This is a genomic window from Massilia sp. 05N420 (assembly GCF_056397205.1).
Map to the genome: position 1 here is coordinate 57,122 of NZ_JBFTMX010000014.1, position 56,020 is coordinate 113,141.

Sequence of the window (56,020 nt, forward strand, 5' to 3'; positions counted from 1 at the left end):
CCCTACAATGGCGGCCGGGTCGGCCACTGGCTGCTGCGCGACCGCGGCAGCGGCATCAGCGCCGAGGAATCGGTGGCCGTGTGGCGCCGCCTGGCCGGCCTGCCGGAGACGCCGCTCAGCTTCCGCATGCCGCACCTGCAATCGTCCGACCCGACCTCGGCCACGCGCTATGTCTGGGGCAACGATCCGGCGCGCGTGCAGATCCAGTTCATGCGCATCGACGGCGGCGGCCACACGGCTTCGTCCAAGGTCGAGGAACTGCCGTGGATCCTGCGCAAGATCGTCGGCAATATGAACCACGACGTCGATACGGCCGAAGAGGCCTGGAACTTCTTCAAGGACAAACGGGTCAACGGCCCCCGCTGACCGGCATCCTCAGCTCGCAGGCGAAGCTGCCGTCGGCCTCCATGCGCCAGTTGCGCGGATAATATTCCACGCAGGGCCTTGTGTCGCAGGCATAGCCGCTGGCCGGCAGCCATTCGCGCAACAGGGTCTGCCAGGCGGCCGGGATCTCCCAGGCCTGGCCGGCGAACTGCGCCACCGCATAGGTCCCGCCCGGCAGCACCGTGAGCGCGGTCCCGGCCGGGGCGGCATAGTCCTCGCCGACCTCGACGCCGGCATCGTAGCGGCAGTCCTGCGGCGGGGTGGTAGTGGGATCGTCGAGGGCGATGCCATAGGTGGGCTCGCCCAGCAGGCCCTGGCGCTCCAGCCAAGGGGTGACGGTCTCGCCCCAGAAGCGGCCGATCTCCGGGCCGTAGGGGCCGATCTTGCGCAGGGTGGCGATCCGCACCGGCGGCAGGGTGACGATGGCGACGTCCATTCCGGTTCTCCTCGTTCGTGTGAAAACCGCGATTCTAGGTCAGGACCTGTTCCGCCTGAACTGGAAGATTCGACAGGTAGGTAGGGTGGGCACCCCGTGCCCACCCTACGCGCACTCAGCTCTCGCCGCGCTGCTTGGCGACCGCCTCGGCCAGCCGCGCCGCCGCCTGCTGGGCCGACGGCAGTTGCGAGAAGCGTCCCAGCACTTCGCGCGCCAGGTCGGCCGATTCGGCGCGCTGCTTGGCCTCGGCCTGGCGGGCGTCGATCTGTTCGCGCAGCGCGCCCAGTTCCGCCACCTGCTCTTCCTGGCGCACCGATTCCAGTTCCACCAGGCGGCGCTTGGCATCGGCCATTTCCTGGGTCGCCTGCAGCGACTTGCGCTGCATGTCGGCGGCCTGCTGGGCGTGTTCCAGCAATGCGCGCTGGGCGTCGCGCTTGTCCATCGCGGCGCGGGCGGCGGCCTGCTCGGCCTGCTCGCGGGTCTGCGCCAGTTGGGCCCGTTCTTCCTCGGCCTTGGCGCGCGCCTCGGCAGCAAGCACGGCCGCGTGTTCGGACGCCAGGCGGGCCGCGGCGGCCTCGTTGGCGCGGGCGTCGGCAGCGGCCTGCTGGCGCTGGGCCGACAGCTTCTGTTCCAGCAGCAGCAGGGTTTCGCGGGCGGCGTCGGCCCCCGCCTGCTCGGCGGCCAGCAGCTCCTCGGCCAGGGCCTGCTGGCGGGCTTCGTGTTCGGCGCGTTCGGCCTGGGCCCGTGCCAGCTCGGCGGCGCGCTCCATCCGCAGGTGCTCGGCAGCGGCGGCCGCTTCCTCATGCGCGGCCTGCTGTTCGGCATGGAGTGCCGCCTGGCGCTGGGCTTCCACGGCCGCCTGGCGGGCCGCCAGCGTAGCTTGTTCGGATTCAAGCTGGGCGCGCAGCAGCGCCGCTTCTTCCTGTTCGGCGGCAATGCGCGCCTGGGCGGCGGCGGCCAGTGCGCGCTCCGCTTCCTGGCGCTCGTTCAGGGCGGCCAGCGCTTCTTCCTCGACCCGCAGGCGTTCGCGCTCGGCGCCGGCCAGCGCCTCGGCTTCCAGGGCGCGGCGCTCGGCCAGGCGGGCCGCTTCGCGCTGCAGCGCGGCCTGTTCGGCTTCGTGCGCCAGGCGGGCMTGTTCGGCGCCGTTTTCCGCCGCGCGCGCCTCGGCCGCGGCGCGCGATGCCGCTGCGCGCTCATCCAGCAGCGCGCGTTCGCGTTCCTGCTGTTCGGCTTCCAGTGCGGCCGCCTCGACCGCCCGGCGGTCGGCCTCGGCCCGCAAGCGCGCCTGTTCGGCGGCCGCGCGTTCGGCATCCAGGCGGGCCTGGGCCTGGGTTGCTTCGTCCTCCTCGGCCTGGGCGCGCGCGAGCGCCGTCTCGCGCAGCTTGCGGTCGGCTTCGATGCGCGCTTCGGTGGCGGCCAGGATCCGGCTTTCCGCATCGCGCCGCGCCGCCAGCGCGGCCAGCGCCATCTCTTCCATGCGCTCGCGGTGCACGGCGGCGTCGCGCAATTCCTTCTCGGTCTGCAGGCGCATGCGCAGCGACTGCGCGGCGGTGCGCTCGTACTCGGCCTGTGCCTGGGCGATAGCCTCGCGCTCCTGTTCGATGTGGGCCAGGGCGCGCGCTTCTTCCAGCGCCCTCGCCTCGGCGGCGGCGCGCGCGAAGCTGGACGCCAGCGCGACCTGATCGGCGCGCTCGCGCTGCAGGGCCAGCTCGAGCGCCTCGGCTTCGGCTTCGGCCAGCTTTTCCGCGGTCTGGCGCGCGGCCTTCTCGGCGCGCTCGCGTTCGCGCGCCAGGATCGCCACGCGCGCATCGGCGCTGGCGCTGTGGCTGACTTCTTCGCGCGCGGCGTGCACGGCGGCGACCCGCTCGGCGGCCTGCAGGCGCGCCTGTTCGGACTGCAGCGCCAGCTCTTCGGCTTGACGCGCCACGCGTTCGGCGATCTCGGCGTCGGCCCGGGCCTGTTCCTCGGCGCGGCGGCGCGCCTCTTCCTGGGCCCGCGCGCGCGACTCGGCGTCGAGGCGGATCTGGGTATCGGCTTCGACGCGGGCGCGCAGCTCGGCGGTTTCCTGGCGCATCGCGTCGAGGCGCTCGGCGGCGGCCCTGGCGGCGGCGCGCAGGGTGTCGATGCGGTTGCGGTTGGCCTCGATCGCCTCTTCCGAGGCCTGGACATTCGCCAGTGCGGCGGCGGCGGCTTCGGCGTCGATCGCGGCGCGCTCGTCGGCCAGGCTGCGGGCGCGGGCTTCGGCATGGGCGCGGTTCTCGGCCGCCACCGCCGCCTTGGCCTCGGCCTCGACCCGTGCGATGCCCTCCTGGATGGCGCGCTTCTCGAGCTGTTCGCGCTGCGGCTCGACGCCGGGCGCGGCGTGCTCCTGGGACGCGGGCATCAGGTCGATCGTGAAATCGGCATCGTCGTGGTGGTCGGGGTGATCGGTCATGGGCTGCTCATCGGTGCGGGCGGACTGGGGCTCAGCGTGATTATGCGTCATGGCTGGAAAACGCGTCACGCCGAACTGAAGCGTGAAACCGCTGCAATTCAGCGGATTGTTTCAAACAGGCCAGAGCGGCGGCTCGTCCATCAGCGCAACCTGCTCGCGCAGCTCGAGGATGCGGTCCTGCCAATAGCGCTGGGTATTGAACCAGGGGAAGGCGGCGGGAAAGGCGGGGTCGTCCCAGCGCATCGCCAGCCAGGCCGAATAATGGATCAGGCGCAGGGTGCGCAAGGCTTCCACCAGGTAGAGCTGGCGCGGGTCGAATTCGCAGAAGTCTTCGTAGCCGGCCAGCACGTCGGCGAGCTGCCCCACCATCTCCTGGCGCTCGCCCGACAGCAGCATCCACAGGTCCTGCACGGGCGGGCCCATGCGGCTGTCGTCGAAGTCGACGAAATGGGGACCGTCGGCGGTCCACAGCACGTTGCCGGCGTGGCAATCGCCGTGCAGGCGGACCGTCGCGACCTCGCCGGCGCGGTCGAAGCAGCGCGCGACGCCGTCCAGCGCCTGGTCGATCACGCTGGCGTAGGCGGTCAGCAGTTCGTCCGGAATGAAGCCGTGTCCAATCAGCCAGGCGCGCGGTTCGCGTCCGAAGGTGTCGAGGTTGAGCGCCGGCCGCTCCATGAAGGGCTTGCGCGCACCCACCGCGTGGATGCGCCCGATGAAGCGGCCGATCCACTCCAGCACCTTGGGGTCCGACAGCTCCGGCGCGCGGCCGCCGCGGCTGGGAAAGACGGCAAAGCGGAAGCCGCCGAAGTGGTGCAGCGTGCGCCCGTCCAGCGCGGCCGCCGGCACCACCGGCACTTCCTGTTCGGCGAGTTCCTCGGTAAAAGCGTGCTCTTCGAGGATGGCGGCATCGCTCCAGCGCTCCGGCCGGTAGAACTTGACCACCACCGGCTGGCCCTCTTCCAGGCCGACGCGGTAGACCCGGTTTTCGTAGCTGTTCAGGGCCAGCAGGCGGCCGTCGCCGTGCAGGCCGACGCTCTCGACCGCGTCCAGCACCATCAGCGGATCGAGCCGCGAGAAGGGGTGAGTTTCCGATTCATATTCCATGCCGCCATTGTAAGGCCGGCAGCACACCGGCGCACCCCTCGCCCATGATTTTGCCGAATCTATGCACCAGCACGCTTCATGACAGCAAATCTTTTCTGCAGAGAATCGAATCCCATGAAAATTTGCCGACTTTATGAATGATGATGATCGCAATGTGTGTGTGTGGATGCACCGAGCCCCTGATCGGTCAGGCTTACCATGGGCTAAGCGGGCATTAAGCCTGTGCTCGACAATAGCGGGCAACATGGACCTGGTTTTCCGTTTGCGCCGGACGGCATGAGCAGCTGTCCGGCGCTTTTTTCCGCCGGCCCGGGGCCGCAGGCGTTACACTGGCGGCTTCAACGAAACAGAATCACCCTGGACCACACATGCAACTCGAACAGCCTCTCACCGACAAAGAATTCGACGACCTCGACAACTTCCTGCTGTCCGACCGCAGCCCGGAAGGCGCGATGACGATGGACACCCTGCACGGCTACCTGACCGCCATCGCGATCGGCCCGGAATCCATCATGCCGGCCGAGTGGCTGCCGCGCGTGTGGGGCGAGGAAGGCGCCGCGCCCAAGTGGAAGAACCCGAAGGAAGAGCAGCGGATCGTCAACCTGATCATGCGCTTCATGAACGAAGTGCTGATCACCTTCGAGGTCGCGCCCAAGGAATTCGAGCCGCTCTACGTCGAGCACGAAGTCGAGGGCGAAACCCTGATCGACGCCGAAGCCTGGTGCTGGGGCTTCTGGGAAGGCATGGACTTGCGTCCCGGCTCCTGGGACGAGATCTGGGACTCGGAAGCCGGTCCGCTGATGCGCCCGATCTACCTGCTGGGCGCCGACGAGATCGAGGAAAGCGAGCTGGCCGAGGTCGAGGATCCGCGCCTGGCCCACAAGCTGGCCCTGGACATCGAAGCCAACCTGCCCGGCATCCACCGCTACTGGCTGCCGCGCCGCAAGGCCGCCGTCGAGACCGTGCGCCGCGAGGAGCCGAAGGTCGGCCGCAACGACGACTGCCCCTGCGGCAGCGGCAAGAAATTCAAGAAGTGCTGCGGGGCCGAGCAGGCCTGAGCGCTTTCCCCTCAGCTTCCACCTCCACCCGTCCCGTCATTACGGGGTGTAGGCTGCAGAGGTAATCGAAGGATACTCCCCGGCGCACCGTGTGGCGCCAGCTCTGCCCCGGCTTCAGGTCGCCCGACTTGATGCCGGCGGCCGCCGCGGTGACGTTGTGGACGAAGATGTCCTTGTTCACCCAGGTGATGGTGTCGCCGGGCTGCACGGCCACCACCTTCGGCGTGAAGGCCATGCCCTCGATGACCACACGATGATCGGCCGCGCCGGCGGCCGCGGCCCAGGCCATCAGGCCCAGCGCCACCACCACGGATTTCATTTCAGTTCCGCCTGGATGTGCTTCGCATGCTCCAGGTGGGCCACGAAGGCCGGCCGCACCTTGACCAGCAGCGCCTTCAGCTCGGCATTGGACGCGTTCGGGATCAGGGTCTTGTCGAGCGCATCCAGCACCGTCTCGTGGTAGCTCACCTCGTTGTCGACATAGGCCTTGTCGAAGTCGTGGCCCGACATGCCTTTCAGGCGGTCGCGCGTGGTTTCTCCGCCCTGGGTCAGGGATTTGCTGGTGTCGTTCGCTTCCGGCGTCACGTGCAGTTTCTTGACCAGCGCCACCGCCTGCTTGTTGACGCCCGAATGGTCGGCCACCATCCGTTGGGCAAAGGCGCGCACGTCCTTGTTCCTGGTCTTCGATTCGGCCAGCTTGCCGGCATCGATGTCGACCGTGTTGGCGGCAACCACGATGGCGGCGATCTGCGCATCGTTGGGATTGGCGGCGTGGGCGGCACCCAGCGGGGCAGCGGCCAGCAGTGCGCACAGGACGGTGGCGAGGGGCTTCTTGATGGTCATGGCAGTCTCCATTGATATTGGGAAGTGGAACATGCCATTCGATGCAGCAAACCCGCGCCGCGTTCCCGGAATCTTCAGCCCACTGCGTCCTCGCCCAGCCGGCGCATGACGCTGGCGACGATGCGGTCGCAGCGTTCGCCGTCGAAGCCGAAGGCATCGTCGAGCGCGAAGTCGAGCTCCCGCGCCAGCGCCTCGCGCAGCATGGCCCGCGCGCGGAAGTAGCGGCTGCGCACGGTGGCTTCAGGAATGCCGAGCAGCTGTCCGGTTTCGTCGACGCTGAGTTCCTCGACCGCGCGCAGCACGAACACGGTGCGGAAGGCTTCCGGCAGCGCATCGATCTTGGCTTCGATCAGGCCCCGGGCCTGGGCGCGCAGCGCGGCCTGCTCCGGCTGCCCGGGCTCGCCCGCTTCGCGCGCGGCGCAGAACGCGTCCATGGCCGGCTCGGCGCCCAGTTCGATGACCTCGGCCATCCGCCCCGCGCTGCGGCGGCGCATCAGGGCGGCGTTCATCACGACGCGGGTCAGCCAGGTGGCGAGCGAGGACTCGCCGCGGAAGTCCGGCAAGGCGCGGTAGGCCTGGATATAGGCGTCCTGCAACGCATCCTCGGCCTCGGCATCGTCGCGCAGGATGCTGCGCGCCACGCGGTAGAGCCGCCGGTTATGGCGCCTCATCAGGCGCGCGAAGGCGGCCTGCTCGCCATCCACCACGCGCTGCCGGATGGCGGCGTCCGAATCGTCGTCGACTGCTGGCTGCATGGCGTTCTCCCTGACGTGATGCCGATTAAGAAGCAAAGTGCTGCCGATTGGATGCAGGCCGCTGCCGCGGCGTTCCCGTGTTTCCGCTCAGGCCGGGGCGGTCAGGCGGCTTTCGTACATTGCCGCCAGCATATCCGACTGGCTGACGATGCCGGCAAAGACGCCGCGTCCGTCCACCACCGGGATATGGTGCAGGCCCTGGTTGGTCATCAGCGGCACCAGCTCGGCGATCGGTTCGTCGATGCCGACCGTCTTCACCTGGCGGTGCATGATCTCGACCACCTTGCCCGGCCGGCTGCGCACGCCCAGCAGGTGGTTGAACAGGCCGCGCAGGCGTTCGCCGAGGGTCTGGTAATCGTCCAGGCCCGCATGATGCAGGAAATCGTTCTGGCCGACCATGCCGACCACGCGCTGCGCCTTGTCCAGCACCGGCAGCGCATGCAGGCCGTGCTGTCGCAGCAGGCGCCAGGCTTCGGCCAGCGGCATGCCGGGGCGGACCGTCACCGCGTCCTTCGACATGATCGCGCCGCAGGTGACGACGCCGAAGCGCCGGCCGTAGGCCTGGACTTCGGTCTCGAGCAGGATCTCTTCGAGGTCGTCGCGGCTGATGTCCAGCACCTGGCCGTAGCGCGCCAGCGCGGCGTCCAGGTCTTCTTTCGTGAAGCCGAGGCGCGCGGTCGGCACCGGGTCGCGGGTCGCGTGCACGTTCTTCAGCATCGACTGCTGGGAGTGCGGATAGCGGCGCCCGGTCAGGTTGTTGAAGACCAGCGCGACCAGCACGATCAGGGTCGAGTTCAGGCACACCGGCACGAAGGCGAAGCCGAAGCCGGCCGCGTGCACGGCCGGGCCGCCCAGCACCGTGGTCAGCGCCACCGCGCCGCTGGGCGGATGCAGGCAGCGCAGCAGGAACATCACGAGGATCGCCAGCGAACCCGCCAGCGGCGCCGCCAGCAGCGGATTGCCGATCGCCTTGGCGCAGGCGATGCCGACCAGGGCCGAGATGGTATTGCCGCCGATGACGGACCAAGGCTGGGCCAGCGGACTGGCCGGCACGCAGAACAGCAGCACGGCCGAGGCGCCCATCGGCGCCACCAGGGCCGCCGGCAGGGTGGCGCTGCCGAGCAGCTGCATGCTGAGCCCGGCGGTGAGCAGCAGGCCGATCAGGGCGCCTGCCACAGAGCGCATCCTTTCGGGACGCGGTACGGAATTACGTTGCGGCACGAAGGCGCGCATCCATTGCAAAGTCTGGTCCAAGATAAAACTTCTACGAAAAAAACATCACAATATGATATATTATTCGGCTTCTCCTTGCCACGTCCCCTTCAGTGAAAGCAGTGAAAGCCCCCCCCTCCCCGCTTGCCAAGTCCGACTTCGCCGCGCTCTCCGAATTCCGCTACCAGATGCGGCGCTACGAGCACTTCTCCGAAAACGCCGTCCAGGCCGAGGGCATCACGCCCCTGCAATACCTGCTGCTCCTGCACATCAAGGGCTTCAAGGGACGCGAATGGGCGACCGTCGGCGAGCTGGCCGAGCGCCTGCAGGCCAAGCCGCACGGGGTGGTGGCGCTGGTCTCGCGCTGCGAAGCCGGCGGCCTGGTCGAACGGCGCGCGAACGCCGACGACCGCCGCCGCGTCGAAGTGCACCTGCTGCCGCACGGCGAAGCCATCCTGACGCGCCTGGCCGAGATCCACCGCGCCGAACTGCGCGCCCTGCAAGGCGTATTCACGATTCCCAACCTCGATTGAGTCCCACGATGTCCGCTCACCTTCATTTGCCCGACCGCCGCGACTTTTCCGGCGACCTGCGCCTGCTGCTGATCGCGGCGATCGCCGCCGTCATCGGCGGCCTCGCCGTGCTTGCCGCACACGTGCTGCTGCTCCTGATCCGCTTCTTCACCGACCTGTTCTTCTACCAGCGCTTCTCGCTGGCCGATCTCTCGCCCGCCAACCACGGCCTGGGCGCCTGGGTCATCATCGTGCCGGTCATCGGCGGTATCGTGATCGGCCTGATCGCGCGCTACGGCACCGAGCAGATCCGCGGGCACGGCATCCCCGAGGCGATCGAGGCGATCCTGTTCAAGGACAGCGCGATGTCGCCGAAGGTCGCGGTGCTGAAGCCGCTGGCCTCCGGCATCGCGATCGGCAGCGGCGGCCCSTTCGGCGCCGAAGGCCCGATCATCATGACCGGCGGCGCGATCGGCTCCCTGATCGCCCAGCACTTCCACCTGACCGGCGGCGAGCGCAAGTCGCTGCTGGTGGCCGGCGCCGTGTCCGGCATGACGGCGGTGTTCGGCACCCCGGTGGCGGCGGTGCTGATGGCGGTCGAGCTGCTGCTGTTCGAACTGCGTCCGCGCAGCCTGCTGCCGGTGGCGGTGGCCTGCGCGGTGGCCGGCTTCCTGCGCCCGCTGGCGATGGAAGCGGGCCCGCTGTTCCCGCTGCAGACCATGCCGGTGGCGCCGGTTGCGCTGCTGTCCTGCGTGGCGGCCGGCATCCTGTGCGGCGCACTGTCGTGGACCATGTCGACCATGCTGTACAAGGTCGAGGACTGGTTCCACCGTCTTCCGATCCACTGGATGTGGTGGCCGGCGCTGGGCGCCCTCGCGGTCGGCATCGGCGGCTACTTCCAGCCGCGCGCCCTGGGCGTGGGCTATGACGTGATCGGCGACCTGCTGCACAACCACCTGGCGCTGGGCGCGGTCCTGGCCCTGCTGGCCGTCAAGTTCGTGATCTGGCTGATCGCGCTGGCCTCCGGCACCTCGGGCGGCGTGCTGGCCCCGCTGCTGATGCTGGGCGCCGGCCTCGGTTCCCTGCTCTCGCCCTGGCTGCCGGGCGCCGAACCGGCCCTGTGGCCGCTGGTCTTCATGGCCGCCACCCTGGGCGGCATGATGCGCGCGCCGGTGATGGCGGTGGTGTTCGCCTTCGAGCTGACCCACGATTCGAATGCCCTGCTGCCGCTGCTGGCCGCCGCCGCCGGCGCCTACGGCTTCACGGTGCTGACCATGGGCCGCTCGATCCTGACCGAGAAGATCGCCCGCCGCGGCCACCACATCTACCGCGAATACGGTATCGACCCGCTCGAGCGCCACAGCGTGGCCGAAGTCATGACCAGCCAGGTCCAGAGCGTCGATGCCGATGCCACCGTGGCCGAGGTGCTGGCGTCCCACTTCGGCCCCGGCCAGAAGCACCGCGGCTTCCCGGTCACGCGCGCCGGCCAGCTGGTCGGCATGCTGGACCGTGATGCGCTCAACGGCCAGGCGCCCGACACCCCGGTGGGCCAGCTCTTCGGCATCAACAGGCCGCCGGTGGCGCTGGCCGGCGAGACCTGCCGCATCGTCGCCACCCGCCTGGCCGTGCACGGCATCGAACGCCTGCCGGTGGTGGCCAGCGCCGGCGAGCCGCGGCTGCTGGGCATCGTCAGCCGCAGCGACCTGATCAAGGCGACCGCCGGCCTGCATGCCGAGGAACACGAACGCCGTGTGCTGCGGCGTAATCCCTTGTCGCGGCGGCAAGCATAACGCGGAGCAATCATGTACGATAGGCAATACGCACACCGCGCCATTGCCTATCCATCTTGAGGACAAGAACTTGATGAAACCGCTCAAGCAGACCCTTTCCGCCATCGCTGCCGCCGCCGCGCTGGTGTCCGCCGCCCACGCTGCCGCGCCGATGGTCAAGACCCCGGCTCCCGGCTACTACCGCATCATGGTCGGCGACTTCGAAGTCACCCCGATCAATGACGGCACCTTCGACCTGCCGGTCGACCAGATCCTGCACCAGAAGCCGGAACTCACCCGCGCCGCGCTGGAAAAGAACCACCTGAAGTTGCCGCTGGAAACCTCGGACAATGCCTTCCTGATCAACACCGGCAGCAAGCTGGTGCTGGTCGACACTGGCGCCGGCGCCCTGTTCGGCCCGACCGTGGGCAAATTCCTGCAGAACCTGAAGGCCGCCGGCTACCAGCCGGAACAGATCGACGAGATCTATATCACCCACCTGCACGGCGACCACGTCGGCGGCCTGTCCCACGACGGCCAGCGCAACTTCCCCAACGCCGTGGTCCGCGCCGGCAAGCCCGATGCCGACCGCTGGCTGAGCCAGGCGAACATGGACAAGGCCCCGGCCGACGAGAAAGCCGACTACCAGGGCGCGATGGCCTCGCTGAACCCCTACGTCAAGGCCGGCAAGTTCAAGGCGATCGAGGCCGACGGCCAGCTGGTGCCTGGCGTATCGGCGCTGGCGGAACACGGCCACACCCCGGGCCACACGACCTATGTGGTCGAGAGCCGCGGCCAGAAGCTGGTGCTGATCGGCGACCTGATCCACGTGGCGGCCGTGCAGATGGACAATCCGCAAGTGACGGTCGCCTTCGACAGCGACGAGAAGGCGGCCTACGCCGCTCGCAAGAAGGTGTTCGACGACGCCGCGAAAAAAGCTTACCTGATCGGCGGCGCCCACCTGCAGTTCCCGGGTTTGGGCCACCTGCAGACCCAGGGCAAGGGCTACCGCTGGGTGCCGGTCAACTATACGCAAATGCGCTGATCAGGACCCGGCCACGCCGGCCAGGATCGCCGCCAGCTTGTCGAGGTCGACCGGCTTGACCATGTGGTGGTCGAAGCCGGCTTCGAGGGCGGCGCGGCGGTCCTGTTCCTGGCCGTAGCCGGTCACCGCCACCAGCAGCATCGCGCGGGTGCGCGGATCGGCCCGCAGGCGGCGCGCCAGCTCGTTGCCGTCCATTTCCGGCAGGCCGATGTCCAGCAGGGCCACGTCCGGACACTCCCGCCACGCGCGCTCGAGGGCGCGCAGCGAATCGTTCTCCACCATCGCCTCGTAGCCGCAGGCTTCCAGCAGCATCGCCAGGGTGGCCGCGGCGTCGACGTTGTCGTCCACCACTAGCAGGCGCAGCGGCTGTCCCTGCTGCGGCGGCGCGGCGGCACCCGGCTCCTCGCTGTGCGCCGCGGACTGCATCAGCGGCAGGGTCACGACGAAGCTGCTGCCGCGGCCCGGTCCGGCGCTCGCGCATGCGACGGTGCCTCCATGCAGCTCGACCAGGTGCTTGACCAGCGCCAGGCCCAGCCCCAGTCCGCCCTGCGAGCGGTCGGCCGAACGCTGGCCCTGGGCGAACAGCTCGAACACGCGGTCGCCCAGTCCCGCTTCCATGCCGATGCCCTCGTCGCGCACCTCCAGCTCGAGGTGCTCGCCACGGATTCGCGCCTCGACGTCGATGCGGCGCTCCTCCGGCGTGTACTTGGCCGCGTTGTTGAGCAGGTTGGCCAGCACCTGCACCAGGCGCGCCTTGTCGCCGAGGACCGTGGCCTCGGGATCGTCGAGCCGCACCGACAGGGCCTGGCGGCGGGCCTCGAACAGCGGGCGCACCTGCTCGATCGCTTCGTCGACGATGGTGTGCGCCGCCACCGGCGCCCGCGCCAGGGTCACCAGCCCGCGCGTGACGCGCGACACGTCCAGCAGGTCGTCCACCAGACTGGTCATGTGCTTCACCTGGCGCCCGATGATGGCGCTGCTCTGGCGCACCCGGTTCTCGTCGAGGCGGCCGATCTTCAGCAGGTCGGCGGCGGCGCTGATCGGCGCCAGCGGGTTGCGCAGCTCGTGCGCCAGCATGGCCAGGAATTCGTCCTTGCGCTGGTCGGCCGCACGCAGCTTTTCCTCGGCCTTCTTGCGGTCGGTGATGTCGAGGAAAAAGCTGACGAGGCCGCCGTTGCTGGTCGGGTAGGCCCTCACCTCGTAGGTGCGCACCTCCCCTCCCGGCAAGCGATGCCGGTATTCGGCGCTGCCGGCAATGCGCTGGGACATGGCCCGGCGATACATGCGTCCGAGCTCGCTATCCACGGATTCGGGCCAGATCTCCCAGTGATTGCACCCGATCACCTGCTCGGCGGTGCGGCTGCCGAGACGCAGCCCCTCGGCGTTCATCTCGAGGACGGTCCAGTCAGATGAGAGCAGGCCAAAACCCTCGGCAATCGAATCGAGGATGATCTGGCTGCGGTCGCGCTCCGCGCGCAGGGCTTCGTGGGCGCGCGCCAGGTCGACCGCGGTCCACAGGCGCTCCGACATGCTGCGCGCCAGCGCGATCTCGGCCTCGCTCCAGCGGTGCGGATGCTTGTGGCCCAGCGCCAGGAAGGATAGCAGGCGGCCCGACTTCACCAGCGGCACCAGCAGGCTGGCGGTCACGCCCATGGCCATCAGGTAGGCCTGCTGGTGGGCGGCGGTGCGCGGATCGATGCGCACGTCGGTAATGGCGATGATCTCGCCGGCGCGCCCTGCCCTGGCCACGTCTTCGCCGAAGGCGTCGATCGCGAAGGTATTGCCGGACAGGTTGGACCTGCCGTGGCGCGTCCAGTCGCGCGGCACGTAGAAGGTGTTGCGCTCGTCGTCGACCTCGCCGTACATCACCCGCTCCACGCCCAGCTCCTTGCCAAGCAAGGCGCTGGCGGTGGCGATCGCCTCCTCGCTGGAGCCCGGCGGCCGCAGCGCGTCGGACAGCGCCAGCTCGAAGGCGGCGCGGCGTTCGGCCTCGACGCGGGCGGTGGTCTCGATGCAGGTGCAGTACATGCCCATCACCCTGCCCTCGCCGTCGTGCAGGGGCGAATACGAGAAAGTGAAATAGGTCTGCTCGGTATAGCCCTTGCGCTCCATGGTCAGCGGCATGTCCTCGAGGAAGGAGGACTGGTCCGCCAGGGCGCGCCCGGCGATCGGTCCGAGGTCGTGCCAGATCTCCCACCACACACGGTGGAACGGCTCGCCGAAGGCGGACGGATGCTTGTTGCCGAGAACCGGGATATAGGCGTCGTTGTAGAGGAAGACCTGCTGCGCCCCCCAGGCCAGGAACATCGGGAAGGTCGAGCTGAGGACCATCGACACGGCCGCGGCGAGCTCGGGCGGCCAGGAATCCGGCGGGCCGAGCGGCGACGATTGCCAGTCGTGCGCGCCGAGCAGGCGCCGCGTCTCGCTGTCGCCCAGCCCGGCGGTAATGCACAGAATGTCAGCCATGATCGATTATTCCATAATTCATGGCGAGACGATTCACGATTTCAACATTGTGTCATGCCCTCTGTGGGCGATTCACAACTTACAGCTTGATGAAGTGCTCGCGGTAGTAGCGCAGTTCTTCGATCGACTCGACGATGTCGGCCAGCGCGGTATGCTTTTGCGCCTTCTTGAAGCCCGATGCCAGTTCCGGCTTCCAGCGGCGGCACAGTTCCTTCAGGGTCGAGACGTCCAGGTTGCGGTAGTGGAAGAAGGCTTCCAGCTTCGGCATGCCGCGCGCCATGAAGCGGCGGTCCTGGCAGATCGAATTGCCGCACATCGGCGATTTATTGGCCGGCACCCACTGTTTCAGGAAGGCGATCAGCTGCTCTTCGGCCTGGGCTTCGTTCACGGTCGAGGCTTTCACGCGGTCGATCAGGCCCGACTTGCCATGGGTGCCCTTGTTCCAGGCGTCCATCTTGTCCAGCGTCTCGTCGCTCTGGTGGATGGCGAACACCGGGCCTTCGGCCAGGATGTTCAGCTCGGCGTCGGTGACGACCACCGCGACTTCGATGATGCGGTCGTTGTCCGGATCGAGGCCGGTCATTTCCATGTCGAGCCAGACGAGGTTCATGTCGTTCGGGCGCGGGGTAACGGTCGGGGTTTGGGTTTCGTTGGCTTGTGACATAATCTGTTCTTTGGTAGGTGACTCTAGTCAGTCGGGGTCAGAGCACAGGCGCTAAGTTCGTGCTCTGACCCCGAAAAACAGGATTTTCTCACAGGCACACGATGCTTTCATTCGCGTTTTCGGTTTTGTTCGTCATTTTTTTCATGCTGACCCTGGTGTTGCGGTATTGGCTGGCCAGCCGGCACGTCCGCCACGTCCTGCGTCACCGTGATCGGGTGCCGGCCGAATTTGCCGACCGCATCTCCCTGCACGCCCACCGCAAGGCCGCCGACTACACGGTCGCCAAGACCCGCTTCGGCCTGATCCACGCGGTCTGGAGCGGCCTGGTGCTGATCGGCTTCACCTTGCTGGGCGGGCTGCAAGCGCTGTCGACCGCGCTGCTGCACCTGCTGGGCGCGGGCATGGCGCACCAGATCGGCCTGGTCGTCGCCTACGCCGCCATCGCCGGCCTGCTCGACCTGCCCTTCACCTACTGGTTCCAGTTCGTGCTGGAGCAGCGCTTCGGCTTCAACAAGATGACGCTCAAGCTGTGGCTGGCGGACATGGTCAAGAGCACGCTGGTCGGCGCCGTGATCGGCCTGCCGCTGCTGTGGGTGGTGCTGTTCCTGATGGAGCGCACCGGCCCCCTGTGGTGGTTGTATGCCTGGCTGGTGTTCAGCGGCTTCCAGTTGCTGATGATGGTGATCTACCCGACCGTCATCGCGCCGCTCTTCAACAAGTTCACGCCGCTTGCCGACGACAGCCTGAAAAGCCGCATCGAAGGCCTGATGGCGCGCGTCGGCTTCGCCTCGAAAGGCCTGTTCGTGATGGACGGCAGCAAGCGCTCGGCGCACGGCAACGCCTACTTCTCCGGCTTCGGCGCCAACAAGCGCATCGTCTTCTTCGACACCCTGCTGGAACGCCTCGCGCCCGCCGAGATCGAAGCCGTGCTGGCCCACGAACTGGGCCACTTCAAACTCAAGCACATCATCAAGCGCATCGTGGTCGCGTTCGCGCTGTCGCTGGTCTTCCTGGCCCTGCTGGGCTGGCTGAAGACCCAGGTATGGTTCTACACCGGCCTGGGTGTCATTCCGCTGCTGGGCCAGAACAACGATGCGATGGCGCTGCTGCTGTTCATGCTGGTGCTGCCGGTATTCACCTTCCCGTTTGCGCCGCTGACCTCGATCACCTCGCGCAAGCACGAGTTCGAAGCCGATGCCTTCGCCGCCAGCCACAGCGATGCGCGCGACCTGGTCTCGGCCCTGGTCAAGATGTACGAGGACAATGCCTCGACCCTGACGCCGGACCCGCTGCACTCGGCCTTCTACGATTCGCATCCGCCGGCCTCGATCCGCATCCGGCACCTGGCTGAAGCGGGTGCGCTCTCCGGCACGGCCGGCATGGAGCCCGCATGAACAAGGCGCTGCCCCTGAACCAAGGCCACTGCATCCACGGCGCCGCGGCGCTGGACGATGCCGCCGCTGCCAGTTTGCTGGCGCAAGTGCCCGACTGGCATGTCGACGGCCACCGCCTGGTGCGCGAGTTCCTGTTCCGCGACTACCACGAGACCATCGAGTTCGTGAACGCGCTGGCCTTCATGGTGCATCGCGAAGACCACCATCCGGACCTGCAGGTGGGCTACCGCCGCTGCACGGTTTCCTGGACCACGCACTCCGCCGGCCACCGCCTCAGCGAAAACGACTTCATCTGCGCTGCGAAAGCCGACGCGCTGTACGCCGGACGGGCCGGCGCATGAGCAAGGGCATGAACAAAAACGAGGCCCTGACCGGCACCATCGTCGCGGCGCACGGCCGCCACTACCTGGCCGAGGTCGATGGAGAATTCCTGCAGTGCGTCACGCGCGGCAAGAAGACCAACGTCGCGGTCGGCGACATCGTGCATCTGAAGCGCACCTCGAACGACCAGGCGGTGATCGAGAAGATCGCCGAGCGCACCACCCTGCTCTACCGCTCCGACCAGTACAAGTCGAAGCTGCTGGCGGCGAACATCACGCGCCTCTTCATCGTCGTCGCCACCGAGCCGAGCTTCGCCGACGACCTGGTCTCGCGCGCCCTGGTGGCCTGCGAGGCGGCCGGCGTCGAGGCCCACCTCATCCTCAACAAGGTCGACGTCGAAGAGCTGCTGCCGCGCGCCCGCGAGCGCGCCGCGCTGTACGCCAATCTCGGCTACCCGCTGCACGAAGTCTCGGCCAAGGCCGATCCGGAAGGCACCGTGGCGACCTTGATGCCGCTGCTGCTGGGGGAGTCCTCGATCTTCATCGGCCAGTCCGGCATGGGCAAGTCCTCGATGATCAACCTGCTGGTGCCGGATGCGGACATCGCGGTGGGCGAGATCTCCGAAGCCCTGGACACCGGCAAGCACACGACGACGTTTACCCGGCTGTACCGCCTGCCCGGCGACAGCGGCGGCAACATCATCGACTCGCCCGGCTTCCAGGAATTCGGCCTGTATCACCTGACGGAAGGCATGCTGGAACGCGCCTTCGTCGAGTTCAAGCCCTTCCTGGGCGGTTGCAAATACTACAATTGCCGCCACCTGGCAGAGCCGCAATGCGCCATCCTCGGGGCGGTCGCGGAGGGCAAGATCGCGCCGATCCGCCACGCGCTGTATGCGCAATTACTACATGAGTCTGAACAGACCTTGTATTGATGGCATATAATTCAGAAGATCCCCGTATTCCCGACCTAACATGGCTGTCCAGACTCCCATCAAGCACTTCCTGCAATTCTCCGACTTCACCCGCGACGAGTTCGAGTACGTGATCGAGCGCGCGGCCGTCATCAAGCGCAAGTTCAAGGCCTACGAGGTCTACCACCCGCTGGTCGACCGCACCCTGGTGATGGTGTTCGAAAAGAGCTCGACCCGTACCCGCCTGAGCTTCGAAGCCGGCATGCACCAGCTGGGCGGCGCCGCGATCTACCTGAACACCCGCGACAGCCAGCTGGGCCGCGGCGAGCCGGTGGAAGACGCCGGCCAGGTCATGAGCCGCATGTGCGACATCATCATGGTGCGCACCTTCGGCCAGGACATCATCGAGCGCTTCGCCGCGAATTCGCGCGTGCCGGTGATCAACGGCCTGACCAACGAGCACCACCCCTGCCAGGTGCTGGCCGACGTGTTCACCTTCTTCGAGCACCGCGGTTCGATCACCGGCAAGACTGTGGCCTGGATCGGCGACGCCAACAACATGCTGTACTCGTGGCTGCAGGCGGCCGAGGTATTCGGCTTCCACCTGAACGTGTCGACCCCGAAGGGCTACGACATCGATCCGGCTCTCGTCAAGACGAAGAACTACACCTTCTTCGAGAACCCATCGGATGCCTGCCAGGGCGCGCACCTGGTCAACACCGACGTGTGGACGAGCATGGGCTACGAAAAGGAAAACGCCGAACGCCTGAAAGCCTTCGACGGCTTCATGGTGGACGGCGCCAAGATGGCGCGTGCCGCACCCGACGCGCTGTTCATGCACTGCCTGCCCGCCCACCGCGGGGAGGAAGTGGCGGCCGAAGTCATCGACGGCCCGCAATCGGTGGTGTGGGACGAAGCCGAGAACCGGCTGCACGTGCAGAAGGCGCTGATCGAGTACCTGCTGCTGGGCCGTATCGAGGACAAGTGATCCATCCACCAAGCTGATTTTTTACCGCAACGAAGTCTGATCGTCGGCGCGGGCCTGGTGCCCGAGCCGGCTGACCACAACATCCCTCCACGCCTCACATCACTGGAACTCCCATGAGCGACATTAAAAAAGTAGTCCTCGCCTACTCCGGCGGCCTCGATACCTCGGTCATCCTGAAATGGCTGCAGGATCACTACAACTGCGAAATCGTTACCTTCACCGCCGACCTGGGACAAGGTGAAGAGCTGGAACCGGCGCGCGCCAAGGCCATCAAGTTCGGCATCAAGCCGGAAAACATCTACATCGACGACGTGCGCGAAGAATTCGTGCGCGACTTCGTGTTCCCGATGTTCCGCGCGAACACCGTCTACGAAGGCGAATACCTGCTGGGCACCTCGATCGCGCGTCCGCTGATCGCGAAGCGCCTGATCGAGATCGCCAACGAAACCGGCGCCGACGCCATTTCGCACGGCGCCACCGGCAAGGGCAACGACCAGGTGCGCTTCGAGCTGGGCGCCTATTCGCTGAAGCCGGACGTCAAGATCATCGCCCCGTGGCGCGAATGGGACCTGCTGTCGCGCGAGAAGCTGCTGAAGTACGCGGAAGACGCCGGCATCGAGATCGACATGAAGCACAAGAACGGCGGCGCGCCCTACTCGATGGACGCCAACCTGCTGCACATCTCCTTCGAAGGCCGCCACCTGGAAAACCCGAGCGCGGAAGCCGAGGAATCGATGTGGCGCTGGACCGTGTCGCCGGAAGCGGCCCCCGACCAGCCGGAATACCTGGACATCGAATACGAGCGCGGCGACATCGTCGGCCTGAACGGCGTCAAGATGACTCCGGCGCAGGTGCTGACCGAGCTGAATCGCCTGGGCGGCAAGCACGGCATCGGCCGGCTCGACCTGGTTGAAAATCGCTACGTCGGCATGAAGTCGCGCGGCTGCTACGAAACCCCGGGCGGCGCCATCATGCTGAAAGCCCACCGCGCGATCGAATCGATCACCCTGGACCGCGAAGTGGCGCACCTGAAGGACGACCTGATGCCGCGCTACGCTTCGCTGATCTATAACGGCTACTGGTGGGCCCCGGAGCGCGTCGCGCTGCAGACCCTGATCGACCACACCCAGCAAAGCGTGAACGGCTGGGTCCGCGTCAAGCTCTACAAGGGCAACGTGATCGTCGTGTCGCGCGACTCGAAGACCGATTCGCTGTTCGACATGAACATCGCGACCTTCGACGAAGACGGCGGCGCCTACAACCAGGCGGATGCCGGTGGCTTCATCAAGCTGAACGCGCTGCGCATGCGGATCGCGGCCAAGGCGCGCGCCAAGCGCGGTCAGTAGTCCCCCGCCACCGTCGTCCCCGCGCAGGCGGGGATCCAAGTTCTGCGTGAGCAGTCGAAATGCAAGCAAACTTGGGTCCCCGCCTTCGCGGGACGACGGGCACTCGTCAGAAGTGGTAGTTGGCCGTCACACTCCCCCAACGCGGCGCCCCCGGCGTATACCGGTACCCGCTCTTGTTAATCGCCGCCACATAGCGCTTGTCGAACAGGTTGACCACGTTCACGCGTAACTCGATCCCGCGCTTGATCGCATACGACGCCATCGCATCCGCCACCCAGTAATCGTCGGTATAGGCCGGCGTGCCGACCGCGCCGTCGGTGCCGCGCAGCAGGCGGCCGGAATAGCGGACGCCGCCGCCGATCTTGAAGCCGGACGGGAAGCTGTAGGTGGTCCAGCTGGTGAAGGACGACTTCGGCGTATAGCTCAGGGCATTGCTGCCGATCGCCGTGACCAGCTTGCCGGATTCGACGCTGGTGTTGCGTTAACAAACCAAGATTCCACGAAGCGTTCCAGGACGCGGCGCGCGCGCTACCATTTGTGTTCAACCTCCGGCCGACATGAGCGATACGAGCGACACCCCTGCCTGGCCTGCATGGCCGGCTCCAACGCAAGGGAGCCGCGCTGCGCGGCCCTGCGCCAGTCCGGCGACGGCTCGTTTGCCTGCGGCGTCTACGAACAGCCCGATCCCTGCCGCGAGGTGCAGATCGGTGACGACAAGTGCCTGCAGGCGCGGCGCCGGCATGGTTTGCCGGCCTTGCCCTCGGACGCCGGTTTGTTGCGCTAGCGCACTTTTGTTTCCACCTGAGCTCGGCTAAATGTTACATTTGAGGCTGGGCCTTATTTTCTTGGAGATTCCGGCGTTCGCGACTTCGGGGTCAGAGCCCAACCGAGAGAACCGGGCTCTGCCCCCTACGGACCTCTAACCCCTGCGGATATGTTGCGAAACCTGAGCATCAAGAAAAAACTGACGATCGGCTTCGGCGCCATCGTCGCGATCATCCTGTTCCTGCTGATCCTGGCCTATAACAATTTCGCGCGGCTGTCCGAGGCGAATGCGTGGGACCGCCATACCCTCGAGGTGCTGCTGGAGACCAACCACATCGCGACCTCGGTGCTGCAGGTGCAGAGCGCGACCCGCGGCTATCTCCTGACCGGCAACGACAACCTGGTCGCGCCGATCCGCAGCGAGTACGAACGCGCCCGCAGCCACGTGCGCCGCGCGCTGGCGCTGACCGCCGACAATCCGGCCCAGAAAGAGCGCCTGCACCAGCTCGATCCCGTGCTGGTCGCCTGGATGGACAAGGCGATCGCGCCGCAGATCGAGTTGCGCCGCCGCGCCGCCGGCAACCCGGCGGCGGTCCAGGCGCAGACGGAAGCCGCGGTGCTGGCCGGGACCGCCAGCGTGGCCGGCATGCGCGAGATCCTTGACGATATCGCCGCCGAAGAGAACCGCCTGCTGGAGCAGCGCAGGGAAGACACGAGCGCGCTGCGCCAGTCGATGCGCGCGCTGCTGAGCGTGGGCGCGCTGATCTGCGTGCTGCTGGCGATCCTGATCGGCACCGTGCTGGTACGCGCCGTCTCGCGTCCGCTGGCGGCCCTGGCCGATGCCGCCCGCAGGCTGGGCGACGGTGTCCGCGGCGCGCGCGCCGAGGTGCTCTCGGGCGACGAACTGGGCCAGGTGGCCCTCGAATTCAACCGCATGGCCCAGTCCATCGAAGACAGCCACGCCAAGGAACTGGCCGACGGCCGCGAACTGCGCGCCAAGGTCGACGCCCTGCTCGGCGTGGTCTCGAAGGCCGCACGCGGCGACTTGACCGGCAACGTGGAGATCCGCGGCGAGGATGCCATCGGCCGCCTCGGCGAAGGCCTGGCGACCATGCTCGGCAACCTGCGCAGCCTGCTGACCAATGTGCAGCACGCCGGCATCCAGGTGGCCAGCTCGGCGACCCAGATCGCCGCTTCCGCTCGCCAGCAGGAAGCGACCGGCATCGAGCAGGCCCAGACCAGCGTCGAGGTGCTGGCCACCACCAAGGAAATGTCGGCCAACACCTCCCAGCTGCTGCGCACGATGGAGGAAGCGACCCAGGTGGCCGACTACACCACCAACGCCACCGCCGACGCCCAGGACAAGCTGAAGCACATGGACCACACCATGCAGCAGATGGTCAATGCCACCGATTCGATCGGCGCCAAGCTGGCCGCGCTGTCCGAGAAAGCCAGCAACATCAACAGCGTGCTGACCACCATCACCAAGGTGGCCGACCAGACCAATATCCTGTCGCTGAATGCCGCGATCGAGGCCGAGAAGGCCGGCGAGGCAGGCCGCGGCTTTTCGGTGGTGGCCACCGAGATCCGGCGCCTGGCCGACCAGACCTCGGTCTCGACCTGGGACATCGAGCAGATGCTGAAGGAGATGCAGTCGGCGGTGTCGGCCAGCGTGATGGGCATGGACAAGTTTGCCGAAGAGATCCGCCGCAACGTCGGCGAGGCGCGCCACGTGGCCGAACAGCTGTCCGGCATGATGGACCAGGTGCGCAAGCTGTCGCCGCGCTTCGACCTGGTGCTGCAGGGGATGCAGTCGCAGGCCGTCGGCGCCTCGCAGATCTCGGGCACCATGATGCAGCTGTCCGACGCCAGCCAGCAGACCGTCGAGTCGCTGAAGGCCACCAGCGAGGCCGTGCACCGGCTGCAGTACGCCGCCGGCGACCTGCAGCAGTCGGTCGCCACCTTCTCCGTGAATGACTGAGACCCGCGCATGAAGGTGCTGGCGTTTCACATCGGGCGCGAACGCTATGCCCTGCCCCTCACCGCCGTGCTGCGGGTGCTGCCGGTGGCGCGCCTGAAGGCGCTGCCGGGGGCGCCGCACTACGTGCCGGGCCTGCTGGACCTGCACGGCGAAGTCATCCCCGTGATCGACCTGTCGCGCCTGGCCGGCACGCCGCCCGATGCGGTGCGCTACGACACCCGCATCCTGCTGGTCGAGGTGGCGGCGGCCGGACGGCTGCGGCGCCTGGGCCTGAAGGCCGAGCGCGTGACCGGGGTGGCGGACATCGGCGCCGAACTGGGCGACGGCGGTGTGCTGGCCGCCCCCTGGCTCGGCGGGCTTGCGGCCGGCGGTACCGAACTATCCGGTCGCGTCGCCGGCATGCTGCAGCTGATCGATCCGGAGCGCCTGCTGGCGCCCGAGGTCGAAGCCCTGCTGTTCGGCGAGGCCTGCGCATGAATCTCGGCCAGCTGCTGAAGGACAGCACCGGCCTGGTGCTGCCGCCGGACGCCGTCGAACGCGCCGTACGCGAGCGCATGCTGCGCCTCGGCCTGGACGCGCGCCAGGACTATGCGCCGCTGCCCGGCACGCCGGAATTCGAAGCCCTGGTCGACCACGTGATCGTGCCCGAATCCTGGATGTTCCGCGATCCGGACGTGTTCGACACCGCGCTGCGCTTCGTCCGCCGCCGCCTGCTGAGCCATCCGGGCCGGCAGCTGCGCCTGCTGTCGATTCCCTGCGCCGGCGGCGAGGAGCCGTATTCGATGGCGATGACGCTGGCATCGAACGGCATCGCGCCCGCGCAGTGCCGGATCGACGCGGTCGACCTGTCGCGCGCATCGCTCGATCGCGCGCGCCTGGGCCGCTACACGCGCAACGCCTTCCGCAGCGCCGACCTGGCCTTCCGCGACCGCTGGTTCCGCCAGGACGGCGACGACTACCTGATCGACGATGCGCTGCGCCGCTACGTCCGTTTCAGCCAGGGCAACCTGCTGCGCCCGGCCACCCTGCCCGACGGCGGCGCACGCTACGACCTGGTGTTCTGCCGTAACCTGCTGATCTATTTCGACGATGGCGGCCGCGCCGCCGCGGCCGCCGTCATCGAGGCGCTGCTGGCCGACGACGGCCTGCTGCTGTCCGGCTTTGCCGAGGCCCCGGCCTTCTGCCGCCGGGGATTTTCTCCGCAATCGCTGCGCCATCCCTATGCCCTGCACAAGGAGAGCATGGCGACGGTACGGCGGCGCCCGCGTCCCGCCACGCCGATGCCGCCTGCGCCTGCGCCGGCGCGGCAGACCACGGCGCCGGTGAGCCCGCCGGCGGCGACCTCCCTGGCGGCGCTGCTGGCCGAGGCCCGGCGCCTGGCCGACGCCGGCCGCCTGCCGGACGCGGAGCGGGCCTGCCAGGAAGTCCTTGCCCTGCAGCCCGAGCTGGCCGAAGCCTGGTTCCTGCTCGGCCTGACCAGCGAATGCGCCGGCCAGCCGCGCGCGGCCGAACGCCACTGGCGCCGCTGCCTCTTCCTGCAGCCCGAGCACTACGAGGCGCTGTGCAGCCTGGCCCTGCTGATCGAGCAGCGCGGCGATGCGGATGACGCCGCACTGCTGCGCCGGCGCGCCGCCCGCGTGCATGCGCGCCGGCGCGACCCGGGGGCACGGCGATGACGCAGCTGCCCATGCCCGGCGAGTCGTCCGCCGACTGCTGGCGCCGCATCGGCGTGTCCGGCGACCGCAGCTGCGCGGAGCTGGAGCGCCACGTCCACTGCCGCAATTGCCCGGTCTACGCGGAGGCGGCCCAGCGCAAGCTCCAGCGCGCGGTCGAACCGGATTACCGCGAGGCCTGGGCGCGCGAACTGGCCCGGCCCGAACCGGCGCCCGCCGCCACCGATGCCGCCGCGATGGTGTTCCGCATCGGCGCCGAATGGCTGGCGGTGCCGATGGCGGTGACCGCCACGGTGGCGCCGCCGGCGCCCGTGCACCGCCTGCCGCACCGCTCCGGCGGCGCCCTGCTCGGCGTGGTCAACGTCGGCGGACGGGTACTGCCGGCGGTGTCGCTGGCGGCCCTGCTCGACATCGACACCGCCGGGGTGCCGGCCCCGGCCGGCCGCCACAGTTTCGAGCGCCTGCTGGTGCTGGGCTTGCGCGGCCAGCGCGTCGCGGTGCCGGTCGCGGAGATGCACGGCATCCTGCGCCACGCATCCGCGGCCCTGCGCGCGCCGGCCGCCACCCTCGGCCACCTGCCGGCGGCGCTGGTCGCCGGCGTGATCGCCGACGGCGCCATCGAGGCCGGCCTGCTGGACGCCGCCATGCTGGAACGTGAAGTATTGGGGACGCTGCGATGAGCATCGACCAGGGATTCGGCGACGACCTGAGCGGCTTTTCGATGCTCGAGCTGTTCCGCATGGAGGCCCAGGCCCAGGCGCGTGTACTCACCGACGGCCTGCTGCGCAGCGAGCGCGGCCAGGACCCCGCCACGCTGGAAGCGATGATGCGCGCCGCGCATTCGACCAAGGGTGCCGCCGCCATCGTCGGCATGGAGCCGATGGTGAAGCTGGCGCATGCGATGGAAGACGTGTTCATCGCCGCCCAGCAGGGCCGGCTGGCCCTCGATGCGGCCGGCGTCGACGTGCTGCTGGAGGCGGTCGACCTGATGCGCCATCTGGCGGCGCTGTCCGAGGCCGAACTGATCGACGCCGGCCCGCATGGCGGCCGGGTCGAGGCGGCACTTGCCGCACTCGACGCACTGCAGGCCGGCGCCCGGGAGGCACCCGCGCTCATGCCGCTGGCGCCGGTCGCCGCGCAGGTACCCGCCGCTGTGCCCGCCGCAGTTCCCACCGCTTCCGCTCCGGCACCGGCGCCATTGCCCGCCGCCGCGCCGCCCCTCGACCCCGGCAACGAACTCCTGACCCTGGCCGGCCAGGCGCGCCTGCACGCCGGCCAGCTGCGTCCCTGGATCGATGCCCTGCAGCACCACAAGCGCCAGCAGCACGGCATGTTCGCCGCCCTCGAACAGCTGCGCGAAGCGATCGTGGCCGGCGGCGACCCGTGCCTGCTGGAACTCGCGCGCGTGGTCGACGAGCGCGCCCGTCCGCTGCGCGACAGCCTGCAGCGCAGCATCCTCGATGCCGAGCACTACGAGCGGCAGGCGACCGGCGTCGCCACCCGCCTGGTCGACGAAGTGCTCGAACTGCATATGTGCCGCTTCGGCGACGGCCTGCACGGCCTGCCGCGCATGGTGCGCGACCTCGCGCGCAGCCTGGGCAAGGACGTGCGCCTGGACGTCACCGGCGCCGACACCCTGGTCGACCGCGCCGTGCTGGTGCGCCTCGAAGCGCCGCTGGGCCAGCTGCTGCGCAATGCGGTCGACCACGGCATGGAGCCGCCTGCCGAACGCGCGGCCGCCGGCAAGCCCGCCACCGGCACCATCCGGCTTGACGCGCGCCACCGCGGCGGCATGCTGTCGATCGAGGTGAGCGACGACGGCCGCGGCGTCGATCCCGAACGGATCCGCCGCGCCGCCGTCGCCCGCCGGCTGGCCGCTCCCGGATTCGCCCAGGCGCTGTCGACGCCGGAGCTGATGGAATTCCTGTTCCTGCCCGGCTTTTCGCTGAAGGAGGACGCCAACGAGATCTCCGGCCGCGGAGTCGGCCTGGACGTGGTGCACGAAGCGGTGCAGGCGCAGAACGGCACGGTGCGGGTGGAGTCCACGCTTGGCCGCGGCTTCCGCACCGCCATCGTGCTGCCGGTCACCCAGTCGATCGTGCGCGCGCTGGTGGTGGACGTGCTGGGCGAGCCCTATGCGCTGCCGATCGCGCGCGCCGAACGCGTGCTGCGGGTGCCGGCCGGCGCGGTGCAGACCCTGGCCGGCCGGCAGTACCTGGAGGTCGAGGGCGTCCACCTGGGCCTGGTGGCGGCCGGCCGCGTGCTCGAGCTGGGCGACGCCACGCCCGGCGCCGAGCTGGCGGTGGTGGTCATCGGCGGCGCGCGCGAGCGCTACGGCCTGGTGGTGGACGAAGTGCGCGGCGAGCAGAGCCTGACGGTGCAGCCGCTCGAGCCGGTGTTCGGCAAGCTGCGCGACGTCGCCTCCTGCGCCCTGCTCGACGACGGCGCCCCGGTGCTGATCCTCGACGTGCCCGACATGCTGCTGTCGATCGCGCGCCTGCTGGAGACCGGCGAATCGCTGCAGCCGGTGCCGGCCGGCGCCGGCGCGCGCCAGGATGGACGCCAGGCCRCGCGCCGCATCCTGGTGGTCGACGATTCGCTCACCGTGCGCGAGATGCAGCGCAAGCTGCTGGCGGCGCGCGGCTACCGGGTCGACGTCGCCCTCGACGGCGTCGACGGCTGGAACAGCGTGCGCGCCGGCGCCTACGACCTCGTGATCACCGACATCGACATGCCACGCATGGACGGCATCAGGCTGCTCGAACGGATCCGCCAGGACCCTCGCCTGCAGCGGCTGCCGGTGATGATCGTGTCCTACAAGGACCGCCCGGAAGACCGCGCGCGCGGACTCGAAGCCGGCGCCGATTACTACCTGGCCAAGGGCGCCTTCCACGACGCCACCCTACTCGACGCCGTTCGCGATTTGATCGGCGGGCCCTTGCCGGGAGAAGGGTCATGAGGATCGGCATCGCCAACGACGTGCCGATTGCGGCCGAGGCGCTGCGCCGGGTACTGGCCGCCAGCGGCGAGCACCAGGTGGCCTGGATCGCGCGCACCGGCGTCGACGCCGTGCGCCTGTGCGCCGACCTGCGGCCCGACCTGGTGCTGATGGACCTCGAGATGCCGCTGCTCGACGGCGTCGAGGCGACCCGCCGCATCATGGCGAATGCGCCCTGCGCGATCCTGGTCGTCACCGCGCGGCCGCAGGACAATGTCGGCCAGGTGTTCCGCGCCCTCGGCGCCGGCGCCCTCGACGTGGTCGCGACCCCGGTGCTGCTCGGCCAGCCGGGCGGCGAGGCGGAGCTGCTGGCCAAGATCCGCACCATCGGCAAACTGGTCGCCGGCCGCCCCGCCCCGGTGCCGGCCGGGGTGCCGCACGTGGCGCGCCTGGTGGCGATCGGCGCCTCGACCGGCGGACCGGCTGCGCTGGCGCGCCTGTTCTCGCTCTGGCAGCCGCCGCCCGACACCGCGGCGGTGGTGGTCCAGCACATCGACAGCAGCTTCGCCGCCCAGCTGGTGCGATGGCTGGGCGAGCAAAGCCCCGCGAAGATCGCGGCGATCGCCGACGGCGACCACCTCGAAGGCGGCATGGTGCAGGTGGCGACCACCGCCGACCACCTGCGCCTGGCACCCGGCAATCGCCTGCGCTATGACGCCGAGCCGCGCGACGAGATCCACCGCCCCTCGATCGACATCTTCTTCCATTCGGTGGCGCGGCACTGGGGACGCACGGCGGCCGGGATCCTGCTGACCGGCATGGGCCGCGACGGCGCCGCCGGCCTGTTCGCGATGCGCGCGGCCGGCCACACGACCATCGCCCAGGACGAAGCCAGCAGCGCGGTGTACGGCATGCCGCGCGCCGCCGCCGAGATGAACGCTGCCCAGAAAATTTTGCCGTTAGACAATATTTCAAAGTGGTTATCGGATAGAATTGTCGGCGCGTAATGACGCACGCATTTCCATCAATTCAAATTCAGCCGATGTCCGCAGTCAGTCCCATCCACACCGAGCCAGACCCCGCCAGCTACCAGATACGCGTGCTGCTGGTCGACGACCAGCTCATCATCGTCGAAGCCGTGCGGCGCATGCTCGCCGCCCATCCCGACATCGCCTTCCATTACGTCACCGACGCCCAGGCCGCGCACGCGGCCGCGCTGGCCCTGCGGCCGACCGTGATCCTGCAGGACCTGGTGATGCCGGGCGCCGACGGCTTCCAGCTGCTTGCCGGCTACCGCGCCGACGCATCCCTGCGCGAGGTGCCGGTGGCGGTGCTGTCGGCCAAGGAAGAAGCCAGGCTGAAAGCGCATGGCTTCGCGGTCGGCGCCAGCGACTACCTGGTCAAGCTGCCCGATGAGCTGGAACTGGTGGCGCGCATCCGTCACCACTCGCGCGGCTACATCAGCCTGCTGCAGCGCGACGCCGCCTACCGCTCGCTGCGCGCCAGCCAGGAAGAGCTGACGCACGCCAACTTCGAACTGCGCAAGCTGGCCGCGCTGGACGGCCTGACCGGCATCGCCAACCGCCGCCGCTTCGACGAAGCGATCGACACCGAATGGCAGCGCGCGCGCCGCCGGCAGGCGCCGCTCGCGCTGCTGATGTGCGACGTCGACCACTTCAAGCACTACAACGACAGCCTCGGCCATCCGGCCGGCGACCTGTGCCTGAAGAAGACGGCCGCCGTGCTGACCGGGCAATTGAAGCGTCCGGCCGACCTGGTGGCGCGCTACGGCGGCGAGGAATTCGCGATCCTGCTGCCGGAAACCGGCCTGGACGGCGCCCTCAAGCTGGCCGAGGACTGCCGCCGCCACCTCGAACAGCTGGCCCAGCCGCATCCGGCCGCGCCCTGCGGGACGGTCACCATGTCGATCGGGGTGGCCAGCGCCTTGCCGAGCGAAGGCGGCAGCATCGAGGCACTGATCGCCGCCGCCGACGGCGCGCTGTACGAGGCCAAGCGGGCCGGGCGCAACCAGGTGGCGGCCGCCGGCTGAGCGAGGCGCGCGGCGCTTGGGCCGGCCCTTTGCTACCATCGCCCGGTGACCATCCGTGGAGCGACGCCATGCAGGACCTGAACAGCTTTCCGGTGACGCGCAAGTGGCCGGCGCAGCATCCGGACCGGCTGCAGCTGTATTCGATGCCGACGCCGAACGGCGTCAAGGCCGCCATCATGCTCGAGGAAACCGGCCTGCCCTACGAGGTGCACCGGGTGGCCTTCGAAAAACAGGAACAGACCTCGCCCGAATACCTGGCCCTGAACCCGAACAACAAGATCCCGGCGATCATCGACCCGAACGGCCCCGGCGGCCGGCCGCTGCCTTTATGGGAGTCGGGCGCCATCCTCCTCTACCTCGCGGACAAGAGCGGCCAGCTGATTCCGCTGGACGCCGCCGGCCGTTACGAAACCATCCAGTGGGTGATGTTCCAGAACGGCGGCATCGGGCCGATGTTCGGGCAACTGGGCTTCTTCCTGAAATTCGCCGGCAAGGACTGGGAAGACAAGCGTCCGCGCGACCGCTTCGTGGATGAGGCGAAGCGTCTGCTGGGCGTGCTCGACAAACGGCTCGACGGGCGCGACTGGATCATGGGCGAGCACTATACGATCGCCGACATCATGAGTTTTCCCTGGGTGAACGCCTTGCATTCCCTCGATGGCGCCGGCGAGCTGCTCGGCTTCGGCACCTTTCGCCACGTCGGCCGCGTGCTGCAGGCCTTCCTGCGGCGCCCGGCGGTGGTCAAAGGACTCAAGATACCGGCGGCGCCCCCGGCCTGACAAACTCAGATCATCACCGGTTCCGGCTCCAGCAGCACCCCGAAGCGCTCCTGCACGTCCGCCTGGATCGCCCGCGCCAGCGCCAGCACTTCCTCGCCGCTGGCGCCGCCATTGTTGACCAGCACCAGCGCCTGCTTCGGATAGACGCCGGCGCGGCCCAGCGATCTGCCCTTCCAGCCGCATTGGTCGATCAGCCAGCCGGCCGCCAGCTTTTCCGTACCGTCGGCCTGCAGGTGGTGGACCAGGTTCGGCCACTGTTCCAGCAGGCGGGCGCAATGCTCGCCCGGCACCACCGGGTTCTTGAAGAAGCTGCCGGCATTGCCGATCTCCGCCGGGTCGGGCAGCTTGCGGCGGCGGATCGCGATCACGGCCTCGGCCACCTGGCGCGGGCTCGGGCCGGTCACGCCGTCGAGTTCGCGGGCCAGTTCGGCATAGCGCAGGTTCGGCGCCCAGGCTTTCGGCAGCGCGAAAGTCACGTCCAGCACCGCCAGGCTGCGGCCGTCCTCGTGCTTGAACACGCTGTCGCGGTAGGCGAAGCGGCAGGCCGCGGCATCCATCGTGCGCGTGCTGCCGGTCGCAAAATCGAAGGCGGTGAGCGAATGGAAAACGTCCTTGACCTCGGCTCCATAGGCGCCGATGTTCTGGATCGGCGAGGCGCCCACCGTGCCCGGGATCAGCGACATGTTCTCCAGGCCGCCCAGTCCCTGCTCCAGGGTCCATTGCACGAACCCATGCCAGTTCTCGCCGGCGCGGGCGCGCACCAGGACGGCGTCCGGCGTTTCGCCGACGATTTCCTTGCCCATCAGGGCCATGTGCAGCACCAGTTGCTCGATTTCGGCGCGGGTGATCAGCAGGTTGCTGCCGCCGCCCAGGACCAGGCGCGGCAAGGCGGCGAGTTCGGGGTCGGCGGCGAGCGCCGCCAGCTGGGAGGGGTCGATCACGCGCAGGTAGCGCCTGGCGCGAGCACCGATGCCGAAGGTGTTGAAGTGCTGGAGGGAGATGTCGTGTTCGATGGGCAATGCTTGCATGGCTGGGTCCGGAGTTGGCCCGCTGATTATAGTGGGAAACAGGCGCCCCGATGCCAACGGTCCGTTACAATATCGGCATTCGTCACCCAATAAAAAAAGGAACACACAATGCCATCGTTTGATGTGGTCTGCGAAGCAGACATGGTTGAAGTCAAGAACGCCGTCGAAAACTCGAGCAAGGAAATCGAGACGCGCTTCGACTTCAAGGGCACCTCGGCCAAGGTCGAGCAGAAAGACAAGGAAATCACCCTGTTCGGCGATTCCGACTTCCAGATCTCCCAGGTCAAGGACGTCCTGCTGAACAAGATGACCAAGCGCAAGGTCGACGTCCGATTCCTGGACGAAGGCAAGATCGAAAAGATCGGCGGCGACAAGGTCAAGCAGGTGCTGAAGGTGCGCAACGGCATCGAGTCCGAGGACGCCAAGAAGATCACCAAGCTGATCAAGGAAAGCAAGATGAAGGTCCAGGCCTCGATCCAGGGCGAATCCGTGCGCATCACCGGCAAGGATCGCGATACCCTGCAGGAAGCGATCGCCATGCTGCGCAAGGATGTGACCGACCTGCCGCTGGCCTTCAACAACTTCCGCGACTGACCCGGAAGACCGGGCCGTTACCGCACGACCGTGCGCTAAATGGCCCTCTGTAAAGCCCATCTCCTGCGGTAAAATGGCGGGCGATTAGTCTATGGTTGTTAAGGAATGCAATGAAACGTGTAGATGATTTCCGCCTGCGTTTGGGCAACAAGGAATACGTGCCCATCATGATCGGCGGAATGGGAGTCGATATCTCGACTTCCGAACTGGCGCTGGAGGCAGCGCGCCTCGGCGGCATTGGCCATATTTCCGACGCGATGGTCCCGGACGTTTCGGACCGCAAGTTCGATACGAGCTTCGTCAAGGAAAAGACCAAGCTCTACAAGTTCAACATCAACAACATGGACAAATCGGTGGTCCAGTTCGACCTGGACCGCCTGGCCGAGGCAACCCGTCTGCACGTGGGCGCAACCATGGACGCGAAGAAAGGCGATGGCCTGATCTTCGTGAACTGCATGGAAAAGCTGACCATGAACGCGCCGAAGGAAACCCTGCGCACCCGCCTCTCGGCGGCGCTCGACGCGGGCATCGACGGCATCACCATGTCGGCCGGCCTGCACCTCGGTTCGTTCGAACTGATCAAGGACCATCCGCGCTTCCGCGACGCCAAGCTGGGCATCATCGTCTCGTCCGTGCGTGCGCTGCAACTGTTCCTGCGTAAGGTTTCGCGCCTCGACCGCCTGCCGGACTACGTGATCGTCGAAGGCCCGCTGGCCGGTGGCCACCTCGGCTTCGGCATCGACGACTGGCAGCAGTACGACCTGCACACCATCATGGACGAGATCCATGCCTTCATGCGCGCCGAACAGTTGAACATTCCGCTGATCGCCGCGGGCGGCATCTTCACCGGCAGCGATGCCGTGGGCTTCCTGGAAAAAGGCGCCGGCGGCGTGCAGGTGGCGACCCGCTTCACCGTCACCCACGAATGCGGCCTGCCCATTGATGTCAAGCAGGAATACTTCCGCGCCAGCGAAGAAGACATCATCGTCAACGGCGTCTCGCCGACCGGCTATCCGATGCGGATGCTGAAGCAGACCCCGGCGATCGGCTCCGGCATCCGCCCGGGTTGCGAGTCCTACGGCTACCTGCTGGACGCGACCGGCAACTGCGCCTACATCAACTCGTACAACCGCGAGGTGCAGGCGAATCCGGACTCGAAGAACATCCGCGTGTTCGACAAGACCTGCCTGTGCACCCACATGCGCAACTTCAACTGCTGGACTTGCGGCTCGACCACCTACCGCCTGAAGGACACCACCCACAAGCTGGGCGACGGTCACTACCAGATCCTGTCGGCCGAGCACGTGTTCAAGGATTACCAGTTCAGCGTCGACAACCAGGTCGCCCTGCCGGTGCGTGCCGAAGCCGCCGCCTGATATTCTGGGCGGAACGGTTCCCCGGCACGGCTGTCCAACGGCGGTTGGCCTTGCATGGGGAGCCGCATGTTCGATACCGATCCGCCCGCCCACGCCGTCTTGCTGACGGACGACGCGGGCAGCATCATCACCTGGAACCGGGGTTGCGAGACCCTGTTCGGCATGCCGGCCGCGAGCGTACTCGGCCGTCCCATCACCAGCCTGTTCGTCGCCAGCGCGCGTGACGCCTGGACCGCCGGCTGGGCCGCCCTGGCCCAGCGTCCCGAAGGCGCCCAGCTGAATGCCGACCTGCGCTGCAGCGACAGCCGCATCTTCGCCGCCACCCTGGCGCTGGCCCCGCAAATCGACGCCGCCGGCCGGCCGCTCGGCTGTGCGGTCGCCGTCACCACCGAGGTCGAACGCGACGCGCCGGAGTCAGAACACGTCGCACGCACGCCGCTGTCGGCCGTGGTCGACCTGTTTCCCGGCACCTTCTATGCCCTCAACCGCGACGGCCGTTTCGTGCTCTGGAACCACAACCTGGAACGCCTGAGCGGCATGGCGCCGGAAGAACTGGCGGCCGCGCGCGCTTCCGACCTGCTCGACCTGCCGCAGCGCCCCCTCCTCACGGACGCCCTGCGCCGCGTGCTGGACGAAGGCGCCGAGATGAAACTCGAAGTCGACTACGTTGCCAAGAACGGCAAGGACATCCCGGTGCTGCTGTGCGGCACGCGGGTGCTCTGCAACGGCGGCGAGTACGTGTTCGGGGTCGRCATCGACATCGGCGAGCGGCGCCAGCGCGAGGAAAGGCTGCGCCTGCGCGAACGCGCGCTGCACGCGGCCAGCAACGGCATCGTGATCGCCCGCAGCGACGGTCCCGACAACCCGATCGAGTATGTCAATCCGGCCTTCGAGCGCATCAGCGGCTATAGCGCGGAGGAATCGCTCGGGCGCGATCCGCGCTTCATGGCCGCGCCCGGCATGGATGCGGGCGAACGGACCGAAGTGCGCGAGGCGATTGCGGCCTGCCGCCCGGTCAACGTGGTGCTGCGCAACCTGCGCAAGAACGGCGAGCTGTTCTGGAACGACCTGAGCATCACCCCGGTCCACGACGAGCATGGCACCGTGACCCATTTCATCGGCGTCATCAACGACGTCACCGCGGCCATGCAGCGCACCGCCCACCTCGAGCACGAGGTCAACCACGACCCGCTGACCGGGCTGGCCAACCGCAACCTGCTGTGGGACCGGCTGGACCAGGCGGTGCACGTGGCACAGCGCCAGAAGTCGCTGGTGGCGACCGTGCTGATCGACCTGAACAACTTCAAGACCATCAACGACACCCTCGGCCACGAAGCCGGCGACGTGGTGCTGAAGGTGGTGGCGCGGCGCCTGCAGGCCTCGGTGCGCGACAGCGACACGGTGGCGCGCATGTCGGGCGACGAATTCGTGCTGGTGCTGGCCAACCAGCCCTCGCTGCGCTTCACCCTGCGGATGGTCGAACGGCTGCGCCAGAGCTTCGCGATCCCGGTGTCCTTCAACGGCCGCGAGATCCCGGTCGGCGCCAGCGTCGGCGTGGCCCTCTATCCGCACGACGGCACCACCGCGACCGAGCTGGTGCGCGCGGCCGACGTCGCCATGTACCACGGCAAGGGCAACGGCCACAACGACGTGCACTTCTACTCCGCCGATATGCGCTCGAGCAACGAYGCCAAGCGCAAGATCGAGGAAGGCCTGCACCACGCCCTCGACAAGGACGAGCTGTTCCTGCTCTACCAGCCGCGCGTCTCGCTGCGCACCGGCCAGGTGATGGGCTTCGAGGCCCTGCTGCGCTGGAATCATCCGGACCATGGCGTGCTGCCGCCGGGACGCTTCCTGACCGAGGCCGAGGAGATCGGCGTCATCGTCCCGATCGGCCGGCGCGTGCTGGACCAGGCCTGCGCCTTCGCCGCCCAGCTGCGCCAGACCGGCGTGCGCAAGGTGCCGGTCACCGTCAACGTGTCCTACCGCGAGTACAGCCAGGGCGACTTCGTGGAGTGCCTGTGCGCCCTTCTCGCGCGCCACGACCTGCCGCCCGACAGCCTGCAGCTCGACCTGCCGATCGACGGCCTGCTGCGCAATCCCGGCCTCGGGCGCGAGCTGTCACGCCAGCTGCGCGCGCTCGGCGTGGTCGTGTCGGTGGACGGCTTCGGCGCCGGCCTGTGCGACCTCGGCTACCTGCAGCAGCTCGAAGCCAGCCAGGTCAAGCTCTCGCGCACCACGGTGCACGGCATCGCCGAAGGCACCGGCGCGCTGGTGAAGAGCCTGATCGACATCGGGCACAACCTGAACATGGAAGTCGTGGGCGAGGCCGTGGAGACGCGGCCGCAGGCGGAATTCCTGAAGTCGCACGGCTGCGACGAGTTCCAGGGGCGGCTGTTCAGTGAGCCGCTGGGGGCGGAGGCGGCGCAGGAGATGTTGCGAAGTTACCAGCCGGCGTAAGCTCGTTCACGCAGCATCCGCTCGTCGTGCCGGGCATTGCCCCCCGCCCCCCGCGAAGGCGGGGACCCAAGTTCTGCAAGAGCTGTCGTAACGCGGGCAAACCTGGATTCCTCGTTCGACACCTGGGCAAGTTCCGCATTCTCGTGCCCGCCTCCGCCGTATTCCAGCATCCGCATGCCGATATTCGTTTTCGAGCTGCGGTTCAGGGTCGAATTGCACCCGATCTGCAGTCCACTCCCCTGTTCCTGCAGGCTGTCGCACGGGGCTGGCATTGGCGGCGGCAAGGAATTAATTTGCAACATCCCAACACTGATGCTGGGGCAAAAGCAGTTACACTCGCCAATTACCGTTAATCAAGAAGAGCTCCATGCAGACCCGGCGTTCGACCCAGCAGTATTTCTCCAATACCCTATCGTGGCTGTATCACGCATTCGATTCGGTCGCCACCTGGGTCACGCAGTTGTCGTGGTGGAAATTCTTCCTGTTCGCCGCGCTGATGCTGGTTGCCGGACAAATCCTGCAGGACGAGCTGTTCTCCGGCGGCGAGGAAGAAAACGTGCGCGCCGAGCGCAACGCGCGCAAGGCCGAACCCGCCATTACGATCGACGACAGCGGCATCCACATCAATCCTCGCACCAAGCGCAAGGGCAACGAGGAAACGCCGGACAAAGCCACCGAGCAGGCCGACAGGATTGCCGAAAACGCCCTCAAGCATGCGGAAGAAGCCAGCAAGGCCGCCGCGGAGGCGGACAAGGCTGCGGCTGCGGCGGACAAGGCCGGCGAAGCCGTCCCACCGACGCCGCCCCAGCCGCCGTCGCCGGCCGGCCGAGGCAAGGGCGACAGCCGCTCGAYCACAAAGCTGATCCGTGGTGCGAACGGCGAGGAAGTCCATATCGACCTGCCGCCGCAGATCGGCGAAGAGCTGTCCAACGCGATCGAGGCGGCCGTCGACGACGCCGCCGAAGCCAAGGCCAGGAGCTACCACAAGCAGGCCTCGACCTGGTTCACCAGCTTCGTCTGGCTGCTGGTGATGGCCCTGTTCGGCACCAAGGCCCTGATGGGCGGCAAGAAGCGCGCCGAGGCAGAAATGCAGAGCGCCACCGCGGTCGCCGAACGCGAATCGATGCAGCGCCAGCTGTCGGAAGCCCGGATGGCGGCCATGCAGGCCCAGGTCGAGCCGCACTTCCTGTTCAACACCCTGGCCTCGGTCGAGCACCTGATCGAGACCGATCCGCCGCGCGCCTCGGCCATGCAGCGCACCCTGATCCAGTACCTGCGCGCCGTGATCCCGCAGATGCGCGACGCCAACCTGACCACCAGCCTCGGCCGCGAGGTCGACATGGTCACCTCCTACCTCGACCTGCTCAAGATGCGCATGGAAGAAAGGCTGACGGTCGACCTGCAGGTGCCGGAGGGCCTGCGCAGCGCGGCCTTCCCGCCGATGATGCTGCAGTCGATGGTCGAGAACGCGATCAAGCACGGCCTGGAGTGCAAGCCCGAGGGCGGCCACCTGGCGGTGACGGCGGAAATCGTCGACAGCAAGCTGCGCGTGACGGTGGCCGACGACGGCGTCGGCTTCGGCGTGGTGCCGAGCAAGGGCACCGGGCTGGGTCTGTCGAACATCCGCGAGCGCCTCAAGCTGCTGCACGGCGAGGCCGGCCAGCTGCACATCGCCGCCAACATCCCGAGCGGGGTGATCGCCACCATCGAGGTGCCCTACCAGCTGGCATCAAAATGATTGCCTGCTACCCGATTTCGTTGAATAATCGTCACTCTGCCTTTACTTCTTTTTGCCATGCCTACAGCAATCATTGCCGATGACGAAAGACTGATGCGCGACCTCCTCCGTACCCGCCTGTCCCAGGTGTGGCCGGAACTGGAGATCGTCGGCGAGGCCAAGAACGGCGACGAAGCCGTTCAGCTCGTGTCCGCGCTCAAGCCGGACCTGACCTTCCTCGACATCCGCATGCCCGGCAAGTCGGGCATGGAAGCGGCTCGCGACATCGGCGACGCCAGCCAGATCGTGTTCGTCACCGCCTACGACCAGTACGCGGTCGAGGCCTTCGAGCGCGGCGCCGTCGACTACGTGCTGAAACCGCCCGAGCCGGAGCGCCTGAAGATCACGGCCGAACGCCTGAAGGAGCGCCTGTCGGCGCCCGCCAGCACCGGCGCCGCCGCCAGTGCCAACGTCAGCGATACCGTCACCGCCATGCTGTCGCAGCTGGCCGAGAAGATCGCCGCGCCGAAGCCGAAATACCTGCAATGGATCCAGGCCAGCATCGGCCAGGACCTGCGCATGATTCCGGTCGAGGAGATCCTGTTCTTCCGCTCCGACGAAAAATACACCTGCGTGCAGACCGAGAAGTTCGAGGCCCTGATCCGCAAGCCCGTGCGCGACCTCGCCGATGAACTGGACCCGTCCCTGTTCTGGCAGATCCACCGCGCGACCCTGGTGAACGTCAACGCGATCGAAGGCGTGACCCGCGACATCCGCGGCCGCCACCTGGTGCTGATCAAGGGCCGCCCCGACAAGCTCGAGGTCAGCCGCAGCTTCCTGCATCTGTTCAAGCAGATGTAAATCAAGCCGTACTCAAGCGCCGCCGCGTAAGGTAGATGCCGGGCCCGCATTTGCGGGCCGCTTTTTACGGGCATCCATGAAACGACAGCGCCTTCGCTCGGCCGCCTGGGCCCTCACCTGCTCCCTGGGCTGCTTCGTGAGCTGCTTCCTGACCGGGCTCGCGGCGGGCTACCGGCTGGGCTTCCAGTCTCACGAAGACCTCGATACCGTGCCGGCCGGCCGCCAGATCGTCCGCGACGCCAACGATGCCATCGTCTCCGTCGACGGCCGTTACCGCATCGTCATGGCCAATCCGGCCGCCGCCACCCTGTTCGGCACCACCGTCGGCAACATGGTCGGCACCCCGCTGGCGCGCTACGTCGAATCGGCCAGCGCCGACCCCGGCGAACCGCTCGAGTACTTCCGTGCCGGCAGCGGCCGCGCCGGCCGCCGCGCCACCGACTATGCCGCCACCGGCCTGCGCGCCAACGGCGTGCGCTTCCCCATCGAGGGCTCGATCTCGCGCGCCAACGAAGACGCGCCCTTCTACACCGTGGTCATGCGCGACGTCTCGGAGCGCAAGCGGGTCCAGGAAAAGCTGACCCGCTCGCACGACCAGCTGCGCCAGCTGTCGGCGGCCCTGCAGACCATCCGGGAAGAAGAGCGCACCCACATCGCGCGCGAGCTGCACGACGACCTCGGACAGATCCTGGCCTCGCTGCGCATGGACCTGAGCCTGCTGCAGCAGGCCGCCGGCACCCCGGCCGACAGCCTGCGCCTGATGGCCGGCATGGAACAGAACCTGCTGACGGCGATCGCCTCGCTGCGCCGCATCGCCACCAACCTGCGCCCGCGCGCCCTCGACGAAGGCGGCCTCTACTTTGCCTTGAAGGGCCTGTGCGAGGATTTCGTCGAGCGCTACTGCATCCCCTGCACCCTGCTGGCCGACGAAGCCGAGCTGCGCCTGGACGATACCGCCAGCACGGCGATCTTCCGCATCGTGCAGGAAGCGCTGACGAATATCGCGCGCCACGCCCAGGCCGGCGCCGTCACCATGAACCTGTTCCGTTCGAACAGCGAGCTGCTGGTCACCATCCACGACGATGGCCGCGGCATCCGTCCCGAGGACATGGAAAAGGCCGAATCGCTGGGCCTGATCGGCATGCGCGAGCGGGTCTGGGCCATGAACGGCGACATCAGCATCACCTCCGACGAGCCGCCCGGCACGCGGATCGACATCGTCCTGCCGGTCCACGATCACCTCGTATAATCTTTCATTCTGTCATCAAACCGACATATCTCTTCGATAAGATGCGACCCGTTTCGTCACCTGTTTCGTCATCTAACTGGAGAGTACTGAATGCAAGTCAAACGCCTGGCAGCCGCCCTGGTAGCCCTCACCCCGCTGTTCGCAGCCGCCCAGACCAACGTGACCCTGTACGGTGTCCTCGACGCCGCCATCTCGTCGCAGGACACCGGTGGCCCGGAAGGCCGCACCACCGTGGTCAACTCGGGCAACCAGTCGAGCAGCCGCTTCGGCTTCCGCGGCACTGAAGACCTGGGCAATGGTCTGAAGGCCATGTTCAACCTCGAAGCCGGTACCTCGATCGACACCGGCGCCGGCGACTCCGCCCTGTTCGGCCGCCGCGCCGTGGTCGGTCTGGAAGGCGGCTTCGGCAGCCTGACCCTGGGCCGCGAATACTCGCCGATCGCCGCCATCGCCGCCGCCACCGACGCCTTCGGCCAGGGCTTCTACGGCAGCAACCTGTCGGCCTTCACCACCAACCGCCTGACCCGCCGCCTGGCGAACTCGGTCAACTACAAATCGCCGTCGTGGAATGGCCTGAAAGTCCTGGCCGCCTACTCGGCCGGCGAAGTGACCACCGCCAACACCCCGTCGGGCGACCTGAAAGGCGTCGGCGTCGAGTACACCCTGGGCGGCCTGTATGTGGGCGCGGCTTACCACGAGATCAACCGCCTGGCGATCGACAAGGACAAGGAATCGGCAATCGGCGCCGCCTACAAGTTCGACCAGCTGGGTGGTTTCGAAGTCAAGGCCAACTGGATGGAAGCGGACCGCGAAGGCGCCCCCGCCAAGTACAAGCAATACAACCTGGGCGGCTCGATGCCCTTCGGCGCGCACCGCGTCTACGCCAACTTCCAGCAGCAGAAGCAAGGCGCCGCCAAGGGCAACAGCTGGGCCCTGGCCTACACCTACTCGCTGTCGAAGCGCACCAACCTGTACGCCAGCTACGCCAGCCTGGACAACAACAACAGCGGCGTGTTCGGCCTGAGCTCGTCGTCGGTCACCATCGCCCCGGCCGCCACCGCGCTGGGCAAGGATCCGGACGTGTTCTCGCTGGGTCTGCGTCACAGCTTCTAAGCCGCCAGGGCTGACAAGGAACGCGGCGCGGGGAGCGATCCCTGCGCCGCGTTTTTTACGCTTTCAGAATGTCGCGTCGACGCTGACCTCGACCTTGTCGGGATAAAAGCTGAACCAGCGCGGAATCATGAGCGCATCGCCCATCGGCGTGGTGAGATTCCAGGCCATATCCGCGATGTGCTTGCCGTCGACGTCGGCATGCCAGTGCTGGCCGTCGCCCTTGTAGGGGCACTGCGACACGGTCGCGCTTTTCACCAGCGCCACGCGCAGGGCATCGGGCGGAAGATAGAAGCGCGGCGCCATGGAGGTCTCGTACAGGATCGCCGGCGCCGAGGATTCGGCGAGCACGGTGCCGCCGGCGGACACCACGACGTGCTGCGAAGAGCGCTGCACGTCGAAGCGGTGATAGGGGTCGCGCGGGTGGGCATAGCCGAGGTCGTCGTCGAGATACCAGGCGTCCACCTTTTCCAGGTCGAACACCAGGTGATCCCGCAAGGGCGCGGCGGCGCCGGGCGGCGCCTCGAAGGACCTGGCGGCGGCTTTCACGTCGCCTTGGCCGCTGCGGATCGACCAGGAGCGGACCACGCCGAGCCTTGCGTCTTTCGATTCGCCCTCCTGGGAGAGAAGTTCCGTCCGCACGTCCGCACGGGGCAGGCACAGCTGCATCACGCGGCCGGTCTGGTGCAGGGCCAGGCATCTGCGGCTGTCCGCCACGATCTCCTTACCCTGCCGGATGCGCAAGCGCTTCGGAAATGGTTCCCAGAACAGCAGGGGCGTTGCGGGTGGTGTGACGTCGAAACGCCCTGCAGGCTCCCTGCCGAAGGGGCCGCTACCGATGGTGAGCGCCATGCCGATTCTCCACAGTTGATATCGGCATACAGTAATCCCGATCGCAAAAACCGGGAATACGATTCCTTACTTCAAGCGGCCGGTCAGCACCCAGAAATATTCCCAGCGCGCGATCCTGAGCGCCTTTACAGCAGTGCCCAGGCGCTTGCGCAGCGCGCTGTCGGTCGGGTAGCTCTTGGGACGCTCGATCCGGCTGCCGTCTTCGGTGGCGACCACCTCGTAGGTATTGCCCTGGGCATCGGTGCGGGCCACCGGATTGCTGGTCCCTTCGACATAGACGTCGTCCAGCAGCACCAGCAGCGCATCCTTGGCCGCCGCCTTGCGCAGCTTGCCCAGGAAGGCATCCTGCTCCTCGCGCTTCAGGCGCGACCAGCAGAATTCGGCCACCACCGCGGTATAGCCGGCGGCGCCCTCGGGCAGGGCCGGCACCTGGCCGTCCTCGCCGTTCAGTTCCAGCACCGTGTGGCCGGCCGTCAGCTCGGCCACCTGGTCGCGCACGTCGGCCAGGTCGGCGTCGCGGTCCGACATCTCGGCGTCTTCTTCGTCGTACTCTTCGTACGCTTCCTGGTCTTCCTGGTCTTCGTTGTCGTCGTGTTCTTCGTGATTCATGATTTACAGCTCGTAATTATCGGCGGTCCCGCGCATCGCCGACTCGACCATCTTGCGGTTGAGCGTCGGCGCGAGCAGCTCGATGAAGGTATAGATATAGCTGCGCAGATAGGCGCCCTGCTTCACCGCCACCCGCGAGACGTTCATCCCGAACAGCTGGCCGACCGGGATCGCGCGCAGGTTGCGGTCGCGCTCGGGATCGAAGGCCATGCCGGCGATGATGCCCACGCCCATGCCCAGTTCCACATAAGTCTTGATGACGTCGGCGTCGATCGCTTCCAGCAGCACGTCCGGTTTCAGGTTGCGCAGTTCGAAGGCGTGATCGATCTTGCTGCGGCCGGCGAAGGCGGCATCGTAGGTGATCAGCGGATAGCTGGCAATCTCTTCCAGCGAAATCGCCTTCGAGCGCGTCAGCGCGTGTTCGTGCGGCACCACCAGCACGTGCTCCCACTGGTAGCACGGCAAGGTGATCAGGCCGTCGACGGCGGCGATCGACTCGGTGGCGATGGCCATGTCGGCCTGGTCGTTCTTGACCATGTCGGCGATCTGGCGCGGATTGCCCTGCAGCAGGGACAGCCGCACTTTCGGGAACTTCAGCATGAAGGCCTGCACCACCTTCGGCAGCATGTAGCGCGCCTGGGTATGGGTGGTCGCGATGGTGAAGCTGCCGCTGTCCTGGGCCGCGTACTCCTTGCCGATCCGCTTGAGGCTGTCGATCTCCTGCATGATCAGCTCGACGGATTCCAGCACCAGCCGGCCCGGCTCGGTCAGGCCGCGGATGCGCTTGCCGTGGCGGGTGAAGATGTCGACCCCGAGCTCTTCTTCGAGTTCGATGATGGCCTTGGACACCCCGGGCTGGGACGTGAACAGCGCCTTGGCGGCGTCGGTCAGGTTGAAGTTTTGGCGGACCGCCTCGCGGACAAAGCGTAATTGGTGTAGGTTCATTGCCCTTTTTGTATTGATAAAAGCCGTAGACGCATTTTACAAGGATGCTTATGCCGCTGGCTCATATAAGCAAATAAATTCTCAGTAGTTTGGAATAAGACGCCATTTTATTAAGATTCCACATAGTCTACCGGGCCCCTCGTCATCCTTGAGGCGGGCGGCCGTAACCAGGATCCATGCCATGTACCGTTACGACCAATACGACCATCTCATCGTACGCGAGCGCATCGCCCAATACCGCGACCAGGTGAGGCGCCGCCTCAGCGATGAGCTGACCGAAGAAGAATTCCTGCCGCTGCGCCTGCAGAACGGCCTGTACATGCAGCGCCATGCCTACATGCTGCGCATTGCCGTGCCCTACGGCCTGCTGTCCACCAAGCAACTGCGCATGTTCGCCCACATCGCCCGCACCTACGACCGCGGCTACGGTCACTTCACGACGCGCCAGAACATCCAGTTCAACTGGATCGAGCTGGAGCAGACCCCGGACATCCTGACCGACCTGGCCTCGGTGGAAATGCATGCGATCCAGACCTCGGGCAATTGCATCCGCAACACGACCACCGACCAGTTCGCCGGCGTGGCCGCGGACGAGATCGTCGATCCGCGCCCCTTCGCGGAGATCATCCGCCAGTGGAGCACCTTCCACCCCGAGTTCGTCGCCCTGCCCCGCAAGTTCAAGATCGCCATCAACGGCGCGGTCGCCGACCGCGCCGCGATCGCCGTGCACGACATCGGCCTGACCGCGGTGCGCAATGCCGCCGGCGAAGTCGGCTTCAAGTTCATGGTTGGTGGCGGCCTCGGCCGTACGCCCATCATCGGCAGCACGATCAACGAATTCGTGCCCTGGCAGGACCTGCTGACCTATACGCAGGCGGTCATGCGCGTGTACAACCAGTTCGGCCGCCGCGACAACAAGTACAAGGCCCGCATCAAGATCCTGGTGAAAGCCGTCGGCGCCGAGGAATTCGCGCGCATGGTCGAGCAGGAATTTGCCGACCTCAAGGGTGGCCCGGAAACCCTGACCCGCGAGGAACTGGACCGCGTTGCCGCCTACTTCAACCCGCCGCCGTATGCCGCGCTGGACAACATCGACCCGCGCGCCGGCCATGAATCCAACCGCGCCTTCCAGAACTGGCTGCAGCGCAACGTCAAGCCGCACAAGATGGCGGGCTATGCCTCGGTCGTGCTGTCGCTGAAGAAGACCGGCGTGCCGCCGGGCGACGCCACCGCCGAACAGATGGATTTCGTCGCCGACCTGGCCGACCGCTACAGCTTCGGCGAACTGCGCGTGACCCACGAGCAGAACCTGGTGCTGGCCGACGTCGAGCAAGCCAGGTTGTACGAGATCTGGGAACAGGCCAAGGCCAAGGGCCTGGCGACGCCGAACATCGGCCTGCTGACCGACATCATCTCCTGCCCGGGCGGCGACTACTGCTCGCTGGCGAACGCGAAATCGATCCCGATCGCGGCCGCCATCGCCCAGCGCTTCGACGACATCGACTACCAGCACGACATCGGCGACATCGAACTGAACATCTCGGGCTGCATCAACGCCTGCGGCCACCACCACGTCGGCCACATCGGCATCCTGGGCGTGGACAAGGACGGCGCCGAGTGGTACCAGGTGTCGATCGGCGGCGCCCAGGGCAATGCAGCGGCGCTCGGCAAGATCATCGGCCCCTCGTTCTCGGCGGCGCAGATGCCGGAAGTGGTCCAGCGTCTGCTCGACGTCTATGTGCGCGAGCGCGTCGAGGGCGAGCGCTTCGTCGACGTCGCCCAGCGTCTCGGTGTCAACCCGTTCAAGGAACATGTCTATGCCACGCCGATCCCGGCCGGCGAACTGGCTGTCGGAGAAGATGAATATGCCTAAGCTGCAGCACCACGAACAGATCATCAAGGGCCGCGAAGTCGTCGCCGACGACTGGACCGTCCTGCGCCTCGACGAGGGCGAAACGCCCGAGAGCGTCGCGGTCCCGGACGGCAAGATCATCGTTCCCCTGGCGGTCTGGGAAGCCCAGCGCGCGACCCTGGCCGCGCGTCCGCAGCTCGGTCTCTGGTTCGCCCCCGACGAGCAGGCCCACAGCGTCAAGGACGAACTCGGCAAGTTCGCCGTGATCGCCGTCGACTTCCCGAAGTTCAGCGACGGCCGCGGCTATTCGATCGCCTTCAACCTGCGCAAGCGCCTGGGCTATACCGGCGAGCTGCGTGCGATCGGCGACGTGCTGCGCGACCAGCTGTTCCAGATGGTTCGCTGCGGCTTCGACGCCTATGCGACGCGCCAGGACCGCTCGATCCACGATGCGCTGAAGGGCCTGACCGTGTTCTCCGAAACCTACCAGGCATCGGTCGACCAGCCGCTGCCACTGTTCCGCCGCCACCAGCGCGATGTGCCGCCCGAGCACAGCGACGTCGGCGCCGGCATCTGAAGCACCAACAGGAAGACACCATGAGCGACCTGCACGCGCGCGTCACCGAAACCCGCGCCATCCTGGAACGCATCGCACGCGATTTTTCGCCGGCCGTATTCGCCTCCAGCCTGGCGGCCGAGGACATGGTCCTGACCGACCTGATCCTGAAGGCAGCCCTTCCGATCGGCATTTTTTCGCTGGAAACCGGCCGCCTGCACAAGGAAACCCTGGACGTGCTGGACAAGGTCAAGACCCATTATGGCGTCGAGATCGCCCTGTTCCGGCCGCAGCCGGAAGCGGTCGAGCAGTATGTGGCGCAGAACGGCCTGAACGCCTTCTACGACAGCGTCGAGATGCGCAAGGAATGCTGCCGCGTGCGCAAGGTCGAGCCGCTGGGGCGCGCCCTGAACGGAAAAAAAGCCTGGATCACCGGCCAGCGCCGCGCCCAGTCGACCACCCGCGCCGAGCTGGCCGTGCAGGAAGACGACGCCACCCACGGCATGGCCAAGTTCAACCCGCTGGCCGACTGGTCCGAGCAGGATGTGTGGGAATATATCCGCACCAACGACGTCCCCTACAACAGCCTGCATGACCGCGGCTACCCGTCGATCGGCTGCGAACCCTGCACCCGCGCGATCCAGCCAGGCGAAGATATCCGCGCCGGCCGCTGGTGGTGGGAGAATCCGGAATCGAAAGAATGCGGACTGCACCTGGTCGACGGCAAACTTATTCGTATCAAGTCCGTGGCTGCCTGAGCCGCCGCGAACGAACACAAGACATAGACAGGCAAGGCCATCATGACGACTTTTACTGATACTCCGGGAGCGCTCGGCGACGTGAATTCCCGCCACCTGGACGCCCTCGAATCGGAAGCGATCCACATCCTGCGCGAGGTTGCGGCCGAGTGCTCGAACCCGGCCCTGCTGTTCTCGGGCGGCAAGGATTCCGTGGTGCTGCTGCGCCTGGCCGAAAAGGCCTTCCGTCCGGGTAAATTCCCCTTCCCGCTGGTCCACATCGACACCGGCCACAACTTCGACGAAGTGATCGCCTTCCGCGACGCCCGCGTTGCCGAACTGGGCGAGCGCCTGATCGTCGGCTCGGTCGAGGACTCGATCAAGAAGGGCACGGTACGCCTGCGCAATCCGCAAACCGATTCGCGCAACGCGGCCCAGGCGATCACGCTGCTGGAAACCATCGCCGAATACGGCTTCGACGCCTGCATCGGCGGCGCCCRCCGCGACGAGGAAAAGGCGCGCGCCAAGGAGCGCATCTTCTCCTTCCGCGACGAATTCGGCCAGTGGGACCCGAAGGCCCAGCGCCCCGAGCTGTGGGACCTGTATAACACCCGCGTCCACCCGGGCGAGAACATGCGCGTGTTCCCGATCTCGAACTGGACCGAGCTCGACGTCTGGCAGTACATCGCCCGCGAAAAGCTGGCCCTGCCGCCGATCTATTACGCCCACGAGCGCCAGGTGATCCCGCGCAACGGCCTGCTTGTGCCGCTGACCCCGCTGACCCCGGCCCGCGAAGGCGAGCAGGTCGAGACCCAGACCGTGCGCTTCCGCACCGTCGGCGACATCTCCTGCACCTGCCCGGTGGCCTCGACCGCGGCCACCCCGGCCGACATCATCGCCGAAACCGCGATCACCCAGATCACCGAGCGCGGCGCTACCCGCATGGACGACCAGACCTCGGAAGCGTCGATGGAAAAGCGGAAAAAACAAGGATACTTCTGATGAACGCCCGTATTGTTTCACCTGCAAACGAAGAACTGAACCACGCCGCCGACCTGTCCGGCCAGGCCAGCCTGCTGCGCTTCATCACGGCCGGCTCCGTCGACGACGGCAAGAGCACCCTGATCGGCCGCCTGCTGTACGACAGCAAGGGCATCTTCGCCGACCAGCTGGCCGCCGTCTCGCGCTCGAAGCACAAGCGCACCGTCGGCGACACCATCGACCTGTCCCTGCTGACCGACGGCCTGGAGGCCGAGCGCGAACAGGGCATCACGATCGATGTCGCCTACCGTTACTTCGCCACCCCGAAGCGCAAGTTCATCATCGCGGACACGCCCGGCCACGAGCAGTACACCCGCAATATGGTGACCGGCGCCTCGACCGCGGATGCCGTGATCATCCTGGTCGACGTCTCGAAGGTGAAGCTGGGCGACGACGGCAGCGTCGAGCTGCTGACCCAGACCAAGCGGCACTCGACCATCGCCAAGCTGCTGCAGATCGAGCACGTGATCGTGGCCGTCAACAAGATGGACCTGGTGAACTACGACCGCAGCGTCTACGACCGCACCGTCGGCGCCTACACCGAATTCGCCAACAGCCTCGGCCTGCAGGACATCACCGCGATCCCGCTGTCGGCGCTGGCCGGCGACAACGTGGTCGAGAAGACCGACAACATGCCGTGGTACGAAGGCCCGACCCTGATCGAGCTGCTGGAATCGATCAGCGTCTACGACGAAACCCACGACGCTCCCTTCCGCTTCCCGGTGCAGCTGGTGGCGCGCCACAACGGCCACGAAGCCAACGACTTCCGCGGCTACATGGGCCGCATCGAGTCGGGCAAGGTCTCGGTGGGCGACAAGCTGGTGGTGCAGCCGTCCGGCGTCGAAGCCACGGTCAAGGAGATCCAGACCTTCGACGGCGGCCTGAAGACCGCGGTGGCCGGCCAGTCGATCACCCTGCTGCTGAACGAATACGTGGACATCTCGCGCGGCGACGTGCTGGCCGGGGCCGCACAACCGGCCACCCTGCTCAAGCAGGTGAAAGCCGACGTCTGCTGGATGGCCGACGAGCCGCTGGACGTACGCCGCAAATACTGGATCAAGCACGGCACCCGCCAGACCATGGCCAAGGTGAAGGCAATCGAGAACATCCTCGACGTGAACACCCAGCAGCGTCATGCGGCGGAAGGCTTGAAGCTGAACGACATCGCCCGCATCGAGCTGGCCGTGCAGCAGCCGCTGGCGGCGGATGCGTATGAGGATATTCGTGCGACCGGGGCTTTCATCCTGATCGATGAAGTGACCCATCAGACGGTGGCTGCGGGTATGATTCGCTTGAGCGAATAATTTGCAACGACGGCTACCAACTGGAACCAAGAGAAAACATGGCAGTGCTGGGAAAGGTATATCTGATCGGAGCCGGTCCCGGCGCGGCTGACCTCATCACCGTACGCGGCGCACGCCTGCTGGCCCAGGCCGACGTCGTGCTGTACGACGCCCTCGTCACGCCCGAGATGCTGGAATTGTGCGCCGAGGCCGAGAAGATCTCGGTCGGCAAGCGTTCCGGCCAGCGCTCCACCGCCCAGGTCCATATCAACGAACAGCTGGTCGAATGCGCGCGGCGTTACCGGATGGTGGTGCGCCTGAAGGGTGGCGATCCGATGCTGTTCGGGCGCGCCGACGAGGAGTTGCGCGCCCTCGAGGAAGCCGGCATCGAAGTCGAGGTCGTCCCCGGCATCACCACGGCGGTGGCGGCGGCGGCGGCCACCCGGCAGCCTCTCACCAAGCGCGGGGTGGCGCGCAGCGTCGCCTTCTTCACCTCGAGCACCGCGCCCGACCAGCCGGAACATGCCGCCCTTCCCGAGACCGACACCATGGTGCAGTACATGGGCGGACGCGAAGCCGCCGCCACCGCCGAGCGCCTGCTCGGCCAGGGGCGCCGCCCCGACCTGCCGGTGGTCGTGATCGAAAACTGCAGCCGCCCCGACCAGCGCATCCTGCGCCTGACCCTGTCCGACCTGGCCCACGGCCTGGACATGGCCCACGGCCCGGTGCTGGTGATGATCGGCGAAGCCCTGCAACGCCGTCCCCTCCAGGCGCCTGACCTCCCGTAAGCCTGTCCCGTACAGGCCTCAAGCCAGCGGCGTGTAGTCGATGCCGTGCTGGATCATGCCGACGATCTGGGTCTGGTTCTCGGTGCTTTCGCTGAAGTTGGTCAGCACCTGCGCGCGCGAGGTATCGTGCAGCGCCTGCAGCCAGAAATCGTAGCCCGCGGTATCCGGCGCACGATGCAGCACGTTCTGGTACAGCGCAGCGATGAACTGGGCGTCGGTCGTGTTCGCGCCATATTTCTGCACGAATTCGCTGCTGTTCATGAAACTGGTGGCCACGTCCAGCAGCGTGTGGCCATCGTCCATTGCCTTGATCCAGAAGCTCAGGCCCGACTTGTCCGGCGTGCGGTCGAACGCAGCCTGGTACAGACGATAGGTTTCGCCGGCGTTGCCGCCGACATCCAGCGCGATACTATCGTCGGCGAACTGCAGGCGTTCGACGTTCGCCAGCAACGGAGTAGTTGGCGCGCACGTTGCCGAAGACGACTGTATCCAGACCATCCTTGCCATCCAACAGTCCGCCGCCGCTGCCGGCCGACAGCATGTTGTTACCGGCCGTAGCCAGGGYCTGGGCCGCAATCGCGCCCCCGGCACTTGGGGTGCTGACGGCCGGTGCCGGAGCGCCTGCGGTGTCGCCGGCATGCGAATTCTGCGCGCTGTCCTGCACCGGCGCGGCCGGCGTCCCCGAGTAGACGCGCGCTTCGACCGACACGCCGCCCGCCTGGCTGTCGACCCAGGCCGCGGCAAAGCCGCCGTTGGCGAGGGCCACCAGGTCCGGACTGGTCTGGTCGCCGGCGCGCATCTGGTTGATCCCGAATTCCTGGACGTCGACCGGGCTGCCGTCGGCGCCGAAGCGGCGGCCGAAGATGCCGCTGCCGTCGTAGTCGCCGCTCTGCGACTGCCAGGCGACCACGAAGCCGCCGTCGGACAGCGCGGTCACCGCGGCGTCGTAGCGGCCGCCGCCGGACTGCATGTTCGCCTGCGTCGCCGCGCCCAGCGCGTGGCCGGTGCTGTCGTAGACCTTGAAGAAGATGTCGCTCATCGAGTAGCCGAGCGGCTCGTTGACATAGCTGTCCCAGGCCACCACGAAGTTGCCGTTTGCGAGCGTGGTCAAGTGCGGCAGCGGGGCCGCGGTCGCCAGGCTGGCCGCGTAGCCGTCGCCGTTGACGACGAAGGCCTGGTTCGAGGCGCTGGTGGCGGCGTACACATTGCCGTCGTTGATCTCGCCCCAGGACACCACATAGCCGCCCTGCTTCAGCGCCGACAGGCTCGGGCTGAAGGCCGAGGACAGCGCGCCGTAGTCTTTCTGCGCGCCGGCCAGGGAACCGTCGGCGGCGGCCAACTGCACGTGGACTGCGCCGCCGCTGCGCCAGCCGACCGCGAAGGAACCGTCGGCGAGGGTGGTCAGCGCCGGCATGGCGGCATCAAAGCTGGCGCTCCCGTCCAGCACGTGTTCGGCGCCGGCGCTGCCGTTGGCCTCGACCACGCGGTAGGCGATGCGGGTGGCGCTGCCGTCGTTCACGGAATAGGCGACCACGAAGCGGCCGTTGGCGAGCGCCGTCACCGCCGGCTCGCCTTCGAGTTTGGCGTCGCCGCTCGGCGTCAGCGCGAAGGCCGCACCGGTGGCGGCGCCGCTGGCGTCGCGCATCTGCGCCCACAGGCCGGCCCCCAGACCGCCCGCCACCGGAGCGCCGGCCGCAGTGTCACCGCCCTGCCAGACGGCGACGAAGCCGCCGTTCGACAGTGTCGCCAGCGACGGATTGGCGGCCCAGGCATTGCTGGCCGCGCCGAGTTTCAGGTCGTTGCCGAAGCCCGTCAGGTCCTGCGTAATGCCATCCTGCACGGTATAGCTCAGGATGCTGGCGACGCCCTCGCCCGCTTTCGGATTGCCGTTGGCGTCGAGCTGGTAGCGGTCGTAGTAATGCACCGTCACCGTCGCCGACAGGCCGGTGGCCGGGAGCTGGGCGGCATCGGCGATCACCAGGCGCGCCGAGGAGTCGGTGGCCGGGTTGTAGGCGATCGAGAACAGGCCGGGAGTCGACTGGCTGTCGATCACCCAGCGTCCGCCGGTCGGCGAACCGGTGTCGATCGGGGACAGCTGGTCGACCACCGCGCCGGCCTGCATGGTCGAGAACATCGTGTCGTTTTCGCCGGTGAGGCCACCGGGCGCATTGTCGACGATGACCGTGTTGTCGCTCGAGACCACGCTGCCGTCAGCCAGCCTGTAGTGGGCGCTGAAGGTGTTCGACGAGGTCGTGTCGGTGCTGCCGTCGAGGAAGCGCCACAGGGTGCCGCTCGCCTGGACATAGCTGCCTTGGCCGTCGACCGGCAGCGTGTACGGGTTCCAGGTCTTGCCGTTGTCGTAGCTGTACTGGAGCTGGCCGCGCGACAGCTGCTGCCCGGCGGCGCTGGCGATATCGAATGCAACCGCCGTCACGGCGGAAGACGATGCGCCCGATGCCACGGTGGTGCCGGCATAGGTCCAGGCAGGGCTGCCCCAGGTCGGGCGGACGTAGATGGTGGTCGAGGGGGAGGTCATGGGAATCAGGAGCGGGGCGATATCCGCTATGATTCCCTACGGCAAATTTAAATTCAATGAGGAAATTGTTTTCCGTGCGGGAAGTTCACCGAAAACCAACGAAAGATTAGCCTGGAAACAACTCAGTTATCGAAAAAGATTGCATCGACTGCAAGTCAGTTAGCGAACAGCATAGATGGATCAACCAGGAAGGGCGCCCACGCAATAGGCCGCCATGGCCGCCAGCACGTCCGGGTCTTCGCCGACCGCGGGCACTGTCGAAAAGCTTACGTCGGGATGGGCGGCGCGCAGTTCCTCGACCAGGCGCGGGAGGTCGCGCAGCAGGTGGCCGCCCTGCCCCAGGAAGATTGGAACGATGGTGATCTCGCGTATGCCGCGCGCGGTGAGCAGCGCCGCCTCTTCCGGCAGGCTGGGCGTCATCAGCTCGAGGAAGGCCAGCGAGACCGCGACGTCGGGCCGCTGCCCGGCGGTGAGCTCGCGCAGCCGCTGGAAAGGCGCGGCCCAGGAAGCGGCGCGGGCGCCGTGGGCGAACAGGATCAGGGCACGATCGGAATGCGGTTCCACGATGGTCTCCCTAACGCCGCTCGACCCAGCGCAGGGCGCCCAGCGCGAGCAGCAGGAACAGCAGGCTGGGCGCGACCGCCGTCATGAAGGCCGGCCAGGTCGACAGCATGCCGATGTGCGAGAACAGGTTGTCGATCAACATGAAGCTCACGCCGATCATGATGCCGACGAAGATCTTGAAGCTGACCCCGCCGCTGCGCACCTGCAGGTAGCCGAAGGGCAGCGCCAGCGCCATCATCACGAAGATCGACAGCGGGCCGATCAGCTTGCGCCAGAAGGCGATCTTGAAGCGCTCGGTTTCCTGGCGGTTCTCGGCCAGGTGGCGCGTGTAGACGGCCAGTTCGTTGGCCGACATGCGCTCCGGATCGGAACGCGACACCGACAGGATCTTCGGCGTGATCTCCGATTCCAGGTCGAGGGTCGGGATCTTGCGCGTGGAAACGGCGGCGGTGTCCTGGCCGAAGCTGTTCTGGATGGTCTGGCCGTTCGGCAGCGGCGCGCCCGGTGCGGGCAGCGTGCGGCTGTTGGTGAACTGGGTCTCGGTCACGTTCTGCAGGCGCCAGGTGTGGTTGCCGCCGAAGACGGCACTGGCGGCCGTGATCAGCGCACGCATGCGCATATTGTTATCGAACTCGTAGAGGCGCACGTCCTGCAGCTGGCCGTCCGGGAGGATCTGGCGCGCGTTGAAGAAACGCGAACCGGTCACCGGGCCCTTCGGTCCGCCCTCGTGGATGGTGTCCTTGGTCCACATGCCGGAGCGGAATTCGGCCGACACGGTGGCGCCCTTGGCCGACAGGCGCAGGCGCTCGGCCAGCGGCGCCGTGCGCGGCGTGACCAGCTCGCCGAAGATGAAGGTGACGACCACGAACACGACGCCGATCTTGAACAGGATCCAGGCCGTCATCCGGGTCGACATCGATGAGGCGCGCATGATCGTGAATTCCGAGGTCTGGGCGAACTGCGCCATCGTGTAGATGGTGCCCAGCAGGGCCGCGATCGGCATCACGCGGTACATATTACCGGGCACCAGCATCAGCACGTAGAGCAGCGCGTGCTGGATCATGTAGCCGCCCTTGCCCACCGCCGGCAGTTCGCCGGTCAGGTCCATGAAGGCGGCCAGGGCCAGGAAGGCCACCAGCACGAAGGCCACGGCCTGGGCGATGTTGACGAAGAAGTAGCGCTCGAGGATCTTCATTTCGCGCCCTCCTTCGCGACGCCGCTCTGCAGGAGGCGGCGGCGCTTCCAGGCGTTCGCCAGCAGCAGCGGATGCCAGCGGTGGTGGATGTTGAGGCGCCAGGCGAACAGCCCCAGCGCGGCCAGCAGCACCAGCGCATGCAGCGGCCACCAGCCCATGCCGAAGGCGAGCTTGGCCTGCTTGACGGCCTGCTCGGCGGCCTTGGTCAGGTTCAGGTAGGTGAAGAAGATCAGCAGCGCCAGGATCAGGTTGGTCGAGGCGCCGGCGCGCGGGTTGACGAAGCCGAGCGGGATCGCCAGCAGCATCAGCACCAGGCACATGATCGGCGCGGTGATGCGGTACTGGAGTTCGGCATCGGCGTACTGGTTGCGCGGCATCGCCATCAGGGCCGGCGTCGACAGGCTCTCGACCTTGAGGTCGCCCATCACCGGGGCCTGGCTCGAGACCCGCATCCGGTAGCGTTCGAATTCCATCGACTGGAAGTCCGGCTTGCCGGGCGTGCCCTGGTAGCGCCGGCCGTTCTTCAGCACCAGGTACTGGCCGCCCTTGCCGTCCGGTTCGATCTGGCCTTCCTTGGCGACCACGGTGGTGTTCACACCCTGGTCGATGGTATTGACGAACACGTTCTGCACCACGGTCGAGGAACGCCCCGCGGAGCTTTCGACGAAGAACACGCGGTCGGCGGCGACCGATTCGCGGAACTGGCCGGGCGCGACGCGCTGCAGGTCTTCGCGCTTCTCGAAGCGTTCGGTGAACTCGTTGCTCTTGAGCTGGGCCCAGGGCATGGCGACCAGCGACAGTCCCGCCACCAGGATCGCGACCGGCAGGCCGAAGATCAGCACCGGCGCGATCCAGCGCGTGAGCGACTGGCCGGAGGCGAACCAGACGACCATTTCGGAGTCGCGGTAGCTGCGCGTGATCACGACCAGCACCGAAATAAAGCTGGTGAGGATCAGGATTGTTGGCAGATAATTCAGCACCGCAAAAGCGATCAGCGCAAGCACGTCGCCCGATGCGACCTTGCCTCCCGCGGCCCGGCCGAGGATGGTGATCAGGGTCCAGGTGACGAGGATGGAAAACAGGACGGTGAAGGTTGCGCCGGCGACGCTGGCCAATTCACGCTGTAGGGCGCGTCGGAAGATCATTCGATAGTTATAATTGCAGGTTAGGCACTGACGCGCGCATCGCCGATTCGCATGCCGCGGCCTCGAATAGACAAACGGAGAACCAAATGGACTTTAGCATAAAAGCATTCGACACAAAAAACACGCTGGCCGCAGCCAAATCCGGCTGCGTCGCAGTCGCAGTGTTCGAAAACAAGAAACTGTCGGAGGCCGCCAAAGCCCTCGACCTGAACGGCGAGATCGCTGCCGCCGTCAAGTCGGGTGATATCTCCGGCAAAGCCGGCACCACCCTTCTGCTGCGCGGCGTTGCCGGCGTTACCGCGCCCCGCGTGCTGCTGGTCGGCATGGGCGCGGACGAAGCCGTGAGCGAGAAGAGCTTCACCGGCGCCGTCAGCGCCGCCCTGAAGACCTTCGCCACGCTGGGCGCGCAGGATGCCATTATCGCATTCCCGCTGGAGAATGTGAAAGACCGCGACCTGGCATGGGCAATCCGCAGCATCGTGGTTGCCGCCAACGAGGCCGAATTCCGCACCGACGCGCAAAAGAGCAAGAAGGATCCCCTGCCTTCCGGCGTGCGCAAGCTGGCCATCGCCGCCCCGCAGGCGAACGCGCAGCTGAAGACCGTGCTGGCCCAGGCCCAGGCGATCGCCAACGGCATGAACCTGACCAAGGAACTGGGCAACCTGTCGCCGAACGTCTGCACCCCGACCTACCTGGCCAACACCGCCAAGAAGCTGGCCGCCGACCACGGCTTCGACATCGAAGTCCTGGAGCGCAAGCAGCTCGAGGCGCTCAAGATGGGCAGCTTCCTGTCGGTCACCCGCGGCAGCGACGAAGCGCCCAAGTTCATCGTCCTGAAGCACAACGGCGGCAAGAAGAACGAGGCGCCGGTGGTCCTGGTCGGCAAGGGCATCACCTWCGACACCGGCGGCATCTCGCTGAAGCCGGGTCCGAACATGGACGAAATGAAGTACGACATGTGCGGCGCCGGCTCGGTGCTGGGTACCTTCCGCGCGATCGGCGAGATGGGTCTGAAGCTGAACGTGGTCGGCATCGTGGCCGCCTGCGAGAACATGCCGTCGGGTCACGCCACCAAGCCGGGCGACATCGTCACCGCGATGAACGGCACCACCATCGAGATCCTGAATACCGATGCCGAAGGCCGCCTGATCCTGTGCGACGCCCTTACCTACGCCGAGCGCTTCAAGCCGGCCGCCGTGATCGACATCGCGACCCTGACCGGCGCCGTGATCGTCTCGCTGGGCCACCACACCTCGGGCCTGTTCACCCGCGACGATGATCAGCACAACGCCCTGGCCGACGAGCTGATGGACGCCGGCAAGCAGACCGGCGACACCGCCTGGCGCCTGCCGATCGGCGAGCAGTACAACGAGCAGCTGAAGTCGAACTTCGCCGACCTGGCCAATATCGGCACCCCGGGCGGCGCCTCGATCACCGCGGCCTGCTTCCTGGAGAACTTCACCCGCAACTACACCTGGGCTCACCTGGACATCGCCGGCACCGCCTGGAAGTCGGGCGCGGCGAAAGGCGCCACCGGACGTCCGGTGCCGCTGCTGACGACTTTCCTGTTGAACCGCGTGTAATTGCTACGCCGCCCCACGCGACGTCGCCCCCGCGCAGGCGGGGGCCCAAGTTCGTAGTGCCCTGGTTACGTTTGAAGCTGGCGGTATGCGTATAAACTTGGATCCCCGC

The 56,020-nt window shown here is 67.1% G+C and carries 52 protein-coding genes and 1 pseudogene (1 of these 53 only partly in view); 33 read left to right on the forward strand and 20 right to left on the reverse strand.

From position 1 onward, the window contains the following. Positions 1 to 366: the final stretch of a CE1 family esterase gene (locus tag AC1DIX_RS10500; protein ID WP_477324124.1), read on the forward strand. 606 nt of this gene lie to the left of the window's left edge; the window shows 366 of its 972 coding nt (coding positions 607–972); the start codon falls outside the window, past its left edge; its stop codon occupies positions 364 to 366. Here AC1DIX_RS10500 and AC1DIX_RS10505 read toward each other — a convergent pair. The 3 genes from AC1DIX_RS10505 to AC1DIX_RS10515 form a co-directional block, all read right to left on the reverse strand. Next, complete coding sequence (locus AC1DIX_RS10505; protein WP_477324126.1) at positions 350 to 820, reverse strand: AraC family transcriptional regulator; 471 nt, start codon at positions 818 to 820, stop codon at positions 350 to 352. The two genes, AC1DIX_RS10500 and AC1DIX_RS10505, sit on opposite strands and share 17 nt — an antisense overlap. Before the next feature lie 115 nt (positions 821 to 935). After that, positions 936 to 3,254, reverse strand: coding sequence for a coiled-coil domain-containing protein (locus AC1DIX_RS10510; RefSeq protein ID WP_477324128.1), 2,319 nt, complete (start codon positions 3,252 to 3,254; stop codon positions 936 to 938). A 111-nt stretch (positions 3,255 to 3,365) separates the two neighbouring features. Beyond that, positions 3,366 to 4,358: a serine/threonine protein kinase gene (locus AC1DIX_RS10515; protein ID WP_477324130.1), complete on the reverse strand. Its 993-nt coding sequence runs from the start codon at positions 4,356 to 4,358 to the stop codon at positions 3,366 to 3,368. A gap of 368 nt (positions 4,359 to 4,726) precedes the next feature. Between AC1DIX_RS10515 and AC1DIX_RS10520 the strand changes: the two genes are divergently transcribed. Then, a complete protein-coding gene (locus AC1DIX_RS10520; protein ID WP_442121642.1) occupies positions 4,727 to 5,416 on the forward strand; it encodes a UPF0149 family protein in 690 nt (229 codons plus the stop codon). Here AC1DIX_RS10520 and AC1DIX_RS10525 read toward each other — a convergent pair. From AC1DIX_RS10525 to AC1DIX_RS10540, 4 genes are all read right to left on the reverse strand, one after another. Further along, positions 5,385 to 5,735: a cupredoxin domain-containing protein gene (locus tag AC1DIX_RS10525; RefSeq protein WP_442121643.1), complete on the reverse strand. Its 351-nt coding sequence runs from the start codon at positions 5,733 to 5,735 to the stop codon at positions 5,385 to 5,387. The genes AC1DIX_RS10520 and AC1DIX_RS10525 overlap by 32 nt on opposite strands. Beyond that, on the reverse strand, positions 5,732 to 6,259 hold the full coding sequence (locus tag AC1DIX_RS10530; protein WP_477324132.1) for a DUF4142 domain-containing protein: 528 nt from the start codon (positions 6,257 to 6,259) through the stop codon (positions 5,732 to 5,734). Before AC1DIX_RS10530 ends, AC1DIX_RS10525 begins: the two co-directional genes overlap by 4 nt. 74 nt (positions 6,260 to 6,333) lie before the next feature. After that, positions 6,334 to 7,014 (reverse strand): RNA polymerase sigma factor, encoded by a 681-nt coding sequence (locus tag AC1DIX_RS10535; protein WP_477324134.1) that lies wholly within the window; start codon positions 7,012 to 7,014, stop codon positions 6,334 to 6,336. 87 nt (positions 7,015 to 7,101) lie between these two features. Further along, positions 7,102 to 8,247 (reverse strand): HPP family protein, encoded by a 1,146-nt coding sequence (locus tag AC1DIX_RS10540; RefSeq protein WP_477324322.1) that lies wholly within the window; start codon positions 8,245 to 8,247, stop codon positions 7,102 to 7,104. Positions 8,248 to 8,414: 167 nt separating this feature from the next. Here AC1DIX_RS10540 and AC1DIX_RS10545 point away from each other — a divergent pair, with 167 nt between their 5' ends. The 3 genes from AC1DIX_RS10545 (at position 8,415) to AC1DIX_RS10555 (ending at position 11,552) form a co-directional block, all read left to right on the forward strand. Beyond that, positions 8,415 to 8,759 (forward strand): MarR family winged helix-turn-helix transcriptional regulator, encoded by a 345-nt coding sequence (locus tag AC1DIX_RS10545; protein ID WP_442121742.1) that lies wholly within the window; start codon positions 8,415 to 8,417, stop codon positions 8,757 to 8,759. Positions 8,760 to 8,767: 8 nt separating this feature from the next. Further along, on the forward strand, positions 8,768 to 10,528 hold the full coding sequence (locus tag AC1DIX_RS10550) for a chloride channel protein (RefSeq protein WP_442121647.1): 1,761 nt from the start codon (positions 8,768 to 8,770) through the stop codon (positions 10,526 to 10,528). Positions 10,529 to 10,601: 73 nt separating this feature from the next. Beyond that, positions 10,602 to 11,552, forward strand: coding sequence for an MBL fold metallo-hydrolase (locus AC1DIX_RS10555; RefSeq protein ID WP_442121648.1), 951 nt, complete (start codon positions 10,602 to 10,604; stop codon positions 11,550 to 11,552). Here the strand turns inward: AC1DIX_RS10555 and AC1DIX_RS10560 are convergent, their stop codons facing one another. Both AC1DIX_RS10560 and orn read right to left on the reverse strand, forming a co-directional pair. Further along, on the reverse strand, positions 11,553 to 14,018 hold the full coding sequence (locus AC1DIX_RS10560) for an ATP-binding protein (protein ID WP_477324136.1): 2,466 nt from the start codon (positions 14,016 to 14,018) through the stop codon (positions 11,553 to 11,555). A gap of 79 nt (positions 14,019 to 14,097) precedes the next feature. Continuing rightward, on the reverse strand, positions 14,098 to 14,682 hold the full coding sequence (gene orn / locus AC1DIX_RS10565) for an oligoribonuclease (protein ID WP_477252491.1): 585 nt from the start codon (positions 14,680 to 14,682) through the stop codon (positions 14,098 to 14,100). Between the two features lie 101 nt (positions 14,683 to 14,783). Here orn and AC1DIX_RS10570 point away from each other — a divergent pair, with 101 nt between their 5' ends. The 5 genes from AC1DIX_RS10570 to AC1DIX_RS10590 all read left to right on the forward strand — a co-directional run bounded on the left by AC1DIX_RS10570 (position 14,784) and on the right by AC1DIX_RS10590 (position 19,644). Then, positions 14,784 to 16,076, forward strand: coding sequence for a M48 family metallopeptidase (locus AC1DIX_RS10570; protein WP_477324138.1), 1,293 nt, complete (start codon positions 14,784 to 14,786; stop codon positions 16,074 to 16,076). Further along, entirely contained in the window at positions 16,073 to 16,417 is a 345-nt protein-coding gene (locus AC1DIX_RS10575) for a 4a-hydroxytetrahydrobiopterin dehydratase (RefSeq protein ID WP_442121652.1), read from the forward strand. Before AC1DIX_RS10570 ends, AC1DIX_RS10575 begins: the two co-directional genes overlap by 4 nt. An 8-nt stretch (positions 16,418 to 16,425) precedes the next feature. Further along, the gene (gene rsgA / locus AC1DIX_RS10580; protein WP_477324140.1) at positions 16,426 to 17,331 is read left to right on the forward strand and encodes a ribosome small subunit-dependent GTPase A; all 906 of its coding nucleotides are present in this window, start codon (positions 16,426 to 16,428) and stop codon (positions 17,329 to 17,331) included. A 40-nt stretch (positions 17,332 to 17,371) separates the two neighbouring features. Beyond that, positions 17,372 to 18,298, forward strand: coding sequence for an ornithine carbamoyltransferase (argF, locus tag AC1DIX_RS10585; protein ID WP_477252498.1), 927 nt, complete (start codon positions 17,372 to 17,374; stop codon positions 18,296 to 18,298). Between the two features lie 113 nt (positions 18,299 to 18,411). Beyond that, positions 18,412 to 19,644 carry an argininosuccinate synthase gene (locus AC1DIX_RS10590; RefSeq protein WP_477324142.1) on the forward strand — a complete coding sequence of 411 codons (1,233 nt, stop codon included), beginning with the start codon at positions 18,412 to 18,414 and terminating at the stop codon, positions 19,642 to 19,644. A gap of 106 nt (positions 19,645 to 19,750) precedes the next feature. Here AC1DIX_RS10590 and AC1DIX_RS10595 read toward each other — a convergent pair whose 3' ends face one another. Next, positions 19,751 to 20,098, reverse strand: coding sequence for a TonB-dependent receptor domain-containing protein (locus tag AC1DIX_RS10595; protein WP_477324324.1), 348 nt, complete (start codon positions 20,096 to 20,098; stop codon positions 19,751 to 19,753). Between the two features lie 138 nt (positions 20,099 to 20,236). Here AC1DIX_RS10595 and AC1DIX_RS10600 point away from each other — a divergent pair, with 138 nt between their 5' ends. From AC1DIX_RS10600 to AC1DIX_RS10640, 9 genes are all read left to right on the forward strand, one after another. Then, positions 20,237 to 20,428 (forward strand): hypothetical protein, encoded by a 192-nt coding sequence (locus AC1DIX_RS10600; RefSeq protein ID WP_477324144.1) that lies wholly within the window; start codon positions 20,237 to 20,239, stop codon positions 20,426 to 20,428. 150 nt (positions 20,429 to 20,578) lie between these two features. Next, positions 20,579 to 22,390: a methyl-accepting chemotaxis protein gene (locus AC1DIX_RS10605; protein ID WP_442121658.1), complete on the forward strand. Its 1,812-nt coding sequence runs from the start codon at positions 20,579 to 20,581 to the stop codon at positions 22,388 to 22,390. A 9-nt stretch (positions 22,391 to 22,399) separates the two neighbouring features. Next, the gene (locus AC1DIX_RS10610; protein WP_477324146.1) at positions 22,400 to 22,867 is read left to right on the forward strand and encodes a chemotaxis protein CheW; all 468 of its coding nucleotides are present in this window, start codon (positions 22,400 to 22,402) and stop codon (positions 22,865 to 22,867) included. Next, positions 22,864 to 24,066 (forward strand): CheR family methyltransferase, encoded by a 1,203-nt coding sequence (locus tag AC1DIX_RS10615; protein WP_477324148.1) that lies wholly within the window; start codon positions 22,864 to 22,866, stop codon positions 24,064 to 24,066. The genes AC1DIX_RS10610 and AC1DIX_RS10615 overlap by 4 nt, the downstream gene beginning before the upstream one ends. Further along, positions 24,063 to 24,743, forward strand: a complete 681-nt coding sequence (locus tag AC1DIX_RS10620; RefSeq protein WP_477324150.1) for a chemotaxis protein CheW — start codon at positions 24,063 to 24,065, stop codon at positions 24,741 to 24,743. The genes AC1DIX_RS10615 and AC1DIX_RS10620 overlap by 4 nt, the downstream gene beginning before the upstream one ends. Further along, positions 24,740 to 27,022 carry a hybrid sensor histidine kinase/response regulator gene (locus tag AC1DIX_RS10625; protein WP_477324152.1) on the forward strand — a complete coding sequence of 761 codons (2,283 nt, stop codon included), beginning with the start codon at positions 24,740 to 24,742 and terminating at the stop codon, positions 27,020 to 27,022. Before AC1DIX_RS10620 ends, AC1DIX_RS10625 begins: the two co-directional genes overlap by 4 nt. Continuing rightward, entirely contained in the window at positions 27,019 to 28,008 is a 990-nt protein-coding gene (gene cheB / locus AC1DIX_RS10630; RefSeq protein ID WP_477324154.1) for a chemotaxis-specific protein-glutamate methyltransferase CheB, read from the forward strand. Before AC1DIX_RS10625 ends, cheB begins: the two co-directional genes overlap by 4 nt. A 35-nt stretch (positions 28,009 to 28,043) precedes the next feature. After that, positions 28,044 to 29,051 (forward strand): diguanylate cyclase, encoded by a 1,008-nt coding sequence (locus AC1DIX_RS10635; protein WP_477324156.1) that lies wholly within the window; start codon positions 28,044 to 28,046, stop codon positions 29,049 to 29,051. A 68-nt stretch (positions 29,052 to 29,119) separates the two neighbouring features. Continuing rightward, on the forward strand, positions 29,120 to 29,830 hold the full coding sequence (locus AC1DIX_RS10640; protein WP_477324158.1) for a glutathione S-transferase family protein: 711 nt from the start codon (positions 29,120 to 29,122) through the stop codon (positions 29,828 to 29,830). 5 nt (positions 29,831 to 29,835) lie between these two features. On the opposite strand, the gene murB is transcribed toward AC1DIX_RS10640, so the two are convergent. After that, positions 29,836 to 30,858, reverse strand: coding sequence for a UDP-N-acetylmuramate dehydrogenase (gene murB / locus AC1DIX_RS10645; protein WP_477324160.1), 1,023 nt, complete (start codon positions 30,856 to 30,858; stop codon positions 29,836 to 29,838). A 108-nt stretch (positions 30,859 to 30,966) separates the two neighbouring features. Between murB and AC1DIX_RS10650 the strand changes: the two genes are divergently transcribed. The 3 genes from AC1DIX_RS10650 (at position 30,967) to AC1DIX_RS10660 (ending at position 35,288) form a co-directional block, all read left to right on the forward strand. Beyond that, complete coding sequence (locus AC1DIX_RS10650; RefSeq protein WP_442121667.1) at positions 30,967 to 31,452, forward strand: YajQ family cyclic di-GMP-binding protein; 486 nt, start codon at positions 30,967 to 30,969, stop codon at positions 31,450 to 31,452. A gap of 110 nt (positions 31,453 to 31,562) precedes the next feature. Beyond that, entirely contained in the window at positions 31,563 to 32,828 is a 1,266-nt protein-coding gene (locus AC1DIX_RS10655) for a nitronate monooxygenase (RefSeq protein ID WP_442121668.1), read from the forward strand. A gap of 66 nt (positions 32,829 to 32,894) precedes the next feature. After that, positions 32,895 to 35,288, forward strand: a complete 2,394-nt coding sequence (locus tag AC1DIX_RS10660) for a sensor domain-containing protein (protein ID WP_477324162.1) — start codon at positions 32,895 to 32,897, stop codon at positions 35,286 to 35,288. Positions 35,289 to 35,392: 104 nt separating this feature from the next. On the opposite strand, the pseudogene AC1DIX_RS10665 reads toward AC1DIX_RS10660, so the two are convergent. Then, positions 35,393 to 35,500, reverse strand: a pseudogene (locus AC1DIX_RS10665) (exopolyphosphatase); the annotation flags it as partial. 155 nt (positions 35,501 to 35,655) lie between these two features. Between AC1DIX_RS10665 and AC1DIX_RS10670 the strand changes: the two are divergent. The 4 genes from AC1DIX_RS10670 (at position 35,656) to AC1DIX_RS10685 (ending at position 40,228) form a co-directional block, all read left to right on the forward strand. Then, positions 35,656 to 37,026: a sensor histidine kinase gene (locus AC1DIX_RS10670; RefSeq protein WP_477324164.1), complete on the forward strand. Its 1,371-nt coding sequence runs from the start codon at positions 35,656 to 35,658 to the stop codon at positions 37,024 to 37,026. Between the two features lie 57 nt (positions 37,027 to 37,083). Next, complete coding sequence (locus AC1DIX_RS10675; RefSeq protein WP_442121671.1) at positions 37,084 to 37,866, forward strand: LytR/AlgR family response regulator transcription factor; 783 nt, start codon at positions 37,084 to 37,086, stop codon at positions 37,864 to 37,866. A gap of 76 nt (positions 37,867 to 37,942) precedes the next feature. Then, positions 37,943 to 39,115, forward strand: coding sequence for a PAS domain-containing sensor histidine kinase (locus AC1DIX_RS10680; protein WP_477324166.1), 1,173 nt, complete (start codon positions 37,943 to 37,945; stop codon positions 39,113 to 39,115). A 90-nt stretch (positions 39,116 to 39,205) separates the two neighbouring features. Beyond that, the gene (locus tag AC1DIX_RS10685; RefSeq protein ID WP_442121673.1) at positions 39,206 to 40,228 is read left to right on the forward strand and encodes a porin; all 1,023 of its coding nucleotides are present in this window, start codon (positions 39,206 to 39,208) and stop codon (positions 40,226 to 40,228) included. Between the two features lie 63 nt (positions 40,229 to 40,291). Here AC1DIX_RS10685 and AC1DIX_RS10690 read toward each other — a convergent pair whose 3' ends face one another. From AC1DIX_RS10690 to AC1DIX_RS10700, 3 genes are all read right to left on the reverse strand, one after another. Next, positions 40,292 to 41,077: a DUF427 domain-containing protein gene (locus AC1DIX_RS10690; protein WP_477324168.1), complete on the reverse strand. Its 786-nt coding sequence runs from the start codon at positions 41,075 to 41,077 to the stop codon at positions 40,292 to 40,294. Positions 41,078 to 41,143: 66 nt separating this feature from the next. Then, complete coding sequence (locus AC1DIX_RS10695; protein WP_442121675.1) at positions 41,144 to 41,686, reverse strand: class I SAM-dependent methyltransferase; 543 nt, start codon at positions 41,684 to 41,686, stop codon at positions 41,144 to 41,146. Positions 41,687 to 41,689: 3 nt separating this feature from the next. Beyond that, complete coding sequence (locus AC1DIX_RS10700) at positions 41,690 to 42,631, reverse strand: CysB family HTH-type transcriptional regulator (protein ID WP_442121676.1); 942 nt, start codon at positions 42,629 to 42,631, stop codon at positions 41,690 to 41,692. A gap of 181 nt (positions 42,632 to 42,812) precedes the next feature. Here AC1DIX_RS10700 and AC1DIX_RS10705 point away from each other — a divergent pair, with 181 nt between their 5' ends. The 6 genes from AC1DIX_RS10705 to cobA are packed head-to-tail and all read left to right on the forward strand — an operon-like array spanning position 42,813 to position 48,888. Beyond that, a complete protein-coding gene (locus tag AC1DIX_RS10705) occupies positions 42,813 to 44,504 on the forward strand; it encodes a nitrite/sulfite reductase (RefSeq protein WP_442121677.1) in 1,692 nt (563 codons plus the stop codon). After that, positions 44,497 to 45,060, forward strand: a complete 564-nt coding sequence (locus AC1DIX_RS10710) for a DUF934 domain-containing protein (RefSeq protein ID WP_442121678.1) — start codon at positions 44,497 to 44,499, stop codon at positions 45,058 to 45,060. The genes AC1DIX_RS10705 and AC1DIX_RS10710 overlap by 8 nt, the downstream gene beginning before the upstream one ends. Further along, the gene (locus tag AC1DIX_RS10715; protein ID WP_442121743.1) at positions 45,057 to 45,797 is read left to right on the forward strand and encodes a phosphoadenylyl-sulfate reductase; all 741 of its coding nucleotides are present in this window, start codon (positions 45,057 to 45,059) and stop codon (positions 45,795 to 45,797) included. Before AC1DIX_RS10710 ends, AC1DIX_RS10715 begins: the two co-directional genes overlap by 4 nt. Before the next feature lie 42 nt (positions 45,798 to 45,839). Further along, entirely contained in the window at positions 45,840 to 46,778 is a 939-nt protein-coding gene (cysD, locus tag AC1DIX_RS10720) for a sulfate adenylyltransferase subunit CysD (RefSeq protein WP_477324171.1), read from the forward strand. Next, the gene (locus AC1DIX_RS10725) at positions 46,778 to 48,121 is read left to right on the forward strand and encodes a sulfate adenylyltransferase subunit 1 (RefSeq protein WP_477324173.1); all 1,344 of its coding nucleotides are present in this window, start codon (positions 46,778 to 46,780) and stop codon (positions 48,119 to 48,121) included. The genes cysD and AC1DIX_RS10725 overlap by 1 nt, the downstream gene beginning before the upstream one ends. Positions 48,122 to 48,159: 38 nt before the next feature. Then, a complete protein-coding gene (cobA, locus tag AC1DIX_RS10730; protein ID WP_477324175.1) occupies positions 48,160 to 48,888 on the forward strand; it encodes a uroporphyrinogen-III C-methyltransferase in 729 nt (242 codons plus the stop codon). Between the two features lie 18 nt (positions 48,889 to 48,906). On the opposite strand, the gene AC1DIX_RS10735 is transcribed toward cobA, so the two are convergent. The 5 genes from AC1DIX_RS10735 to lptF all read right to left on the reverse strand — a co-directional run bounded on the left by AC1DIX_RS10735 (position 48,907) and on the right by lptF (position 54,328). After that, positions 48,907 to 49,338: a DUF4214 domain-containing protein gene (locus AC1DIX_RS10735; RefSeq protein ID WP_477324177.1), complete on the reverse strand. Its 432-nt coding sequence runs from the start codon at positions 49,336 to 49,338 to the stop codon at positions 48,907 to 48,909. Next, on the reverse strand, positions 49,298 to 51,424 hold the full coding sequence (locus AC1DIX_RS10740; RefSeq protein WP_477324179.1) for a hypothetical protein: 2,127 nt from the start codon (positions 51,422 to 51,424) through the stop codon (positions 49,298 to 49,300). Before AC1DIX_RS10740 ends, AC1DIX_RS10735 begins: the two co-directional genes overlap by 41 nt. A 180-nt stretch (positions 51,425 to 51,604) precedes the next feature. After that, positions 51,605 to 51,988, reverse strand: a complete 384-nt coding sequence (locus AC1DIX_RS10745; protein ID WP_442121683.1) for a sirohydrochlorin chelatase — start codon at positions 51,986 to 51,988, stop codon at positions 51,605 to 51,607. 10 nt (positions 51,989 to 51,998) lie between these two features. Then, positions 51,999 to 53,183, reverse strand: a complete 1,185-nt coding sequence (gene lptG, locus AC1DIX_RS10750; protein WP_442121684.1) for an LPS export ABC transporter permease LptG — start codon at positions 53,181 to 53,183, stop codon at positions 51,999 to 52,001. Next, entirely contained in the window at positions 53,180 to 54,328 is a 1,149-nt protein-coding gene (lptF, locus tag AC1DIX_RS10755; protein WP_442121685.1) for an LPS export ABC transporter permease LptF, read from the reverse strand. The genes lptG and lptF overlap by 4 nt, the downstream gene beginning before the upstream one ends. A gap of 86 nt (positions 54,329 to 54,414) precedes the next feature. Here lptF and AC1DIX_RS10760 point away from each other — a divergent pair, with 86 nt between their 5' ends. Next, on the forward strand, positions 54,415 to 55,911 hold the full coding sequence (locus AC1DIX_RS10760) for a leucyl aminopeptidase (RefSeq protein ID WP_477324181.1): 1,497 nt from the start codon (positions 54,415 to 54,417) through the stop codon (positions 55,909 to 55,911). Positions 55,912 to 56,020 lie beyond the last annotated feature (109 nt).

Bases quoted from the DNA above. Each gene is read 5' to 3' on its own strand.
- AC1DIX_RS10505 (WP_477324126.1), bottom strand. From the start codon at position 820: ATGGACGTCGCCATCGTCACCCTGCCGCCGGTGCGGATCGCCACCCTG.
- AC1DIX_RS10515 (WP_477324130.1), bottom strand. From the start codon at position 4,358: ATGGAATATGAATCGGAAACTCACCCCTTCTCGCGGCTCGATCCGCTG.
- AC1DIX_RS10520 (WP_442121642.1), top strand. From the start codon at position 4,727: ATGCAACTCGAACAGCCTCTCACCGACAAAGAATTCGACGACCTCGAC.
- AC1DIX_RS10525 (WP_442121643.1), bottom strand. From the start codon at position 5,735: ATGAAATCCGTGGTGGTGGCGCTGGGCCTGATGGCCTGGGCCGCGGCC.
- AC1DIX_RS10530 (WP_477324132.1), bottom strand. From the start codon at position 6,259: ATGACCATCAAGAAGCCCCTCGCCACCGTCCTGTGCGCACTGCTGGCC.
- AC1DIX_RS10535 (WP_477324134.1), bottom strand. From the start codon at position 7,014: ATGCAGCCAGCAGTCGACGACGATTCGGACGCCGCCATCCGGCAGCGC.
- AC1DIX_RS10540 (WP_477324322.1), bottom strand. From the start codon at position 8,247: ATGCGCGCCTTCGTGCCGCAACGTAATTCCGTACCGCGTCCCGAAAGG.
- AC1DIX_RS10545 (WP_442121742.1), top strand. From the start codon at position 8,415: ATGCGGCGCTACGAGCACTTCTCCGAAAACGCCGTCCAGGCCGAGGGC.
- AC1DIX_RS10555 (WP_442121648.1), top strand. From the start codon at position 10,602: ATGAAACCGCTCAAGCAGACCCTTTCCGCCATCGCTGCCGCCGCCGCG.
- AC1DIX_RS10560 (WP_477324136.1), bottom strand. From the start codon at position 14,018: ATGGCTGACATTCTGTGCATTACCGCCGGGCTGGGCGACAGCGAGACG.
- orn (WP_477252491.1), bottom strand. From the start codon at position 14,682: ATGTCACAAGCCAACGAAACCCAAACCCCGACCGTTACCCCGCGCCCG.
- AC1DIX_RS10570 (WP_477324138.1), top strand. From the start codon at position 14,784: ATGCTTTCATTCGCGTTTTCGGTTTTGTTCGTCATTTTTTTCATGCTG.
- AC1DIX_RS10575 (WP_442121652.1), top strand. From the start codon at position 16,073: ATGAACAAGGCGCTGCCCCTGAACCAAGGCCACTGCATCCACGGCGCC.
- rsgA (WP_477324140.1), top strand. From the start codon at position 16,426: ATGAACAAAAACGAGGCCCTGACCGGCACCATCGTCGCGGCGCACGGC.
- argF (WP_477252498.1), top strand. From the start codon at position 17,372: ATGGCTGTCCAGACTCCCATCAAGCACTTCCTGCAATTCTCCGACTTC.
- AC1DIX_RS10590 (WP_477324142.1), top strand. From the start codon at position 18,412: ATGAGCGACATTAAAAAAGTAGTCCTCGCCTACTCCGGCGGCCTCGAT.
- AC1DIX_RS10600 (WP_477324144.1), top strand. From the start codon at position 20,237: ATGGCCGGCTCCAACGCAAGGGAGCCGCGCTGCGCGGCCCTGCGCCAG.
- AC1DIX_RS10605 (WP_442121658.1), top strand. From the start codon at position 20,579: ATGTTGCGAAACCTGAGCATCAAGAAAAAACTGACGATCGGCTTCGGC.
- AC1DIX_RS10610 (WP_477324146.1), top strand. From the start codon at position 22,400: ATGAAGGTGCTGGCGTTTCACATCGGGCGCGAACGCTATGCCCTGCCC.
- AC1DIX_RS10615 (WP_477324148.1), top strand. From the start codon at position 22,864: ATGAATCTCGGCCAGCTGCTGAAGGACAGCACCGGCCTGGTGCTGCCG.
- AC1DIX_RS10620 (WP_477324150.1), top strand. From the start codon at position 24,063: ATGACGCAGCTGCCCATGCCCGGCGAGTCGTCCGCCGACTGCTGGCGC.
- cheB (WP_477324154.1), top strand. From the start codon at position 27,019: ATGAGGATCGGCATCGCCAACGACGTGCCGATTGCGGCCGAGGCGCTG.
- AC1DIX_RS10635 (WP_477324156.1), top strand. From the start codon at position 28,044: ATGTCCGCAGTCAGTCCCATCCACACCGAGCCAGACCCCGCCAGCTAC.
- AC1DIX_RS10640 (WP_477324158.1), top strand. From the start codon at position 29,120: ATGCAGGACCTGAACAGCTTTCCGGTGACGCGCAAGTGGCCGGCGCAG.
- murB (WP_477324160.1), bottom strand. From the start codon at position 30,858: ATGCAAGCATTGCCCATCGAACACGACATCTCCCTCCAGCACTTCAAC.
- AC1DIX_RS10650 (WP_442121667.1), top strand. From the start codon at position 30,967: ATGCCATCGTTTGATGTGGTCTGCGAAGCAGACATGGTTGAAGTCAAG.
- AC1DIX_RS10655 (WP_442121668.1), top strand. From the start codon at position 31,563: ATGAAACGTGTAGATGATTTCCGCCTGCGTTTGGGCAACAAGGAATAC.
- AC1DIX_RS10675 (WP_442121671.1), top strand. From the start codon at position 37,084: ATGCCTACAGCAATCATTGCCGATGACGAAAGACTGATGCGCGACCTC.
- AC1DIX_RS10680 (WP_477324166.1), top strand. From the start codon at position 37,943: ATGAAACGACAGCGCCTTCGCTCGGCCGCCTGGGCCCTCACCTGCTCC.
- AC1DIX_RS10685 (WP_442121673.1), top strand. From the start codon at position 39,206: ATGCAAGTCAAACGCCTGGCAGCCGCCCTGGTAGCCCTCACCCCGCTG.
- AC1DIX_RS10690 (WP_477324168.1), bottom strand. From the start codon at position 41,077: ATGGCGCTCACCATCGGTAGCGGCCCCTTCGGCAGGGAGCCTGCAGGG.
- AC1DIX_RS10695 (WP_442121675.1), bottom strand. From the start codon at position 41,686: ATGAATCACGAAGAACACGACGACAACGAAGACCAGGAAGACCAGGAA.
- AC1DIX_RS10700 (WP_442121676.1), bottom strand. From the start codon at position 42,631: ATGAACCTACACCAATTACGCTTTGTCCGCGAGGCGGTCCGCCAAAAC.
- AC1DIX_RS10705 (WP_442121677.1), top strand. From the start codon at position 42,813: ATGTACCGTTACGACCAATACGACCATCTCATCGTACGCGAGCGCATC.
- AC1DIX_RS10710 (WP_442121678.1), top strand. From the start codon at position 44,497: ATGCCTAAGCTGCAGCACCACGAACAGATCATCAAGGGCCGCGAAGTC.
- AC1DIX_RS10725 (WP_477324173.1), top strand. From the start codon at position 46,778: ATGAACGCCCGTATTGTTTCACCTGCAAACGAAGAACTGAACCACGCC.
- cobA (WP_477324175.1), top strand. From the start codon at position 48,160: ATGGCAGTGCTGGGAAAGGTATATCTGATCGGAGCCGGTCCCGGCGCG.
- lptG (WP_442121684.1), bottom strand. From the start codon at position 53,183: ATGAAGATCCTCGAGCGCTACTTCTTCGTCAACATCGCCCAGGCCGTG.
- lptF (WP_442121685.1), bottom strand. From the start codon at position 54,328: ATGATCTTCCGACGCGCCCTACAGCGTGAATTGGCCAGCGTCGCCGGC.